The organism is Chryseobacterium sp. 2VB, assembly GCF_005503635.1.
Classification (GTDB): domain Bacteria; phylum Bacteroidota; class Bacteroidia; order Flavobacteriales; family Weeksellaceae; genus Chryseobacterium; species Chryseobacterium cupriresistens.
In genome coordinates, this window is record NZ_SCNC01000006.1 from 115,344 (window position 1) to 173,014 (window position 57,671).

The 57,671-nt window shown below is 37.4% G+C and carries 53 protein-coding genes (2 of these 53 cut by a window edge); 26 read left to right on the forward strand and 27 right to left on the reverse strand.

The annotated features are described in order from the left end of the window. The 9 genes from FFS26_RS08200 to FFS26_RS08240 all read left to right on the forward strand — a co-directional run. Positions 1-1,426: the 3' portion of a heavy metal translocating P-type ATPase gene (locus FFS26_RS08200; protein ID WP_137904786.1), read on the forward strand. 953 nt of this gene lie to the left of the window's left edge; only the last 1,426 of its 2,379 coding nucleotides appear in the window; its start codon lies beyond the left edge, outside the window; the stop codon is at positions 1,424-1,426. 109 nt (positions 1,427-1,535) lie between these two features. Beyond that, a complete protein-coding gene (gene ccoS / locus FFS26_RS08205; protein ID WP_110009904.1) occupies positions 1,536-1,748 on the forward strand; it encodes a cbb3-type cytochrome oxidase assembly protein CcoS in 213 nt (70 codons plus the stop codon). Between the two features lie 21 nt (positions 1,749-1,769). Then, the gene (gene ccoN, locus FFS26_RS08210) at positions 1,770-4,031 is read left to right on the forward strand and encodes a cytochrome-c oxidase, cbb3-type subunit I (protein WP_137904787.1); all 2,262 of its coding nucleotides are present in this window, start codon (positions 1,770-1,772) and stop codon (positions 4,029-4,031) included. Positions 4,032-4,053: 22 nt separating this feature from the next. Beyond that, a complete protein-coding gene (locus tag FFS26_RS08215; protein WP_002983870.1) occupies positions 4,054-4,254 on the forward strand; it encodes a cbb3-type cytochrome oxidase subunit 3 in 201 nt (66 codons plus the stop codon). A 10-nt stretch (positions 4,255-4,264) separates the two neighbouring features. After that, positions 4,265-5,146, forward strand: a complete 882-nt coding sequence (locus FFS26_RS08220; RefSeq protein ID WP_062676011.1) for a cbb3-type cytochrome c oxidase N-terminal domain-containing protein — start codon at positions 4,265-4,267, stop codon at positions 5,144-5,146. Positions 5,147-5,240: 94 nt separating this feature from the next. Further along, positions 5,241-6,695: a cytochrome c oxidase accessory protein CcoG gene (ccoG, locus tag FFS26_RS08225; protein WP_110009907.1), complete on the forward strand. Its 1,455-nt coding sequence runs from the start codon at positions 5,241-5,243 to the stop codon at positions 6,693-6,695. A gap of 10 nt (positions 6,696-6,705) precedes the next feature. Further along, complete coding sequence (locus tag FFS26_RS08230) at positions 6,706-7,158, forward strand: FixH family protein (protein ID WP_110009908.1); 453 nt, start codon at positions 6,706-6,708, stop codon at positions 7,156-7,158. After that, complete coding sequence (locus FFS26_RS08235; protein WP_110009909.1) at positions 7,149-7,874, forward strand: sulfite exporter TauE/SafE family protein; 726 nt, start codon at positions 7,149-7,151, stop codon at positions 7,872-7,874. The genes FFS26_RS08230 and FFS26_RS08235 overlap by 10 nt, the downstream gene beginning before the upstream one ends. Positions 7,875-7,893: 19 nt before the next feature. After that, positions 7,894-8,631: a hypothetical protein gene (locus FFS26_RS08240; protein WP_137904788.1), complete on the forward strand. Its 738-nt coding sequence runs from the start codon at positions 7,894-7,896 to the stop codon at positions 8,629-8,631. A 55-nt stretch (positions 8,632-8,686) separates the two neighbouring features. Here FFS26_RS08240 and serS read toward each other — a convergent pair whose 3' ends face one another. The 11 genes from serS to FFS26_RS08295 form a co-directional block, all read right to left on the reverse strand. Continuing rightward, the gene (gene serS, locus FFS26_RS08245) at positions 8,687-9,955 is read right to left on the reverse strand and encodes a serine--tRNA ligase (protein ID WP_137904789.1); all 1,269 of its coding nucleotides are present in this window, start codon (positions 9,953-9,955) and stop codon (positions 8,687-8,689) included. 65 nt (positions 9,956-10,020) lie between these two features. Continuing rightward, positions 10,021-10,539 carry a hypothetical protein gene (locus tag FFS26_RS08250; protein ID WP_137904790.1) on the reverse strand — a complete coding sequence of 173 codons (519 nt, stop codon included), beginning with the start codon at positions 10,537-10,539 and terminating at the stop codon, positions 10,021-10,023. Between the two features lie 38 nt (positions 10,540-10,577). Beyond that, a complete protein-coding gene (gene asnB, locus FFS26_RS08255) occupies positions 10,578-12,476 on the reverse strand; it encodes an asparagine synthase (glutamine-hydrolyzing) (RefSeq protein WP_137904791.1) in 1,899 nt (632 codons plus the stop codon). 66 nt (positions 12,477-12,542) lie between these two features. Next, positions 12,543-13,796, reverse strand: a complete 1,254-nt coding sequence (locus FFS26_RS08260; protein ID WP_110009914.1) for a polysaccharide biosynthesis C-terminal domain-containing protein — start codon at positions 13,794-13,796, stop codon at positions 12,543-12,545. Between the two features lie 5 nt (positions 13,797-13,801). Then, positions 13,802-14,935 (reverse strand): glycosyltransferase, encoded by a 1,134-nt coding sequence (locus FFS26_RS08265; protein WP_110009915.1) that lies wholly within the window; start codon positions 14,933-14,935, stop codon positions 13,802-13,804. A gap of 98 nt (positions 14,936-15,033) precedes the next feature. Beyond that, positions 15,034-15,522 carry a hypothetical protein gene (locus tag FFS26_RS08270; protein WP_137904792.1) on the reverse strand — a complete coding sequence of 163 codons (489 nt, stop codon included), beginning with the start codon at positions 15,520-15,522 and terminating at the stop codon, positions 15,034-15,036. 86 nt (positions 15,523-15,608) lie between these two features. After that, on the reverse strand, positions 15,609-16,745 hold the full coding sequence (locus FFS26_RS08275; protein WP_110009917.1) for a hypothetical protein: 1,137 nt from the start codon (positions 16,743-16,745) through the stop codon (positions 15,609-15,611). A 20-nt stretch (positions 16,746-16,765) separates the two neighbouring features. Continuing rightward, positions 16,766-17,551 (reverse strand): (Fe-S)-binding protein, encoded by a 786-nt coding sequence (locus FFS26_RS08280; protein ID WP_062676022.1) that lies wholly within the window; start codon positions 17,549-17,551, stop codon positions 16,766-16,768. A gap of 79 nt (positions 17,552-17,630) precedes the next feature. Beyond that, a complete protein-coding gene (locus FFS26_RS08285; protein ID WP_110009918.1) occupies positions 17,631-18,968 on the reverse strand; it encodes a (Fe-S)-binding protein in 1,338 nt (445 codons plus the stop codon). Between the two features lie 8 nt (positions 18,969-18,976). Further along, a complete protein-coding gene (locus tag FFS26_RS08290) occupies positions 18,977-19,927 on the reverse strand; it encodes an MlaD family protein (RefSeq protein ID WP_110009919.1) in 951 nt (316 codons plus the stop codon). Between the two features lie 128 nt (positions 19,928-20,055). Beyond that, a complete protein-coding gene (locus tag FFS26_RS08295; protein ID WP_137904793.1) occupies positions 20,056-22,209 on the reverse strand; it encodes a SurA N-terminal domain-containing protein in 2,154 nt (717 codons plus the stop codon). 260 nt (positions 22,210-22,469) lie between these two features. Between FFS26_RS08295 and lon the strand changes: the two genes are divergently transcribed. Then, positions 22,470-24,875, forward strand: a complete 2,406-nt coding sequence (gene lon, locus FFS26_RS08300) for an endopeptidase La (protein ID WP_110009921.1) — start codon at positions 22,470-22,472, stop codon at positions 24,873-24,875. A gap of 201 nt (positions 24,876-25,076) precedes the next feature. After that, positions 25,077-26,189, forward strand: coding sequence for an AI-2E family transporter (locus tag FFS26_RS08305; protein ID WP_137904794.1), 1,113 nt, complete (start codon positions 25,077-25,079; stop codon positions 26,187-26,189). Positions 26,190-26,279: 90 nt separating this feature from the next. On the opposite strand, the gene FFS26_RS08310 is transcribed toward FFS26_RS08305, so the two are convergent. Then, positions 26,280-26,528, reverse strand: coding sequence for a bacteriocin-like protein (locus tag FFS26_RS08310; RefSeq protein WP_137904795.1), 249 nt, complete (start codon positions 26,526-26,528; stop codon positions 26,280-26,282). A gap of 153 nt (positions 26,529-26,681) precedes the next feature. Here FFS26_RS08310 and FFS26_RS08315 point away from each other — a divergent pair, with 153 nt between their 5' ends. Next, a complete protein-coding gene (locus FFS26_RS08315; protein ID WP_110009924.1) occupies positions 26,682-27,059 on the forward strand; it encodes a DoxX family protein in 378 nt (125 codons plus the stop codon). Positions 27,060-27,170: 111 nt separating this feature from the next. Here the strand turns inward: FFS26_RS08315 and FFS26_RS08320 are convergent, their stop codons facing one another. After that, complete coding sequence (locus FFS26_RS08320) at positions 27,171-28,529, reverse strand: acyl-CoA dehydrogenase family protein (protein WP_137904796.1); 1,359 nt, start codon at positions 28,527-28,529, stop codon at positions 27,171-27,173. Positions 28,530-28,737: 208 nt separating this feature from the next. Between FFS26_RS08320 and FFS26_RS08325 the strand changes: the two genes are divergently transcribed. From FFS26_RS08325 to FFS26_RS08375, 11 genes are all read left to right on the forward strand, one after another. Beyond that, on the forward strand, positions 28,738-29,649 hold the full coding sequence (locus FFS26_RS08325; RefSeq protein WP_137904797.1) for a DUF4349 domain-containing protein: 912 nt from the start codon (positions 28,738-28,740) through the stop codon (positions 29,647-29,649). Positions 29,650-29,811: 162 nt separating this feature from the next. Next, complete coding sequence (locus FFS26_RS08330) at positions 29,812-30,687, forward strand: TraB/GumN family protein (RefSeq protein WP_137904798.1); 876 nt, start codon at positions 29,812-29,814, stop codon at positions 30,685-30,687. A gap of 24 nt (positions 30,688-30,711) precedes the next feature. Next, complete coding sequence (locus FFS26_RS08335; RefSeq protein WP_110009926.1) at positions 30,712-31,221, forward strand: RNA polymerase sigma factor; 510 nt, start codon at positions 30,712-30,714, stop codon at positions 31,219-31,221. Beyond that, a complete protein-coding gene (locus FFS26_RS08340; RefSeq protein WP_062676034.1) occupies positions 31,211-31,816 on the forward strand; it encodes a hypothetical protein in 606 nt (201 codons plus the stop codon). Before FFS26_RS08335 ends, FFS26_RS08340 begins: the two co-directional genes overlap by 11 nt. Before the next feature lie 206 nt (positions 31,817-32,022). Next, positions 32,023-33,663 carry a glucose-6-phosphate isomerase gene (gene pgi / locus FFS26_RS08345; RefSeq protein ID WP_110009927.1) on the forward strand — a complete coding sequence of 547 codons (1,641 nt, stop codon included), beginning with the start codon at positions 32,023-32,025 and terminating at the stop codon, positions 33,661-33,663. A 46-nt stretch (positions 33,664-33,709) separates the two neighbouring features. Continuing rightward, a complete protein-coding gene (locus FFS26_RS08350) occupies positions 33,710-34,594 on the forward strand; it encodes a bifunctional 5,10-methylenetetrahydrofolate dehydrogenase/5,10-methenyltetrahydrofolate cyclohydrolase (RefSeq protein ID WP_034692667.1) in 885 nt (294 codons plus the stop codon). 7 nt (positions 34,595-34,601) lie between these two features. Further along, the gene (locus tag FFS26_RS08355) at positions 34,602-35,231 is read left to right on the forward strand and encodes a 7-carboxy-7-deazaguanine synthase QueE (RefSeq protein WP_110009928.1); all 630 of its coding nucleotides are present in this window, start codon (positions 34,602-34,604) and stop codon (positions 35,229-35,231) included. A 43-nt stretch (positions 35,232-35,274) separates the two neighbouring features. Continuing rightward, positions 35,275-36,645, forward strand: coding sequence for an exopolysaccharide biosynthesis polyprenyl glycosylphosphotransferase (locus FFS26_RS08360; RefSeq protein WP_110009929.1), 1,371 nt, complete (start codon positions 35,275-35,277; stop codon positions 36,643-36,645). A 102-nt stretch (positions 36,646-36,747) separates the two neighbouring features. Further along, the gene (locus FFS26_RS08365) at positions 36,748-37,500 is read left to right on the forward strand and encodes an MlaE family ABC transporter permease (RefSeq protein WP_110009930.1); all 753 of its coding nucleotides are present in this window, start codon (positions 36,748-36,750) and stop codon (positions 37,498-37,500) included. Next, positions 37,500-38,315, forward strand: coding sequence for an ABC transporter ATP-binding protein (locus FFS26_RS08370; protein WP_002983922.1), 816 nt, complete (start codon positions 37,500-37,502; stop codon positions 38,313-38,315). The genes FFS26_RS08365 and FFS26_RS08370 overlap by 1 nt, the downstream gene beginning before the upstream one ends. Further along, on the forward strand, positions 38,299-38,910 hold the full coding sequence (locus FFS26_RS08375) for an outer membrane beta-barrel protein (protein ID WP_137904799.1): 612 nt from the start codon (positions 38,299-38,301) through the stop codon (positions 38,908-38,910). Before FFS26_RS08370 ends, FFS26_RS08375 begins: the two co-directional genes overlap by 17 nt. Before the next feature lie 36 nt (positions 38,911-38,946). Here the strand turns inward: FFS26_RS08375 and FFS26_RS08380 are convergent, their stop codons facing one another. Both FFS26_RS08380 and FFS26_RS08385 read right to left on the reverse strand, forming a co-directional pair. Further along, on the reverse strand, positions 38,947-39,258 hold the full coding sequence (locus FFS26_RS08380; RefSeq protein ID WP_110009932.1) for a hypothetical protein: 312 nt from the start codon (positions 39,256-39,258) through the stop codon (positions 38,947-38,949). Between the two features lie 85 nt (positions 39,259-39,343). Beyond that, positions 39,344-40,150: a M48 family metallopeptidase gene (locus FFS26_RS08385; protein WP_137904800.1), complete on the reverse strand. Its 807-nt coding sequence runs from the start codon at positions 40,148-40,150 to the stop codon at positions 39,344-39,346. 105 nt (positions 40,151-40,255) lie between these two features. On the opposite strand from FFS26_RS08385, the gene FFS26_RS08390 reads away from it, so the two are divergent. After that, the gene (locus FFS26_RS08390) at positions 40,256-40,804 is read left to right on the forward strand and encodes a DUF4251 domain-containing protein (protein WP_110009934.1); all 549 of its coding nucleotides are present in this window, start codon (positions 40,256-40,258) and stop codon (positions 40,802-40,804) included. On the opposite strand, the gene meaB is transcribed toward FFS26_RS08390, so the two are convergent. Next, positions 40,801-41,793 (reverse strand): methylmalonyl Co-A mutase-associated GTPase MeaB, encoded by a 993-nt coding sequence (gene meaB / locus FFS26_RS08395; RefSeq protein ID WP_110009935.1) that lies wholly within the window; start codon positions 41,791-41,793, stop codon positions 40,801-40,803. The two genes, FFS26_RS08390 and meaB, sit on opposite strands and share 4 nt — an antisense overlap. 197 nt (positions 41,794-41,990) lie before the next feature. On the opposite strand from meaB, the gene FFS26_RS08400 reads away from it, so the two are divergent. After that, on the forward strand, positions 41,991-42,284 hold the full coding sequence (locus FFS26_RS08400) for a c-type cytochrome (protein ID WP_137904801.1): 294 nt from the start codon (positions 41,991-41,993) through the stop codon (positions 42,282-42,284). Between the two features lie 20 nt (positions 42,285-42,304). Beyond that, positions 42,305-42,592, forward strand: coding sequence for a c-type cytochrome (locus tag FFS26_RS08405; RefSeq protein ID WP_034692685.1), 288 nt, complete (start codon positions 42,305-42,307; stop codon positions 42,590-42,592). A 179-nt stretch (positions 42,593-42,771) separates the two neighbouring features. On the opposite strand, the gene FFS26_RS08410 is transcribed toward FFS26_RS08405, so the two are convergent. From FFS26_RS08410 to FFS26_RS08460, 11 genes are all read right to left on the reverse strand, one after another. Continuing rightward, positions 42,772-43,278 carry a tetratricopeptide repeat protein gene (locus FFS26_RS08410; RefSeq protein WP_137904802.1) on the reverse strand — a complete coding sequence of 169 codons (507 nt, stop codon included), beginning with the start codon at positions 43,276-43,278 and terminating at the stop codon, positions 42,772-42,774. Further along, on the reverse strand, positions 43,265-43,963 hold the full coding sequence (gene prfH / locus FFS26_RS08415) for a peptide chain release factor H (RefSeq protein WP_137904803.1): 699 nt from the start codon (positions 43,961-43,963) through the stop codon (positions 43,265-43,267). The genes FFS26_RS08410 and prfH overlap by 14 nt, the downstream gene beginning before the upstream one ends. Positions 43,964-44,030: 67 nt before the next feature. Next, positions 44,031-45,422 carry an RtcB family protein gene (locus FFS26_RS08420; protein WP_137904804.1) on the reverse strand — a complete coding sequence of 464 codons (1,392 nt, stop codon included), beginning with the start codon at positions 45,420-45,422 and terminating at the stop codon, positions 44,031-44,033. A 27-nt stretch (positions 45,423-45,449) separates the two neighbouring features. Next, a complete protein-coding gene (locus tag FFS26_RS08425) occupies positions 45,450-46,187 on the reverse strand; it encodes a hypothetical protein (protein ID WP_137904805.1) in 738 nt (245 codons plus the stop codon). A gap of 445 nt (positions 46,188-46,632) precedes the next feature. Continuing rightward, the gene (locus FFS26_RS08430; protein ID WP_137904806.1) at positions 46,633-47,133 is read right to left on the reverse strand and encodes a hypothetical protein; all 501 of its coding nucleotides are present in this window, start codon (positions 47,131-47,133) and stop codon (positions 46,633-46,635) included. Positions 47,134-47,190: 57 nt separating this feature from the next. Then, positions 47,191-49,308: a methylmalonyl-CoA mutase gene (gene scpA, locus FFS26_RS08435; protein ID WP_137904807.1), complete on the reverse strand. Its 2,118-nt coding sequence runs from the start codon at positions 49,306-49,308 to the stop codon at positions 47,191-47,193. 138 nt (positions 49,309-49,446) lie between these two features. Next, positions 49,447-52,482, reverse strand: a complete 3,036-nt coding sequence (locus FFS26_RS08440; RefSeq protein WP_137904808.1) for a reprolysin-like metallopeptidase — start codon at positions 52,480-52,482, stop codon at positions 49,447-49,449. Positions 52,483-52,619: 137 nt separating this feature from the next. After that, positions 52,620-54,722 carry a prolyl oligopeptidase family serine peptidase gene (locus tag FFS26_RS08445; protein WP_137904809.1) on the reverse strand — a complete coding sequence of 701 codons (2,103 nt, stop codon included), beginning with the start codon at positions 54,720-54,722 and terminating at the stop codon, positions 52,620-52,622. An 86-nt stretch (positions 54,723-54,808) separates the two neighbouring features. After that, positions 54,809-55,486 (reverse strand): hypothetical protein, encoded by a 678-nt coding sequence (locus FFS26_RS08450; protein ID WP_110009944.1) that lies wholly within the window; start codon positions 55,484-55,486, stop codon positions 54,809-54,811. 72 nt (positions 55,487-55,558) lie between these two features. Further along, positions 55,559-56,644, reverse strand: a complete 1,086-nt coding sequence (gene prfA / locus FFS26_RS08455; protein ID WP_062676053.1) for a peptide chain release factor 1 — start codon at positions 56,642-56,644, stop codon at positions 55,559-55,561. A 147-nt stretch (positions 56,645-56,791) separates the two neighbouring features. Further along, positions 56,792-57,671: the 3' portion of an APC family permease gene (locus tag FFS26_RS08460; protein WP_110009945.1), read on the reverse strand. Its footprint extends 419 nt past the window's final position; 880 of the gene's 1,299 nt are visible here — the last part of the coding sequence; the start codon falls outside the window, past its right edge; it ends in the stop codon at positions 56,792-56,794.

Genomic DNA, 57,671 nt, shown 5'->3' on the forward strand with positions numbered 1-57,671 from the left:
TTCCGCAGTAAAAGTAGGAGACAGAATTTTAGTTAGAAATCAGGAAATCATTCCGGTAGATGCGATTCTTATTAACGGAGAAGGAAATATCGACAACAGCTTTATTACCGGAGAAAGTGAAAGCATCAGTAAACAGCCGGGCGATAAAATCTTTGCCGGAGGTAAGCAGATCGGGTCATCTCTGGAGCTGGAAGTTATTAAAGATGTAGACCAGAGTTACCTTACTCAGCTTTGGAATAAAGAAGCTTTCAAAAAACATGAAACCGGGCTGGATACATTGACAAACAGCATCAGTAAATATTTCACATTCATCATTTTAGGTATTGCTCTGGCTGCTGGAATCTATTGGGCATTTATTGATTTGGAGAAAATGTTTCAGGTTATTTCTGCCATTCTGATCATTGCATGCCCTTGCGCACTTGCACTGTCTGCGCCGTTCACTTTCGGTCACATTATGAGGATTTTAGGCCGAAATAAGTTTTATGTAAAAGATACTTTAACGATTGAAAAAATCGCGAAACTTGATACGATTGTTTTTGACAAAACAGGAACCATTACACACAGAAAGAAATCAAACATCAAATACGAAGGATCTGAGATCAGCGAATTTGACTCTTTGAATATCAAAACTTTATTAAAAAATTCCAACCACCCGCTTTCAAAATCATTGTACGAATTCATAGAGGTGAACGATGAATATTTCCCTGTAGAGAAGTTTGTTGAAATTTCAGGAAAAGGGTACGAAGCCAGTGTAAGAGGAAATCTTTATAAAATTGGTTCAGCACGTTATAATAACCAGGAACCTAAAAACCTCGAAACAGCCGTTTATATCAGTAAAAATGGTGAATACCTGGGTAAATTCATCTTTAAAAACGAATATCGTCCAAGACTGAAAGAACTTTTCACAAAACTTACCCACTACAAAATATTTATCCTGAGCGGAGACAACTCCTCAGAAGAAAACCAGCTTAAAGAGCTTATTCCGAATTACAAAGGAATGGCCTTTAATCAAAGCCCGGAAGACAAACTGAACTACATCAAAGCCCTTCAGGATCAGCACTTAAAAGTGGCAATGCTTGGAGACGGGCTTAATGATGCAGGAGCCTTAAAACAAAGTAATGTAGGAATCGCCATTGCTGATGATACGAACAGTTTTACCCCATCTTCCGATGTCATTATGAACGGAGATAAAGTAGTTACTCTTGACAATTATCTGAACGTTTGCAAGGGTTCCATCACGATTGTGAAAATGACATTTATAATCAGTTTTTTATACAATATTGTTGGTTTAAGTTACGCTGTTACAGGGCATATGCATCCGCTCTTCGCAGCAATCATTATGCCAATCAGTTCGATTACAGTGGTTACCTTTACTACAGTTTCAACCTGGATTTTAGGTCGTAAATATTTCAAAAAACAGGCGTAAAAGCCCTTATTTAGACTGATTTTAAATTAGCTGAAATCGGCATTTCGTGATGAATGTCATTATTTTTCACTAAATTTGAACCCCGAAAATAGGTTAATTTTGTTGTCCAATGGATATTCTATATTTAATGATCCTCTGCAGTGTTTCTTTGGCTGCGATTTTCTTGGTCGTATTTATAGTGTATGCCCGAAAAGGACAGTTTGAAGATGATGAATCTCCGGCTGTCAGAATCCTTTTTGATGACGAAAAAGTTGAAGAAAAAGATGAAACCGGCAACAAAAATAAAGACGAAAAAGAAATAGGAGAAAATAATAAAAATTGAGAAAAATAGTGAATAGTTGATATGGAAACACAGAAGTTTAGTTATGACAATAGTATTGTCCGTGCGTTCCTTTATGCGACCTTAGTTTTCGGTCTCATCGGATTTACGTTCGGGCTTACGGCGGCATTAATGCTTTTCTACCCTGAATTACCTGAATTCTTTTTCGGGACAGATGACACAACCATTAAAAGTTTGGCATCGGGTAATATTGAAGGGTTAATAAACACTCATGGTGCATTTGGTTTTGGTAGAATCAGAATGCTGCACACCAATACCGTAATCTTTGCATTCGTTTGTAACATCGTTTACACGGGTATTTATTACTCATTGCAAAGATTATTAAAAACAAGAATGTACAGTGACACCTTGTCTTGGCTACATTTCTGGACCTGGCAGTTTATGATCGTTGCTACGTTCATTACCTTCTTTATGGGGATCAATACCTCTAAGGAATATGCTGAACACGAGTGGCCGATCGACATATTGATCGCATTCTCATGGATCATTTTTGGTATCAATATGTTCCTGACTATTTCAAAGAGAAGAGTGAGACACCTTTACGTAGCCATCTGGTTCTACATCGGTACCTGGATTGCAGTAGCAATGCTTCACATCTTCAACAACCTTGAAGTACCTTTATCTTTCACAGGCTGGAAATCTTATTCAGCATATGCAGGGGTAAAAGATGCTATTGTACAGTGGTGGTATGGACACAATGCGGTTGCATTCGTATTGACAACTCCGGTTCTTGGTTTAATGTATTACTTCCTTCCGAAGGCTGCAGACAGACCGGTATTCTCTTATAAACTGTCTATTATTCACTTCTGGTCATTAATTTTCGTATATATCTGGGCTGGTCCTCACCACCTTCAGTATACAGCTCTTCCGGCTTGGGCTCAGGCGGTAGGAACAGGTTTCTCTATCATGCTTATTGCACCATCATGGGGAGGTATGTTAAATGGTCTTCTTACGCTGAGAGGAGCTTGGGATAAAGTAAGAGAAAATCCTATCCTTAAGTTCTTCGTAGTAGCTGTTACCTGTTATGGTATGGCAACGTTTGAAGGACCGCTTTTGGCAACTAAAAACATCAACAAAATTGGTCACTTTACAGACTGGGTTATCGGTCACGTACACTTAGGAGCTCTTGGATGGAATGGTTTCATGGCATTCGGGGTTATCTATTACCTGGTACCAATCATGTGGAGAACAAAACTTTGGTCTGTAAAATTAGCTAACTGGCATTTCTGGTTAGGTACTTTAGGAATCATTTTCTATGCAGTTCCAATGTATATTTCAGGATTTACACAAGGATTAATGTGGAAGCAATTCAACCCGGACGGAACATTATTATGGAAAAACTGGCTGGATACGGTAACTGCAATTATTCCTTACTTCAAAATGAGATTCGTAGGAGGTCTATTCTATATCTCAGGATCTATCCTGATGATTATAAACGTAATCGCTACAGTAAGAAAAGGATCATTCCAGAAAGAAGTTCCTGCTGAAGCTCCTGCGTTGGCAAACATCAGTAAAAACAGAAAAGAAGGAGAAGGTACTCACCTTTGGCTGGAAAGAACTCCATTATTATTAGGTATCTTATCTTTCATCACGATATCTATCGGTAGTTCAATTGAAATTATCCCTACACTATCTCTTAAGAAAAGTGTACCTACGATTTCTGCAGTGAAGCCTTATTCACCGCTGGAACTTGAAGGTAGAGATATTTATATCCGTGAAGGATGTAACGCTTGTCACTCTCAGATGATCAGACCGTTCAGAGATGAGATTACAAGATTCAACGGTAAAAACGGACAATACTCCAAAGCTGGAGAATTCGTATACGACAGACCATTCCTATGGGGTTCCAAGAGAACAGGACCGGATTTGCATAGAGAAGGTGGTAAAAACCCAAGTTCTTGGCACTACAAACACATGTATAACCCAAGATCTACTTCTGCTGGTTCTATCATGCCACGTTACCCTTGGTTAATTGCTACTGACTTAGACAGAACCAAGATGGTGGACAAAATGAAACTGATGAAGAATGTGTTTGATGTACCTTATACTAAGGCTGAAATCGATTCTGCAGACAAATGGGCTAACAACCAATCGGCAAAAATTGTGAAAGATATCTTCTCTGAAGCTAATGACCTTAAGCAGGCTTATGCTAAGAGACCTCAGGGAGAACTAGAGAAAAAAGAAATTGTAGCTCTTATTTCTTATCTTCAGAGATTAGGTACAGATATCAAAACAACTGAAATCAAAACAGCAAGTAATAACTAAAAAACATTAAAAAGTTCATACTATGATTCCTCAGAACTTTAAAGATATATTATCCAATACTGAAAATGCTGGCTTCTACCAGACACTGGCTCTGATTTTCTTTATGCTGTTCTTCATAGCTTTAGTAATCTATGTTTTTAGCAGACCTAAAAAATATTACAAAGAAGAAGAAGAGGCACCTCTTGGGGATGATGAAGATGACGATTTTAATTTAAAAAATTAAACTATTTTTTATGAAACAAAGAACACCTGTTGTTATAAACATCTTAATAATAATCGGACTTTTAATAGTTTTTTATTATTTATTTGTACAGAGCTACGCGTTCCTTTCTTCACCTTACTTCTGGGGAACTGTTGTGATCGCTGGTATCCTGGCTTACATTCATGGAGCTATCGGAGACCTTATCGAAAACAACAAATTCAAGAAATTATCTCCTGAAGAAAAGGCAGCTTATTTAGCTGAAAAGAAAGTTCCTTATTTCAAAAGATTGTACCAAAGTGCATTCAAAAAGCAATCTGCTTCTGAAGAAAAGGATATCCTTATCGACCACGGTTTCGACGGAATCATGGAGCTGGATAACCAATTACCGAAATGGTGGGTAGGTTTATTCTATTTTGGGACCGCTTTTTGTATTGTATATATTGCAGCTTACTCTTTCACAGACTTCGCTCACCCGTTAAGCGAATATGAAAAAGAATATAAAGAGCAGTTGGCAAGTATTGAAGAATATCAGAAATCTCAGCCTCCTGTAACGATTGAAACAGCTAAGTATTCAGCTGATAACATTGCAGAAGGTAAAGAATTATTCAAAACAAACTGTGCATCTTGTCACAAAGAAGACGGTAGTGGAGGTATCGGACCTAACCTTACTGATAACTATTGGATCAACCAGCCTGAGAAAACGTTATTCAAAAACGTGTTCCATATGGACTGGAATGGTTCTCCTACTAACCCTGCCATGAGAGCATTCGGTAAAAACGGAGAAGTTTCAGGTGCAGAGATTGAGAAGATTGCAGCTTATGTATATCACATCAACCAGGAACAACCACCAGTGACTCCGGCTCAGGGAGGAGCAGCTCCTCAAGGAACTGAAGCGCATTGGGAAAAAGAATAATTTAAAAAATTAGAAACATATGAAAAAAACATAATTTGTTATTAGATTAAAATAGTAACGAATTATGTTTTTTCTTTTTTAAAACCTATTATATATGTCAGACATAGAAGATATAGAAGTACGCGGCGGACAGGGACAGGTTCTGGACCCTGAGACTTACAGAGATTCTATAGGGACAATGGAGCAATCCGGAAAAAGAAAATGGGTCTTTCCAAGAAAACCTAAAGGAAAGTACACCAACTATAGAAATATTGTAAGTTATTTACTATTAATTATTTATTTTACATTACCGTTTATCAAAATCAATGGTAACCCATTGCTGATGTTTAATGTAATAGACAGAGAGTTTTTCATTTTTGGACAGCCTTTCTATCCACAGGACTTTTTTATCCTTACTTTAGGTGCTATTGCCTCTTTGATCTTTATTATTGTTTTTACGATTGCGTTCGGAAGAATTTTCTGCGGGTGGATCTGCCCTCAGACAATTTTTATGGAATCGATATTCCGTAAAATCGAATACCTGATTGAAGGAGACCGAAATAAGCAGATGAAGCTGGACAGACAGGAGTGGAACAGTGAGAAGATCTGGAAAAGAAGTTTGAAATGGACTATTTATGTCATCATTTCACTCATTATTACCCACTTTATGTTTATGTATATCGTAGGATATGAAGAAGTATTTAAAATAGTTGGGGAAGGGCCATTTGCACATCCTACCAATTTTATTGTAATGATACTTCTTACCGCAGCATTTTACTTTGTATTTGCGTGGTTCAGAGAGCAGGTTTGTACATTGGTTTGTCCTTACGGAAGACTTCAGGGTGTATTGATCGATAAAGATACCATCAATGTTTTCTATGACTTCAAAAGAGGAGAAAACAGAGCAAAATGGAGAAAGGGCGAAGATCGTAAAGCTGCAGGAAAAGGTGATTGTATCGACTGCCACCAGTGTGTTGTGGTATGTCCTACCGGAATTGACATCAGAGACGGGCAACAGCTGGAATGTATCAACTGTACAGCATGTATTGATGCCTGCGATGAAGTAATGGAAAAAGTTGGCCTTCCGAAAGGACTGATCCGTTATGCTTCTGAAAACGAGATTGAAAAAGAAACTCAATTTAAGTTTACAGGAAGAATGAAAGGGTTCTCTATATTCCTGTTCCTTCTTGTAGGATTCTTAGGATATCTTCTTTACAGCCGTGGTGAGATGGAGGCTAAATTCATTAAACCTGCGGGAAGTACATTCTTTGTGAGAGACGGTAAAATTACCAATACTTATAATTATACCTTCCTTAATAAAACGAACGAGAAAAAAATCGTTACCATCAAAGTGATAGATCCGGCACATGGTGAAATTACATATAGTGCATCAAGTAAGATTCAGGTAGACAGAGATAAAATTTCCAAGGGAACCATCAATATCAGCTTCCCTGAAAATGATATGAAACTCTCTAAACAGAATATAACAATTGGTGTTTACGATATGAAAGGTAAACTGATTGATTCATACCAGACTTATTTTGAAGGACCTTTTAAACTGCAATTTTAATTAGAAAAGAATGAAGAACTTTAGTTGGGGACACGGTGTTGTAATTGCATTATTAGCATTTATAGTTTTTATATTATCCATGATGTTTCTTTTCCCGAACGGACAGAAGAATTCTGAAATGGTAACCGATAATTATTACGAAGAAGAATTGAAGTATCAGGATGTGATTGATGCTAAGAAAAAAGCAGATGACCTGCAGGAAAAACCTGTATACAGCCAGAATACCAAAGGCATTACAATCACTTTTCCAAAAGAATATAATAATTCAAATACTACGGTAAAATTTGTTTTAAACAGAACCGACGACCAGAATTTAGACATTAAAAAATCTGTACAGCTTGATGCCAGCCAGTCTTTCACCATTCCTGCGCAGGTATTGAAAGTAGGAAACTATACGTTAAGATTAAGCTGGACAAAAGATAAAACAGACTACCGAATGGATTATGACGTGATATGGAAATAGGACTTATTGTATCGGCTATTGCTTTAGGATTTGCTTCCGGTTTTCACTGTATCGGAATGTGCGGACCTATTGCTTTATCGATGGGATTAACCAAAAAACAGGCTGCCAATTTCTATCTTCAAAACCTTACCTACCAATTCGGAAGAATTTTCACCTACTCATTATTAGGTGCTCTTCTGGGGATTATCGGGCAGGGATTTGAAATGGCAGGCTTCCAGAAATATCTTACCATTACTGCCGGGGTTCTTCTGATCATTATGGCTGTATTTTCATTTGGTGGAAAAGATTTTGCTTCAAAAATTCCTTTCCTATCCAAGTTTCTGTACAGTGTAAAAATGAATTTAGGAAAATTACTTCAGAAAGCGGATTACCGTTCGAGATTTACAACAGGTCTATTAAATGGCTTTTTACCATGCGGAATGGTGTATATGGCACTTACAGCCAGTCTTGCAGGCGGAGGAATATGGCAGGGAGCTTTATATATGGCTTTATTTGGGCTGGGAACCCTTCCGTTCATGTTCGCTATTGTTCTGGCCGGAAATCTCATGAATCAGGCCTTCAGAGTAAAAGTTTTAAAAGCAGTTCCGGTAATCATGATTATTCTGGGAGGATTATTCATTCTGAGAGGTCTTGAGCTGGGAATTCCATATGTTTCTCCGAAAGCAGAAGCTATGACGATTATGAAAGATCCAAATGGAGCTGTTAACTGTCATTAATCCGTATTTTAAATCAACCATGAAGAAAATTATTGTCTTATTTCTGATAGGCCTTTTCACATTGCAGTCCTGCAGTGTGAATTCTGAAATTGTTTATCACAAAGATGCTGCTTCCACTTCTGTCACCGATATCGATACAAAAGAATTTATGTCGGAAATGATGGCAATGACACCGGATTCCTTAAAGCAGAAAGAATTCGGGGAAATGGATAAGCTTCCGACTGCCTGGACAAGTATGTATGATCTTGCCAAACAGGAAGGAAAATTGAAAACCGAAAATCCGGATTCGATTCGGATTATGAAAAAGGTCTTCATGAAATCAACAAAGGAAGATCAAAAGCTGGCTGGATTTTCTTTCAAAATAGAGCATTTTACTCCGGAAGACTATCAGGCTTTGAAAAACTTCACGAAAACTGAAAAAATTCCTCTGGATCAGAATATTTACAATAATTGGGACGGAAAGACTTTAACAATTAATACAGATAATTTTAATCTTAAAAATATTGAAGAAGCTATCAAAACCAAAAGCTCAAAGGAAGAAGCTGAGAAAGTGGCAGGTATGATGGTAATGTTTTTCAAAAAGATCGGTACTACCTTAAAGTTTGAAAATAAAATACAATCAATTTCAGGTAAACATGACTGGGTAACACAGATTGATGATCATTCCATAAGAATAGAATATGATCTGAAAGCTATTTACGATAATGATACAAAACTCAAAAACGCTGATAAGAAGATTATCATCGTTACTGAATAAAACAAAGACCACCGGATTATGGTGGTCTTTTTATTATTACTAAAAATAGATTAATTTAGTTGATCAAATCAAATCTTGCATATTCCGCAACCTTCTTAGGAAGCTTAATTCCTTCCGGTGTCTGGTTATTCTCCAGCAATGCAGCCATAATTCTAGGTAAAGCCATTGCAGATCCGTTCAGGGTGTGAACCAGCTGAGATTTCCCATCACCTTTATAACGGCATTTCAGTCTGTTAGCCTGGAATGTTTCAAAATTCGAAACAGAGCTTACTTCCAACCACATTTCCTGAGCGGCACTCCAAACTTCAAAGTCATAAGTCATGGCAGATGCAAAACCTGTATCACCACCGCAAAGCCTTAAAACTCTGAACGGAAGTTCAAGATCGGTAAGAATTTCTTTGATATGCTCTACCATTTCTTCCAAAACAGCATAAGAATTTTCAGGTTTTTCAATTCTTACGATTTCTACTTTTTCAAACTGGTGAAGACGGTTCAGACCTCTTACATGAGCTCCGTAGCTTCCCGCTTCCCTTCTGTAACACTGAGAGAATGCCGTATTCTTAATCGGAAGATCTTTCTCATCAAGTAATACATCGCGGTAAAGGTTCGTTACAGGAACTTCTGCCGTAGGGATCAAATATAATTTATCTTCATTGATATAATACATCTGTCCTTCTTTATCCGGAAGCTGTCCGGTTCCAAAACCAGAGGCTTCATTCACAACGTGAGGAGGATTCACTTCTGTGTATCCTTTTTCCACATTTTTATCTAAGAAATACTGAACCAAAGCTCTCTGTAATCTTGCTCCTTTACCTAAATAAACAGGAAAACCGGCTCCGGCAATTTTTACTCCTAACTCAAAGTCGATAAGGTTGTATTTTTTTGCCAGTTCCCAATGAGGAATAGCTCCTTCACCAAGACCCTCTACCGGATGAGACTGAAAAATAATTTCGTTATCATCAGCAGAAGCACCACTCTTTACCAATTCGTTTGGAATATTGGGAAGCTGATACAGAATATTCAGTAAGTCGTTTTCTTTACTTTCTAACTGGGATTTCAATTCTGAGCTCGACTCTTTGTATTGTGCTGTTTTAGACTTTGCAGATTCCGCTTCTTCTTTTTTTCCTTCTTTCATCAAAAGACCGATTTCTTTCGAAATTTTGTTGATTTCGGAAAGCTGGGAATCTAGTTCAAACTGGATTCTTTTTCTTTCGTCATCGGCAGCGATAGCCTCGTCTACCAACTCAAGATTTTTGAATTGTCTTTTCTTAAGACCTTCTAAAACGCGTTCTTTGTTGTCGCGCAAAAAATTGACTTGTAACATTTTATTTAGATGTTAAATATTAGATATTAGCCTATAATCAGCTAACTGTTGTACAAATTTAAAAATTATTTTGTGACCGTGACAGTATTTATCGAAGTTGGTGCATTGGCCTCTTTTGAAAATACCGGAACTCTGTTATACAGAACTTTTGAAACCTGGAATACCGTTGGGGTATTGCGATACTGAATTTCCAAAGTATCAATCACATTATCGCTTGCATTTGTGCTTTTTGTATACGTAATCTTCATTCGGGAATAATAGGAGGTTCCTGTTCCGGGATTATCCGGGCTGATGGAATCCAGTCTCCTTCTTTTGGCTCCTGCCAGATATTCCATATAAAACAATGAATCTGTAGTCATTTTCAATGAAATATTTATCGGAGCAATATCTTTAGTTCCAAAAATATCATTCACAGAATACCCTGTAAAAGATCCTGTTTTCTCACTGTTCAGCAAATCCTGACCAGCACTGTTCCTGATATAGATATTCAATAACTGATCAATCCTCTGCAAAGAATCATCGTCACTTTTACAACTGATCAGTGCAAAAACCGCTACAAGTATACACCAAAAATATTTCATCATAAATACAAAGGTAAAATATTAATCTTTAGGCTCCTTCTTTATTTTTCAAAATATTTCTGATACCACAACTCAAAAGTAACCAGCTGCCAGATTTTTACCCAGTCATACTCATGTTCCTGGTGATTCCACCAATCATCAATCACCGCAGCATTAAAGAAGTTTCTCTTTTTTAAACTTTCAAGATTTTCAGTAATAAATTCTCTTACTCTTTTTTCGTTTTTAATGAAATAATTGACAGGAAATGAAAATCCTTTTTTGGGCATATTCAAAACTCCCTGAGGAAGATAATTCTCTGCTGTTTTACGCAATAGAGGTTTATTCTGAATTCCATTAAATCTGATGTTTCCAGGAAGTGATGCTACATAGTCTATTAAACTGTTGCTTAAATAGGGATAACGAAACTCTACGCTGTATTTCATCGCACTCAGATCATCCCGGAAAACATGGTGGGAGGATAGTGAATATTTCATGTCATATTCAAAATATCCCACATAGTTTTTTGCTTCTGAAAGGTGGTATTTTGAAAGATGTAAATCTATTTTACTATAAATATCCGGGGTTATAAGGCTTTTAATTTCCAGCGGTCTCATACTGATCTGGCTCTGCCTGAAAAAATCAAACATATGATCCTGGGAAAAGTAGTTTTTTACCCGTTGTGAAAATTTATCCTTCGTAAATATTAAAGAGCTTACAAAATTAAAATGCCTCATCAGAAGCCATCTGCTCAGCTTCAGTGTATGAGAATAACCGGCAAAAAGTTCATCAGCGCCATTTCCGCTTAATACGACTTTAAAATTCTGATCATGTGCATATTTTGCAGCATTGATTAAGACTTCAAAACTGCTGTAAGGTTCTTCAAAATGCTGGATATTTTCTTTAAGGTCTTCCAGCGCTTCTTCGTCACTCACTTCTTTCACCGCATGCGAAACACCAAAATGTTTAGCAGCTATAGATGCATTCTTCACCTCTTCTTCAGAAAACGGATAAGATATGGTGTATGTATTAATATTGGTATTAAAAGATTTTGATTTTGAAGCAATTAAAGTAGAATCAATACCTCCGCTCATCATGACTGCGACAGGAACATCTGCATATAACTGTTCAGAAATACTTTCAGAAAGCAGTTCATCTATTGTTCTTACAGCTTCTTCCTCTGAAATATTTTTTTGAGACGTTGAAGGTAGCTTCCAGAATTTTTCTTTAGTGATGTTCTGATTGTTTAAATCAACAGTCATGATGGAAGCTGGTTCAAGGGATAAAATATGCTGAAAACAGGTTTGTGGAGCTAATGTTGTCTGAAAAAGAAAATTGGTATAAACTCCGTCCCAGTTGATTTCAGGCTTTACCAGCTCATTCTTCAGCAATGATTTTATTTCTGATGCCCAAACCAATCCCTGCTCGCTTTGATGGTAAAAAAGAGGCTTCATCCCAACTCTATCTCTTGCTAATATAATTTTCTGACCGGAAAGATCAACAATACAGATGGCAAACATTCCATCTAATTTTGCAAAGGCAGAATTTCCCCACTCCTGATAGGCTTTGAGAATAACTTCAGTATCAGAACTGCTATGGAAAGAATATCCCAAAGACTCAAGTTCTTTTCTTAATTTTTTAAAATTATAAATCTCTCCGTTAAATGTAATAATAATCTGCTCATTCTGTGAAAGCATAGGCTGATGGCCTTTTTCGGACAGATCAATGATGGATAATCTACGGAAACCTAAAGCAATATCATAGTTCCCCTCTTTTAAAACCGGAAACTGCTCTTTGATTTTTTGGGTGGAATCATTCCCTGAAAAAGAAATTCCTTCATTGGCATTATACAGCCAGAATCCTTCATCATCCGGCCCGCGGTGTCTGATCGCCTGATTCATTTCCAGAATATTTGTTGAGGAAATACTTTTATGAAATGAATAATAACCGCTGATTCCGCACATAGTAAAGAGGTAATAGATTTGTAAAAATAGGAAAATGACTTTATTTTATGGGTGTGCCGGAAATAATTATTTCTTCAAAAATTTCTTTTTTAAAAGCTGTATTTCCCGTTTTGAAACCATATAGTCTTTCAAAATAAACGGAGTAGACCTATAAAATTTCCTGAACAACAGGAAGGCCGAAACAAAGTAAGATGATGTAGTTGCTATACAAGCTCCGATAATTCCCCATTTCGGTATTGCAATGAAAGAGAGTACCACTGTAACCACTAGCCCTACAATCGATTTGATATTGAGAATTTTTAAATCTCTCATTCCTGAAAAGTAATGCCCAACCATATCACTTACCGCAATGGCAAAAATTCCCGGTGATAAAAGAAGCATTATTTCTTTGGTATCTCTGAACTCTTTCCCGAAGATCATCTCGTAAACCTGAGAGGGTATGATTATGATTCCCAGCACAAAACCTATCATCAGAAAAAAGGTCAGTTTTAAGGATTCTTTGGTTTTCCCTATAGATTCTTCACTGCTTTTACTATTGACTACATCTGAGTATAAAATCACAGCAATACTGCGGGTAATGGTCCATATCGCTTCTGAGAAAGTAACCCCGATGGAAAATATCCCTACACTCGCTAAACCTTCAAAATGTTCTAAAAAATAAAACGAAAGCCTGTAATTCAAAAACTGCACAAAAGCACTCAGCTGGGTCTTCCAGCCGTATTCAAACATGTTCCTGCCTACCTCTTTACAGAATGATATCTGGGATATATTGCATTTTTTAATGATCTGGAAAAAGCTGGTAAGAAAAAGAAGTGCAAGACATATAATCTGGGCGAGAAAGTATACGGAAACATCTTTCTTTCCGAACAGATAAACCAATATTCCAATAAATACAATATGTACAAGCTGCTGCAAAACAGTATACATATTGAACCTTTTAATATCCTGTGTTCCAATAAACAAGCTGATATTAGTAGATAAAAGTGAAGAAAAAACGGAAATTCCGATAAGGTACAGGAGATATTCACCCTGAATAGAAGCAATACTGAATAAAAAAGGAATTAGAAGACCCGTCAGGAGAGACCACAGATAGGCATACAATAAAACCTTTTCTATTTTAAACCTTGAGGCAAAATACGAAGCACTGCTTCCGGAAAAGATATTGCTGAAAAAACTTACTGCTGCTGCATTGGCCACCACAATAGAAATGGTTCCTTTCCCCTCACTTCCCCACATATTCGTTGAATAGATCACCAGCCCGAAGCTGAGGATCAGAATAAGAAAGCGTGAGACAAAGGTTTTAATGATAGTAAGCTGCATGGTGATTATGGATCAATAGATTTTTTTACAAAATCAACGAAGTTATCTTTTATAAGTTCCCAGTTATATTTTTCTTTAAATTCTTTTCGTGCATTGAGAGTATGGGATCGATAGAGCTCCGGATTCCTGATATAATTGATGATAATATCCGAGATTGCTTCTGCATCATGAGGATCAACAAGACTTCCAAACGAAAGCTCTCCCATATGCTCCCTGATCCCTTTCAAATCTGAATAAATCACAGGTTTTCCTGCTCCCATAAAATAAAACAGTTTTATCGGCAGCGAATGATTGTTTTCAAAATTAATTTCCCGAAGATCAAAACAAAGGTCAGCTTCTGTAAACGCTTCTGTAAAATACTCAAAACCAGTAGGTTTTATAATATCTATATTTTCAAAAGAATAGTCCTTTACTAATGTTCTAAAATACACATCATCACTTTCGTGTATTGCTGCTCCTATGATCAGGATTTTAATATGAAGATCAGGAACTTTTTGACGGAGAAGGTCTACGGCTTTAAAGAAATTTTCAATTCCTTTATCTTTGGAAATCTGACCCGTGTAACATAATGTGATGCTTCCCGGAGTGAGTTCTTTTATACTTTCATTAATATAAACAGAAGCCGGATAATAAGGCAGAATCATTTGTTTTTTAAATCCAAAAAAATAGGCCAAAGGGAATTTCTTGGTGGTTTCACCAAAAATAAAATGTGTACTTAGAAACCCTGCATACAGCTGAATAAGAGTAAATTTCACCGCCTGAAAAATTTTAGCAGGAAAGCGATAATTTTGAAGCATTGACATGGAAGGATACCATTCTGTAACATCATAGATACAGCTTATCCTGTGTTCTTTTACAAACTTCTTTACTGCCACAACAGCCAATGGTTCAGAGCAAATGATACCATCCGGATGAAAAGTATCACAAACTTTACTGAAAGTTTCCATTTTCGTTTTTATACTTTCTTCAAGAACAGCAAAAGATTCTATTTGTATCCCATCAATAAAACCTTTATACTCTGCATATAAACTGCATATTTTTATTTCATACCCATTATCTCTAAGAGCTTTTGCCTGATGATAAAAAATGCGGTCATCATTATAGCTGTGGGAAGTCGTTAAAAAAAGTACTTTAGGCATTAGTCACTGCTCGAATCTATACAAATATACATTAAAACAAAAAAGTGGAAATATATTTTCCACTTTATGATTATTCTTTTGTATCAGCTTAACAGCTATTATTTTATAGAAGCCGCCCAGCTCTTCTCCAAAGGAAGAAGGAAGTGGCTTAAAAAGTCCAGATACGTATTTTTAGAGAAGTCAAAAACCTGAATATCTTCTGCAAGTTCTCCGTTTCTCAGCTTCGTTTTAAAGTCTATTAATTTTAACGTTTTCACTTCACCATTCTCCACAAAACTTGCTTTCATCCTATCGAAAAGGCCTAGCTGATATTCTTCGTCAATTTCTCTCATTACCTTTCCTAATGCATCAATGCTGCATCCTGAAGCCACTTCTTTTTCTTCATCCACACATACGATGATAAACTGATTCTTTTCAATTTTAAAGGAAGAAGAAAGTGGTTTTCCATGAGCAGCCCACGTTGCAAGGAAATCAAATAGTTTTTCAGTAATAGCTTTAGCTTCTCTTGTTTCAAAAGGTCTTGAAGCCGGATATATAATGACTCTGTAGTCGTTGGTTTCTACAATATTAGATTCTTCGATTTTCATAATGTAAATATTTATTTTTCAAGATATTAAACAATCAATCTTTATTTTACTTACCATTGAATGCTCCTATCATTGTAAAGACAAAATTACGTAATTTTCCCGAGTTTAAGATCATTGTATTTTTTACTCAGTACATAGAGCATCATAATGAAAACCGGAAAGATAAAAGGAAAGAAGAACCTTAAAGCTGCCGACTGCGGAAAGAAAAAGAATTTTATATAAACATTCACCAGGAAAAGAACCGAAATTATTCTCACCCATGCATCTTTAGAGCGCCAGAAGATCACTCCGATCATAATAGCCAGTGATAAAGTGACTTTTTTAAAATAAATGATTTTAATATAAATAATACTCAGATAGTCTTTTAAACTGACATCAATAGGATGTGTAGAAATAATAGGTCTTCTGTCAATAAAAGTATCATAAAACAGATCTTTCCATCCGGGATAATGATAAAACTTAATGATGGCGAGATACATGGCAAGAAGTACGATTCCCTGTGCAATAAAAGAAATATCAATTTTCTTTTCCCGGAAATAATGAAAAAAGAAAACAGACATAATATAAGTCAGGGTAAATGTAATATAATCTGGCCGAATAAAAGTAATACCAAATAATAGCGCAAACATTCCCCATTTATTCCATTTTTTGATTAAGCCAATCATAAAGATCAGCATAAACTGGAAAATAAACATATCAGGTGTAGAAACCCTCGACATATAAGTCATTGGTGGTAAAAGCATGGTGGCAATCGTTAATAGTACCGCAAGCCAGTATTTCTTTGGAAACAGGAGTTTCAGAATATAAAATAATAATATTCCTGAAAAAAAGTAAGAAATAAGACTGGTAAATAATACGGCCATTGGCGCTGTAAACCCTAGTTTGTAAAAAAGAGTTATCACAAGAATATACCCTACTTTGATCTGAAAATAGGGTAATTGTTCTATAAAAGATTGTGTATTTTTAACGAAATACTGCCTGGGAATATCCCATTGCTTTATTCCGATGATGTCTGTATAGTGTTCTGCTGGAGCCTCTTTCTTGATTTCCTCATAGGTCAGGATTCGGACTTTATCAGGAGAATTCGGGAACTCGGAAGTATACATACATCCCATATAGCCCGGCATATCCCAGTCATATACTCTGTTCTGATAATTCCAGAATGTAAGAAGAGCAAGTACCGAAATGATAAACAAAAAGGAGAGTCTCCATTCCCGCTTCATAAGCCTGTATAAGATTACAATTATAAGTCTTCTGCTTCAGCAAGAAGTTCTACGATATCTTTTACGGCTACCTCAGTATTTTTATTAAAATGTTTTACTCCATCCGTCATCATGGTGTTACAGAAAGGACATCCCGTTGCAATTACCTTAGGTTCAAAAGATAATGCTTCTTCTGTTCTTTCAATATTGATGTCTTTCTTTCCTTTTTCAGGTTCTTTAAACATCTGCGCACCACCTGCTCCACAGCAAAGTCCGTTGGTCTTGCAGCGTTTCATTTCTACAAGCTCAGCGTCCAGTTTCTCCAGAAGCATTCTTGGCGCTTCATATTCGTCATTGGCACGTCCTAAATAACATGGATCATGGAAGGTAATTTTTTTCCCTCTGAATGCACCTCCTTCAATTTTCAGTCTTCCTTCCTCCATTAAAGTTTTAAGGAACTGAGTATGGTGAACTACTTCAAAGTGCCCTCCCAGGCTGGGATATTCATTCTTCAGGGTATTGAAACAATGCGGACAAGCCGTTACGATTTTCTTTACTTCGTAAGCATTCAATACTTCGATATTGGTAAGCGCCATCATCTGGAAAACGAATTCGTTTCCGGCTCTTTTTGCAGGGTCTCCGGTACAGCTTTCTTCCTGACCCAGAACAGCAAATTCAACGCCTATTTTGTTTAATATCTTACAGAATGCTTTTGTAATTTTTTTGGCACGGTCATCAAAACTTCCCGCACATCCAACCCAAAATAAAACTTCAGGGGCTTTTCCTTCGGCAGCATATTCTGCCATTGTTTTTATAGTGAAATCCATTCTAAATCAAATTTATCAATATACCAATGTAACAGTTTACCAATGATTGTTACATCGTTACATTATTTACATTGTTACATTAATTTTCGTTTGCCCAGTTCAGACGGTCTGCCTGATTGTACTGCCAAGGGGCTGCGTTGTTTTCCACATTGGTCATCATCAGGTTCAGTTCCTGTGGAGCAGCAGACTGTTCCATCACCAGGAATCTTCTCATTTCAAAAATAATGGAAAGCGGGTCAAGCAATACCGGACAGGCTTCTGTACATGCATTACAAGTGGTACAGGCCCAAAGTTCTTCTTTTGTAATATAATCGTTCAACAACTTTTTACCGTCATCTACGAATTTTCCGTTCTTATCGATGTTTCGTCCTACTTCTTCCAATCGGTCTCTGGTCTTCATCAGGATCAATCTCGGAGAAAGTTTTTTACCAGTAATATTAGCCGGGCAAACGGAAGTACAACGTCCACATTCTGTACACGAATAGGCATTCAGCAATTGTACCTGGTTCAGATCAAAAATATCTTCTGCCCCAAATTTGGAAGGAACGTCGGCTTCAGCTCCTTCAGCTGGTGCTGCGTAAGGATCTGCATTAGGATCCATCATTAGTTTGATCTCCTTTGTTACAGATTCAAGATTGTTGAATTTCCCTTTTTTCTCAAGATTGGCATACCATGTACTTGGAAATGCAAGAATAATATGTAAATGCTTTGAATAATAAAGATAATTCATGAAGAAAAGAATCCCTACAAAGTGGAACCACCAGGCTGCTTTCTCTGTGAACATCAAAAATCCGTTATCAAAATTGAAGACTTCCAAAAACGGAACCAATGTCATTTCACTGATCGGGAAACTTCCATGTACTGGTAAAACTCCTCTTGACTGCAAAATAAAATCTGAGGCATTCATTTTAAAGAAAGCCATCATCAGGGCAAATTCGATGATAAGAATCCAGTTGGCATCTTCTTTCGGCCATCCGAAAAGCTCCTTCATTGTTAATCTTTTAACCCCATAAAAGTTTCTTCTGATGAAAAATATAACTACACCTATTACAACCAGAAGTGCAAGCACTTCTAATGTAGCTGTAAAGAAGCTGTAGAATCCGTGTCCCAGAACCGAAGCCAGAAAACGGTGAGTACCAAACAGTCCATCAACAATTATTTCAATGAGTTCAATATTAATGATGATAAAACCAACATAGACAAAAATGTGTAAAATTCCTGCGATAGGACGTTTTACCATCTTACTCTGTCCCATGGCCACATTAGCCATGATACTCCAGCGTTCAGATTTTCTGTCACTTCTATTGATTTCACGACCCAGCCTGATATTTCTGTAGATCTTCTGCAGGCTTTTGGCAAACAGCCCGAACCCGGCTACTAATAAAATCAGGAAAATAATGTTATCGATGTACTGCATAAGGCGTATTAGTCTTTGTTATTTTTACCGAAAACCGAGAAATTGATATATCTCTTCGGATTCGCTTTCATATCTTCGATTAATGTATTCAGATTGGAAGAAGCTGAATTCAGGTTGTTGTACAGTTGATCGTCCTTCATCAGTTTACCTAAACTTCCTTCTCCTTTATCAATACCTCCAATCACCTGATTCAATTTTCCTACTGTAGCATCCAGATTGGCAATCGTTGCATTCAACTGTTTAGTATCGATGCTCTGAGCCAGATTCCCATATTTATCCAGTGTTACTTTTCCGCTTTGCATAGTAAGGCTTGCATCATCCAGCACCTTTTGCAGTTTTGGATCATTGTGTCCTACAAGCGTATTTACACTTCCTGCTGTGGATTGTAATGCTCCTACTGTTTTATTAAGGTTGGCTAGTAAAGCTTTTATTTCAGCTCTGTTCTGAGCATCAAAAACCTGATTGGCATTCGCCATTAAAGAGTCTACTCTATGTAAAACCACCTGTAGCTGATCTTTTACCGGACCTACCTGCGAAGAAAGACTTCCCAGCGTTCCCAGCTTAAAAGCACCTTTTAAAGTGTCACCGTCTTTTGCAGTAGGCCCGCCATACATAAGGTTTACTCTCATTTCTTTACCAGACATTAATCCCGGCTCAAAGATCTCCAATGATGAGTTTTTTGAAAATTCGAATTTATTGTCGACGGTAACTTTTACGACAAAATTAATTTTTCCATCTTTTGAGGTGATAGGAATAATCTTATCTACCTGCCCTACTTTCAGACCATTAATAGAAACTGCCGCAGACTGCGCCAGACCTTCTACATTGTCATATTTTGCGTAAAATATATTGTCGGTAGTAAAAAGGCTTTTCCCTTTCATAAACTGAAACAACACCACAAAGCCTACGATAGCTAGAAGTGCAATCACACCAGCTTTTAATTCTTTACTGAACTTCACTTGCTAATTTTTTTCTAATAAGCAAATATAATACATTTTAAATAAATCTTTTCCTTTATTATTCTGCCATAAATACAAAAAAAGCGACAAAAAATTTTGCCGCTTTTTATATCATTGAAATGAATTTCTTATTGTTGCTGATTCCCCAGCTTGTTCCAGATCTCGATTCTGTAATCTTCGATATCTGCATTGTCCTGAAGGCTCTTCATCCAGGCCTGTCCGAACATTCCTGCATTTCTCTGAGTAAGAGACTCTGTAAACTGCTTAAGATCTCCAGGCTGCTTGTTTACAGTTTCTGATTTTTTGATCAGAACATAAACTCCTGTTCCACCTTCAACCGGGTTAGAAAGTTTACCTTTTGCAACACCGAACGCTGCACCGGCAACTTTAGGTTCCATAGCACCTGCTACTGAAGGATTCAATAGGTTCACCTGAGCTGATTGTTTCGGAGCTGCAAATAATTTAGCAATCTGATCTAAGCTGGAAGCTTTTGCTGCTGCAATTTTATCAGAAATTTGTTTTGCTGCCAATTTATTTTTAACGATAACTTCGATCTGGTCTCTTACAGATTCAGGATCAGCAAGACCTGCCTCCTGTTTTCCGTTCAGATACACTACAATTTTATCACCTGTTCCATCTACTGTAAATAATTCAGTATCTCCTTTTGATCTTTTCTTATCAAAAGCCCAGGTAAGGATATCAGCATCTTTTTCAGTACCTAAGCCCTGAAGCTGACCTTCAAATCTTTTTGCTGCCTTCGGATTAGAGAACTGGTAGTTTCCTTTTTTAGCAATGTTCACAAAATCGTTGAAAGATTTCCCCTGAACCTGCTGAATGAATTTTCTTGAGTTTTTGTCTGTTTCAGCCTCAGTAGCATCTGATGGTTTGATCGCTTTCACAAGGTTAGCAACTTTATACCCCATTGATCCTGATTTTTTATCTTCAATATTGATGATATGGTAACCGAATTGTGTTTCTACTACCCCTGTAGCTCCTTTAGGATTGTTTGCAAGATAAGTAAGGAATTCAGGAACAAAAGGCGTCTCTGGCGTTGTCCATCCAAGGCTACCTCCCTGAGCTGCAGAATTCGGATCACTTGAAAGTTTAAGGAAGTCTGTAAATTTAGCTGGAGTAGCTTTTACAATAGCTCCGATAGAGTCTGCCAATTTCTTAGCCTGCTCTTTGGTTCTTGTTACCCCTTCACCTGCAGGGCTTCCTTTGAATGCAATAAGGATATGTCTTGATAAAGTAGAATCTGAAGGTCTTTTACCTACCAATTTAGATACTACATATACATCTTGTTCTTTATAAGGACCAAAAGTCTGACCTACAGCTGCTGTTGTGATCTGATCTTTGATTGTTGGAGGCAATTGTGCAGGATTCAGATACTGAGGATTGAATGGTGCATCAGAATTTGCTGCTACAAACATAGAATCGTTTTTAGTATTCTGGAAGTTTTCAGTTCCTCCACTAGCATCCGTACCTCCTGAATATAATTTTGTAATTTCTTTCAGAGCTGCTGCATCATCTGCCGCACTAGGTTTAGATGGAAAAAATACAATACCGAGATTTCTGCTTGGCTCAGCTTTGAACATTACAGGGTGCTTCTTGATGTAATCAGCAAGATCCTGTGTGGTAACATTGATCTTTGTTTTTTGAAGATAAGCTGCGTAATCTACTTTTACAAAGTCGATATCTGCAAGCTGATCTCTCTGCTTCATCAATTCTTCAGCTTCTTTCTTACCTGTAGTAATCCCTGCTGAAATATTGGTAAACACCTGTCTCGCCATTAGTCTGTACTCGATTGTCTTTCTTGTTTTCAACCATTGAGTATATCCCTGAGGATTGGTGTTTTGTAATGTTTCAATTTCTTTTTTAAGCTCTTGAGTTTTAAAGTTACCTTTCTCATCAAAGAACTGTTGATTCTGAGCAAACATCTGATCGTACTGGATCTGATTCCAGAAATAATCATCAGTCATTTCAAAGCCCAGTTTCTCAAACTGTTGTTTGATAAGTTTAGATTGTACAAGTAACTGCCAAGCCTGCTCTTCAAGACCGTTTTTCGGACGACCTTGCTGTTCAGCCTGCTGCTGCAGCACGAAAAGCTGATCATTGAACTCTTCGCGGGTGATTTTCTCACCGTTTACTTTTCCTAAAACATCAGGATTCTTACCAAAAACCTTGTCGATACTATCGGGGTTCACCAGGAACGCCAAAAGCGCTAAGGCTATTACTCCCATTAAAAGCCAAGGCTTACTCCTAATCTGTCCTAAAATTGCCATTTTATAAATTATAGTTTTTTATCAGTTTGCGAAAATACACATTTTTAAGAAATTACAGAAACAGAACTGCTTTATTTTGATTTTTAATGCAAAGATTATCTAAAAAAGGAAATTTTGGCCGTATTTTTAAGTAAAAAACAAATGGCATAAGTATTGTGCATTTTTAGAATATTATAATATACCACACGTTTTCAGAGTATATTATAAAAAATTCCTTTAACGATAAAAAACGAAAATGACAATTTGTCATTCGATTGACTATGACAGAATTTGAAGATATTAGTTTAGAAGAAATGATCAGTGACGGATTTGATATCGTAACTGAAGAAATCAATCTTTCCGATTTCGCAGAGACTGATAAAAATTCCGAACAGAAAATATTCCCTATACTTCCCGTAAGAAATATGGTCATGTTCCCTAATGTGGTAATTCCTATTACTGCGGGGAGAAAAACCTCTATACAGCTTCTTGAAGAGGCACAGAAAAACGGGGATTTTATTGGAATTGTAAGCCAGAAAAATTCGGATCTGGAACAACCATCCGAAAAAGATATATATACTACCGGAACACTGGCAAAGATTATTAAGATCATTAAGCTTCCCGAAGGCAATATTACAGCTATTACCAAAGGATTTCACAGATTTAAGATTAAAAAAATCGTTGATAATCAACCATATTTTAAAGCTGAAATATCAAAATTAAAAGATACCCAGCCTAAAGACCGGGAAGAGTATGAAGCATTGCTGGAAAACATCAAGGATCTTGCCTTAAAGATCATTGAACTGGATCCTAATATTCCTAATGCCGCCAACTTTGCGATTAAAAATATTAACAATAATGATGATCTTCTGAATTTCATCTGCACCAATGCTAATTTCTCTTCGATTGCAAAACAAAAACTGCTTGAAGAGAAAAGTCTTATGACAAGAGCCAACCAGTGCTACGAGCTGATGCATGAGGATTTCAGAAAACTGGAACTGAGAAATCAGATTCATCAGAAAACTTCAAAAGATTTAGATAAGCAACAAAGAGAATATTTCCTGAATCAACAGATCAGAACCATCCAGGAGGAACTGGGCGGCGGACCTGAAAGTGATGTTGAAGATCTTATTGCCAAGGCTAAAACAAAAAAATGGAGCCAGGAAGTAGAAGACCACTTCCAAAAGGAAATCAGCAGACTTCAACGTCAGAATCCCAATTCCCCGGACTATAATGTTCAGAGAAACTATCTGGATTTCTTTACAGACCTTCCTTGGGAAACCTATACAAAAGATATTTTTGATATTGCAAAAGCTGAAAAAGTACTTGACAAAGCGCACTTCGGACTTGAAGATATCAAGAAAAGAATCCTGGAGCACATGGCCGTTTTAAAATTAAAAAACAACATGAAATCTCCTATCCTGCTATTGGTAGGGCCTCCGGGTGTGGGTAAAACTTCTTTAGGAAAATCTATTGCAGATGCTTTAGGAAGAAAATATGTAAGATTGTCATTGGGAGGACTTCATGACGAGAGTGAAATCCGTGGACATAGAAAAACGTATATCGGTGCTATGGCGGGAAGAATTTTACAGTCTATCAAAAAATCAGGTACTTCAAATCCTGTAATTGTTCTTGATGAGATTGATAAAATCGGACAAGGTCTACATGGAGACCCAAGCTCTGCACTCCTAGAAGTTCTTGATCCAGAGCAAAATAAATCTTTCTATGACAATTTCCTGGAGATGGGTTATGACCTTTCAAAAGTGATGTTCATTGCAACTGCCAACTCACTTTCAACCATACAGACGCCTCTTTTAGACAGAACGGAGATCATTCAGATTGCCGGCTATACTTTGGAGGAAAAGATTGAGATTGCCAAAAGACATTTGATCAGGAAACAACAGGAGGAAAATGGTCTGGATGCAAAATCATTCAAACTTGGAAATGCAGAACTTAAACACATTATAGAGGCTCACACTTCAGAAAGCGGAGTGAGAACCCTGGAAAAAAGAATTGCAGCCATTGGAAGATGGGTAGCACTACAGACTGCTTTGTTAAAGGAGTATGATCCAAAAATCTCAATAGAAAAAGTAGATGAAATTCTTGGGGTTCCAAGACCGAAAAGTTTATCTGAGATCACCGGAGTTCCTGGTGTTGTAACAGGTCTTGCCTGGACAAGTGTAGGAGGCGACATCCTTTATATTGAAAGCATTCTAAGCAATGGTAAAGGAGCGTTAACGATGACCGGAAACCTGGGAACGGTAATGAAAGAATCGGCTACTATTGCCCTTGAATATATTAAAGCGAAGCATGATGAGCTGGGCATTCCTCAGGAAGATATTGAAAAGAAAAACATTCATGTACACGTTCCTGAAGGTGCAACGCCAAAAGACGGACCATCTGCCGGTATTGCGATGCTGACATCAATGGTTTCTTCGTTTAAAAACAAGAAAGTAAAACCTCACCTTGCCATGACAGGAGAAATTACTTTAAGAGGGAAAGTATTACCTGTAGGAGGAATCAAAGAAAAGCTTCTTGCCGCAACAAGGGCTGGGGTAAAAGATGTTATTCTTTGTGAGGCCAACAGAAAAGATGTGGAGGAAATCAAAAAAGATTATCTGAAAAATCTGAGAGTACACTACGTCAACAGAATGGAAGAAGTCATCGACATCGCCATTGAAGAATAAAACAACTTACAACATATTAACTTCTCAATAAAGAAACACGCTCTGATATCCGGAGCGTGTTTCTTTTTATAAAAAAGCGTACAATTTCATCGGCTGGAATAAAATTTGCAACAACAGAAGAAAATCCCGCAGAATTGAATAAAAATTTTTCAATTCAGATGGGTTTTCTTATTTTTATTCCACACTGCAGATTTTTAGATTATGAATTTTCTTAGACTTCCTTTCCTTGTCAAGCTTACCCTCGTGGTGGTTTCCATCATTGGTCTTGGTTATCTACTGGCATTAGGGCAAAGTATTTTAGCGCCCTTTTTCCTCGCATTCCTTATGGCCATGCTGTTTTTACCGGCAGCCACTTTTATGGAAAAAAAGTTAAGATTTCCGAGATCTGTGTCTACGATGACTTCAGTATTTATTATGCTGATGATTTTAGGCGGAATTATTTACTTCTTTACCAATCAGCTGTCTGATTTCAGTAAGGATCTTCCACACCTCAAGGAACAGTTTACTACTGTTTTTAACAGCCTCCAGCATTGGGTTTCCAAAACATTTAATGTAAAAGTGGATGAACAGGTGGATTATATTAACCAGGGATTAACTAAACTTCTGTCTTCTTCGGGAGTCATTTTAGGATTTACTTTTGGAATATTTTCAACCGGATTCGGATTTATTATATTTTTCACCCTGTTTTTTATCTTTATTTTAAATTACAGAAGACTTTTAAATAATTTTATCGTTACTGTTTTCAACGAAAGACATAAAGCAAGTGTACAGGAAGCTGTGAATGAAATCAGAATCATGACTAAGAAATACATCTTCGGTCTTTTTCTTCAGGTGATTATTGTATCTGTTCTTACTTCAGTCCTTCTTACGATTCTGGGAGTAAAATATGCTATTCTTTTAGGAGTTTTGACCGGGTTATTAAACGTCATTCCCTATCTGGGAATCTTTATTTCTCTGTTAATTTCCTGCTTTATAGCATTCGCCACTTCTACTCCATCAACATGTATTTACGTTGCTTTGGGCTATATTGCCATACACGCTGTAGACGGAAATATTGTTCTTCCGTTTGTAGTAGGCTCTAAAGTAAAGATCAATGCCTTATTTTCTTTTATTGGAATCCTTTTAGGAGAACATCTTTGGGGAATTGCGGGAATGTTCCTGTGTATTCCGGCAATTGCCATTATCAAAATTATTTGCGAAAGAGTGGATGATCTTAAACCCTGGGGAAGGCTGCTCGGAGAAGAGCCTAAGCCCCATAAGAAGAAAAAAAGCTACAAAATTTCCAAGAATATTACTTTGAAGGAAATGGACTAAATATGAGTAATGGGCAATAAGCAATAATTGACATACTCCTAACTTTAAATAAAAAGACTGCCTTTTTCAAGACAGTCTTTTTTATATTATTTATGGAAGAGCACACAAAGGGTTCATTCCATTTGGACACGTTTCCGTACAAAGAATATAAGATTGGCTGTCGGGACAATATCCATAAGAAGGTCCACTAGGATCTCCACCCGGGCCACCTAAACAAGGATCACCTGGTGGAATTTTACACGGACATCCAATTGGTCCTATATCACATTTTCCAACACCTCCGCCTCCATGGATTTCTCTCAAATCCGTACGGTTTAATTTTTTAAGATTTTTCAACATAATAGTATTAGTTTAGTTTGAATATCAAATATAAACAATGAAATTATCCAAAACACAACATTAACCTATCATTAACATTAATTATACAATTTTTATAAAAATACAATCAAAAAATCCTATTTTTATTTTACATTTGGTATAAAATCACCAAACATGAAAACAGTAAAATTCATTTTATGTTTACTTTTCGGGCTTATGTTTATTAATGCCGGATTAAACAAGTTTTTCAATTATATGCCCATGGAGAAACCTACTCCAGAACAAATGAAACTTTTCGCTGCTTTTGGAGAGATCAGCTGGCTGATGCCATTAGTGGGCATTGTAGAAGTTATTGGTGGGTTATTATTTATTTTCCCAAAAACAAGAGCATTAGGTGCCATTGTTATTTTACCTGTCATGGTAGGAATTGTCACGCATGTTTTCACAATGGATAAATCTCCAATGGGAATGAGCATTGCAGGAGTGATGTTTCTGATCAACCTATGGATGATTATTGACAACAAGGAAAAATATAAACATTTAGTTTCATAAGATTGCAGGTAATAGGTTGCAGGTTGTAGGTTGCAGTACCAGTAAACTTCAGATGGAGTCTTGTTGATTTTAGTTCCTGTAACCTATTATCTGCTACCTGCTACCTCTTTCCTATACGAAAGCACTGAAACCCGTAATCGATCGCCCAACAATGAGCGAGTTGATTTCTTTTGTTCCTTCGTAAGAATAGATTGCTTCTGCATCGGCAACAAATCTGGCCACATCATACTCGAGCAGAATTCCGTTCCCTCCCATTACTTCTCTTGCTCTGGAAACAATATCTCTTGTTCTGAGTGTGCAGAAAACTTTGGCTAAAGAAGCATGTTCGTCTTTTAAAATCCCTTCATCCTGCATTTCAGACAGTCTGAAAACCATTGTCTGCATAGCGGTAAGATTGGACAACATTTCCACCAGATGTCCCTGAATCATTTGGAATGAGGCTATAGGTCTTCCAAACTGTTCTCTCTTTCGGGTATAATCCAAAGCACTTTCGTAAGCTCCGCGTGCACAGCCTGTAGCCATCCATGCTACTCCAGCTCTTGTCATTCTCAGTACTTTTCCTGTATCTTTAAAGGAATTGGCATTCTGCAGACGGTTTTCTTCGGTAACGAGACAGTCTTTTAAGGTAATCAATCCGTTCTGAACAATTCTTAACGCCATTTTTCCTTTGATCTTTTCTACGGAATATCCCGGATTATCTTTTTCTACAATAAAACCTTTCACTTCTCCACTATCCAGATCTCTTGCCCAGATGATGATGATATCTGCAAAAGTAGCATTCCCGATCCATTTTTTCTGCCCATTCAGAATCCAGCCTTCCGGTGTTTTTTTACAGGTTACCGTAAGTCCGCCTGCTGCTCCTGACCCAACTTCCGGCTCCGTAAGCCCGAAAGCTCCTATTTTTTCAAATTTCTGCATCTGCGGAAGCCATTTTTGCTTCTGCTCTTCCGATCCGCAGATATAAATAGAGCCCATTGCCAGTCCGGATTGTACTCCGAAAAATGTGGCGATAGAAGCATCCACTCTTGCCATCTCCATGGCAATAACACCTTCCATCAGGAAAGGCATTCCCGGACAGCCATACCCTTCATAAGTAACCCCGCAGATATCCAGTTTCTGGAATTTAGGAATGAGTTCAAAGGGAAATTCATCTCTGAGCCAGTAATGATTGACCAGAGGCTTGACTTCTTTTTCCATGAACGCTCTTACTTTAAGCTGAATTTCACGCTGTTCAGGAGTAAGAGTATGATAGATATCATAAAAGTCTCCATCAATGGCAGGAAGTTCTTTCTTTTTCTTTTCGGGATCGAGCATTTTCATAAGCCCGGAAAGCTGTTTATCATCCAGTTTTGAGAAATTTTGCATCAGTTTTGGCAAGTCCACTTTTTGAGAAATGGCACTCAGCTGATCAAAATCTATAGATGTGAATAACCCTATTGCGTTTCTGATTTTGGAAAAAGTATTTGACATAGTGATAGATTGTAGTTTTGGTTTGTAAAAGATAAGCAAAAACTACTCCGAAAGCAATGGCTGAAGCTCAAGTTTATTTTACAAAATACTATATTTCAACTCATTATAAGTAAAAATTTTATTTACAAGATTTTTACTTTTGATTTTCAAATGTTACAAAAGATCCTGGCTGAACTTTGACTCAAGCAAAACAACAAAAATCAGCGCTATGAAAACCACTTACATTAAATTATCTCTGTCAGCTATACTTTTACTAGGAATTTATTCATGTAAAAAGGGAGAAGTTTCTTCTAAAGATCTTGAAGCGTATGCTACTACCGATTCAGCAGCTGCTGTGGTTTCCGACAGTATTTCATCCATTGCAGAAATGAAAGTAAAAGACAAACAGTTCATCAAAACAGCTGATGTGAACATGGAAGTAAAAGATGTGTATAATGCAACGATTGCTATTGAAAAATCGATTCAGGAGCTTGGAGGATTTGTTACCAATAGTAATCTTCAAAGTAACGTTGTTTCTGAAAACACCTACAACACTTCTGATGAAGAAGCTATGCTGGTTAAGAAATATCAGACAGAAAACAGAATGCAGGTTCGTATTCCTACGGAAAAACTGGGAGAGCTTTTAACAGCAATCAATACCAATAAATTATTTCTTAATTCAAGATCCATCAATGCTGAGGATGTAACAGCCAACATCAAGTATTCTGAACTGGAAGGGAAAAAAAATCAAAAAACTTCAGAAAACATCAGTAAGCTCAAAACCAATAAAGATAAAGTAACGCTGGATGATGAGAATATGTCTGAAGGAAATCTTCAAAAGCTTTCCAGCATGAACATGACGGATGATCTGAAATACAGCACGATTGACATTTATATCAAAGAGCCACAGTTGCGTGTTGCAGAAATTGCTGTTACCAACACCACAAGTATTGATAATAAGTATAAATACAATTTCATCTATGATGCTAAAGATGGCTTTGTATACGGATTCTATCTGATTCAGAGGATTATTGTGGGGCTTATCAATGTATGGTCTCTTGTATTAATTGCTGCTGCAATCCTCTATTTTTTAAGAAAAAGAAAAATTTCAAAACCTGAATATCCAAAAAACCCGGAATAAAAGACCATCCTAACCAATTGGTTATCATCATAATTTTAGATTTTACAGCCTCCTGTTTTCAGGAGGTTTTTATTTTTTTTTGAAAAAAACTGTAACGATTGTAATGCCTGCTTTACCTACTGTTTAAAAGAACAGAGAATCAAAAAAAAAAAAAAATATATTATGAAAAATTTTATCAAACTTGGATTTGCAGCATTATTGTCATTGAATTTCATAACATCCAATGCACAAGGTAAAAGCAACAACAAAGAAAACAGCCTGCTTTGGGAGGTTTCCGGAAACGGTCTTTCTAAGCCTTCTTATATTACCGGGACTTTTCATATCTTATGCAGTAAAGATTTTGAGATCAAACCTAAAGTACTGAAAGCGCTTGAGAAATCTGAAAACCTTGTTATGGAAATCAATTATACAGATCCTGCAGAAATGATGTCATTACAGAAAATGTTTAAAGCAGATAAAAAAATATCTGACCAGCTTTCTTCAGAAGAAGCTAAAGAGCTGAATACGATTCTCGCTAATTATGGAACAGACCTGAAAAGCATTAATTCTTCAAGCCCGCAGGCACTTTATGCATTGCTTTCCACCAAAGCCATTCCATGTCCTCAGACTGAAGTAAAACTTTACGAGATGGAACTTCTTCAGAAAGCGATCAAAGATAAAAAAAGCATCAAAGGACTGGAAAAAGTAGAAGATCAGATGAAATCAATCAATGAGGCTTACGACCTGAAGAACATTATTACTCAACTGAAAATGGACAAGGAATATCAAATATTGTTCAGACAGATGATTGAAGCTTTTAAAAATGAAAATGTACAATCTTTATACAGTCTTTTTAAGGATGAAAGATTCATGAATGCCCAACAGGAAAAGGCCATGCTGACCAACAGAAATCAAAACTGGGTAAAAATAATGCCGGACATGATGAAAAACGAAAGCTCTTTATTTGCTGTCGGTGGATCTCATCTTATGGGTAAAAACGGAATTATCCCTCTTCTTCGGGCCAAAGGCTACACCGTAAGACCTGTGTCAAGCTTATAATTATAACCAAACCATGAAACCATTGTGAGCAGTCCAGCCGAAACCGCTTTTTTAAAGCTTGTCAACCAGCATAAAGGTATCTTATACAAAGCTTCGCGGATCTATGCAGATTCCGTAGAGGACCGGGAAGACCTTCAGCAGGAAATCCTAATCCAGCTTTGGAAGTCCTATCAGAATTTCAAAGGGAACAGTGAATTTTCTACCTGGATGTACCGGGTTGCCATCAATACTGCAATTACCTATTTAAAAAAAGAAAAGCAGAGATCCAATAACCATATGGATGCTCATCATCATTTTGAAGTTCAGCAGGAAGATTATAATCCCACCAAAGACAGACAGCTGGAAGTTTTCTACAGTGCCGTTCAGGAACTGAATCCTCTGGAAAAGGCCGTCATATTTTATTTCATGGAAGGGATGTCACACAAAGAAATCGGAAACAATTTAGGTCTCAGTGAAGGTAATGCCCGCGTAAAACTCAACAGAACAAAAGAAAAAATACAGCAAATCATAAAAAAATCAGGTTATGAATTTTGATCAATTAAAAGAACAGTGGAATAAAGAAGACAGCGATGTCCATATTCCTGATACCATAAAGCAATTAAAGGAAAGCAAACACCCTATAGAAAAAATCCAGAAAAACATGAAGAAAGAATTTCCTATGCAGATTCTGGCCATCATTCTGATCGCTTTTTTCCCTTTACAGTTTAAATTTCCTCATTCACAGTACATTATTTATTATGTATCCTATACGATGATGGTGGTTATCTCTTCATACTATCTGCTAGGATTTTATAAATTCTACAAGCAGACAGAACTTTATACAGGAAACACCAAAAACAGCCTTTGGAAAATATATCATGAACTCCGGCTGAATATGGAACGATATCAGTCTTTCGGATTTTTATTACTTCCACATTTACTTATTACTATTGGACTGGTTATCTACAATACGATGAAAGAGCAGGGAAAGTCTTTACCAGAACTTTCTGCTTCTCATCAACAGGGATTAATCATTGCAGTACTGATCGGAACGTTAGGGTTTATAACCAGCATTGTTCTATGGACAAAATACATCTATGGAGGAAGCGCAAAACAATTGGAAAACATTCTGAACGAAATGGATGAATAGTATTGAAAACTCTTACCACAAAACACATTTTATAAAACCTCAGGTCTGTTCTGAGGTTTTGTTTTTTAAAAAAATGTTATTTATCTTCTTCAAATTTATCTGAGGTTTTATTTTTCCGTAAATTTGCAGATCAGAAATAAATCATTATGGATGATTAGCCATTTTCATTCGATACATGATTTTCTGAATGATAAAAATTCTGTAATATGCTATCAAAAATAAATCCAACACAAACCAACAGCTGGAAAGCACTTGACGAACATTTCGGTGGAAATGACTTTGATCTTAGAACTCTCTTCCAATATAACCCGAACCGTTTTAACGAGTTTTCCCTGCAAAAGGACAACTATCTTTTTGATTATTCTAAAAACCTGATCGATTCCAGAACCAAGGATCTTCTGTTACAATTGGCAGAAGAAAGCCAGTTAAAAGATGCTATTTCCAGAATGTTCTCCGGAGATAAAATCAATGAAACTGAAGGAAGAGCTGTTCTTCACACCGCATTAAGAGATTTTTCAGACCGTGAAATTCTTGTGGATGGAGAAAATATCAAACCACAGATCAAGAGAGTTCTTGAGCATATGAAGTCTTTTTCTGAGAAGATTATTTCAGGAGAACATAAAGGTTATAGTGGAAAAGAGATCACAGATGTAGTCAACATCGGGATTGGAGGATCGGATTTGGGTCCTGTAATGGTTTGTTCAGCTTTAAAGCATTTTAAAACAAGATTAAACGCTCACTTTGTTTCCAACGTGGACGGAAATCATATCGCAGAAGTGGTAAAAGATTTAAATCCTGAAACTACTTTATTCATCATTGCTTCCAAGACATTTACGACTCAGGAAACAATGACGAATGCCAATTCAGCTAAAGACTGGTTCCTGAAAGCAGGAAAACAGGAAGATGTCGCGAAGCATTTTGTGGCTTTATCTACTAATATTGAGGAAGTTAAAAAGTTCGGAATCGCAGAAGAAAATATTTTTGAGTTCTGGGACTGGGTAGGCGGAAGATATTCTCTTTGGAGTGCTATCGGATTAAGTATTGTACTTTCTGTAGGATATGAAAATTTCGAGCAGCTTTTGAAAGGTGCTTTTGATACAGACCAACACTTCCAGACGGCAGAATTCTCTGAAAACATTCCTGTATTAATGGGACTTCTGGGAATCTGGTACCGTAATTTCTATGCAGCAACTACTTATGCCATCCTACCTTATTCTCAATATCTGGACAGATTCGCTGCATATCTTCAGCAGGGAGACATGGAAAGTAACGGAAAATGTGTAGACAGAAACGGTGAATTCGTAGAATATGAAACGGGGCCTATCATTTGGGGAGAACCGGGAACAAACGGCCAGCACGCATTTTATCAATTAATCCACCAGGGAACAGAATTGATTCCGGCAGATTTTATCGCCTATGCAAAAAGCCCGAACCATGTTTCTGATCATCAGGATAAATTATTAGCGAACTTTTTTGCTCAGACTGAGGCACTTGCCTTCGGAAAACTGGAAGAAGAAGTAGAAGAAGAGCTTAGAAATTCCGGAAAATCTGATGAAGAAATAGACAGGCTGATCAATTTCAAGGTCTTCCATGGAAATACACCAACTAACTCTATATTATTCAAAGAATTAACTCCTTTCTCATTAGGTCAACTGATTGCTTTATATGAACACAAAATTTTTGTTCAGGGAGTAATCTGGAATATTTTCAGTTTTGACCAGTTTGGAGTGGAATTAGGAAAAGTATTAGCCAACAAAATCCTTCCTGAGCTTGAAAACAATGAGGCAATAAGCTCTCATGACAGCTCTACCAATGGATTGATCAATTACTATAAAGAAAATAAATAGTAAGCAAAAAGAAAGTAAAGTAAATCTATAAAGTAAAAAAGTAAAAATGGCAGAAATTCTTGACGGACTTAAAGTATCCAAGGAAATTAAAGCGGAGATCAAGGTAGAAGTAGAAAAGATTCTCGCAAGCAAAAGAAGAGCTCCTCATTTGGTAGCTATTCTTGTAGGGAATAACGGAGCTAGCAAGGCCTATGTAAACTCTAAAGTAAAAGACTGTGAAGAAGTAGGATTTCAATCCAGCTTAATCAAATTTCCAAGCACAGTTTCAGAATCTGAACTATTGGAAAAAATTGACGAGCTTAACAAGTCTAAAGCAGTAGACGGATTTATCGTTCAGCTGCCTTTGCCGGATCAGATTGATCAGGAAAAGATCATCAACGCTATCGATCCTAGAAAAGATGTGGATGGTTTCCACCCGGAAAACTTTGGAAAAATGGCTCTTGAAATGGATACTTTCTTGCCGGCAACTCCTTTCGGGATCTTAACTTTATTGGAAAGATATAATATTGAAACGAAAGGAAAAGACTGTGTCATTATCGGAAGAAGTAAAATTGTAGGAAGACCAATGAGTATTTTGATGGGAAGAAAAGATTTCCCTGGAAACTCTACTGTTACCCTTACGCACTCATACACGAAAGACATCGAAGAATATACAAGAAAAGCAGACATCGTCATTACCGCTTTGGGAGATCCACATTTCTTAAAAGGAGATATGATCAAGGAAGGAGCAGTAATTGTTGACGTGGGTATTACAAGAGTAGATAATGACTCTCCAAAAGGATATTATCTTGCAGGTGATGTGGATTTTGACAGCTGTGCTGCCAAAGCAAGCTGGATCACTCCGGTACCTGGAGGAGTAGGCCCAATGACAAGAGCGATGTTGATGAAAAATACTATCATTGCTTACAAAACTTCGGTCTATAACGACTAATTTTAAAATGAATAAAGAAGAAGATATTTTATTAAAAGAAGGTAAAATGCTCCCTGTGATGGAGCATTTTTACACTTTACAGGGAGAAGGAGCACATACCGGAAAAGCCGCCTATTTTATCAGGCTGGGAGGGTGTGATGTTGGATGTCACTGGTGTGATGTAAAAGAAAGCTGGGATCCGGAACTTCATCCCCTGATGAATGCAGAAGAAATTGCAGAAACAGCTGCCAGACACTGTAAAACAATTGTATTGACCGGTGGTGAACCTTTAATGTGGAATTTAGATATACTGACCTCCAAACTGAAAGAATTGGGATGTACAGTGCACATCGAAACGTCAGGAGCGTATCCTATGAGCGGGCAGCTGGATTGGATTACTCTCTCCCCTAAGAAAACAGGACTTCCTAAGGAGGAGATCTATCAAAAGGCCAATGAGCTTAAAGTCATTATTTTCAATCAGCATGATTTTACTTTTGCTCAGGAACAGGCTGCAAAAGTTTCCGAAAACTGTAAGCTTTATCTTCAGAGTGAATGGAGCAAAAGAAACGACATGTATCCCAAGATCACAGATTTCATTCTGGAAAACCCTGAGTGGCAGGCTTCTGTTCAGACTCACAAATATCTGAATATCCCGTAAAAAAGTGTAAATTAGCCGTGCTTATCCGCTATAATACCGATAGATGCAGAGAATTCGATACTCTAGATACCTGAAATCAATCATTATGTTGCTTGACCTCATGGTTACTGCATCTGTCTTCATATTCTTTTTTATAAGCAGAAACGAAAGTTTAAAATACAATAAAGAAACCTGGTACCAGAATAGTTTTTCTCTCATTCTGTTGTTTTTGTTCTGGGTGCTCCTGAGCGGTAGGACAAAAATATACAATATCCCGAGAAACCTCACTTATACCCTGTTTCTTGAACGGCTTTTAATTCATTTCCTGTTTTTTATACTTGGAGTGCTGCTTATAGGAAAGGTAAGTAAGAATGTATTTTTCAATTCGGATATTTACTGGCTTTCCCTTTACCTTTTTATTGCCATCTTTCTTGCAAAATCATTAGTATATTTTGCAATCAAATATTTACGGTCTCTTGGTGCCAATTACAGGAATGTCATGTTTTTAGGAGACAACCATTCCACAGAAATTTTGAAGAATATCTTTACAGACCGAAAAGATTATGGATACAGAATATTTGAATACGAACATACCGCGGTGAAAATCAGTGAACTGGTAGATTTCTGGAAAAAGAACGGAATCCACACCTTATTTTTATCTATGGAAAACTCCTATGACGAAGCAATGGAAAATGAAATTTTCAGACTGGCCGAAGATCATAAGATTCACATTTCACTGATTCCAAGTATCACCCAAAGCGATTTTTTCCTTTATGACCTTGGATACATACAGACCCAGCCGGTACTTAATCAAGCCAGATATCCATTAGATTATTATTCTAATTTCCTGATGAAAAGGACATTTGATATTTTCTTTTCTGTTATTATACTGGTCTTCATCTGCTCATGGGTATTTCCAATCATTGCGATTTTAATCAAAACAACTTCTAAAGGACCTGTTTTTTTCTTTCAGAAAAGATACGGCTTTCATGAAGAGGTTTTCAATTGTATTAAATTCAGAACAATGGTTGTGAATGATGAATCTACCACGAGAACCACCTCAGTAAATGATTCCAGGATTACCAAAATAGGTAAATTTTTAAGAAAAACAAGCCTTGATGAACTTCCTCAATTCATCAATGTGCTGAGAGGAGAAATGTCTGTGGTAGGCCCGCGTCCTCACATGCTGGCTGTCGACAATTATTACAAACCTAAAATCGGCAGATACAGCCTGAGAAGTATGGTAAGTCCTGGTATTACCGGTTTAGCACAGGTGAACGGACTGCGAGGTGACTTCGGAGATGTGGAAGTAGAGATGAAAAAAAGAGTTCTTGCTGATGCATTCTATGTAAGAAACTGGAGCTTTGCCCTGGATCTGGTCGTTATTTTAAAAACCGTTCTATTGGTTATTGGAGGAGATAAAAATGCAAAATAAAGAACAGGATAAGATAATATTGAAATAATTTTAACACAAAACCAAGCTTTGGTCTTATTCTTGACTGTAGCCCAATTAAATAAAAAAGTCTAATTTAGCAGTATGTTAAAAAAGTTTTTCACAGCAATAGGGGAATATATTATCCTCTTGGGAAAATCCCTGCAGAAACCTCAGAAAATGAGGGTTTTCTGGAAGCTGTTCATGAGAGAAATTAATGATTTGGGAGTAAATTCTTTCGGGCTCGTAGTCTTCACTTCTATTTTCGTGGGGGCTGTAGTTGCTATTCAGATGTTCAACAACTTTGATGCTTCTTCTTTTCCTATTCCTACTTCATTTGTAGGATACGCTACAAAGGCTGTATTGGTTCTGGAATTTTCGCCAACCATTATCAGTCTGATTCTTGCGGGTAAAGTAGGGTCTTATATTGCATCCAGTATTGGAACAATGAGGGTTTCCGAACAGATTGATGCATTGGATATCATGGGAGTAAACTCTCCGAATTTTCTGATTTTCCCTAAAATTGTTGCCTGTGTTCTCTTTAACCCTCTTCTTATTGCTATCAGTATAGTATTTGGTATCGGCGGAGGATATATTGCCGGAATTCTGACCGGAAACTGGACCGAGAACGATTATATAGTGGGAATCCAAATGTATATGCCCAATCTGTTTATCTATTATGCATTTATCAAAACAACTGTTTTTGCCTTCATCATTGCCACAGTACCTTCTTATTTCGGATATAATGTGAAAGGAGGATCATTGGAAGTAGGTAGAGCCAGTACGCAGGCGGTAGTATGGACAATGGTATTCATTATCATTTCCGAATTAATTTTAACCCAATTAATATTAAGCTGATGATTGAGGTAAAAGATCTTAAGAAAAGTTTTGGAGATGTTGAAGTATTGAAGGGAATTTCAACTTCATTTGATAAAGGAAAGGTAAACCTGATTATTGGACAGAGTGGTTCAGGAAAAACTGTGTTTTTAAAAAGTTTATTGAATGTGTATATGCCTTCATCAGGAGAAATTCTGTTTGATGGAAAAGATATCAATACGATGACCAGAGATGAAAAACAGCATCTCCGTTCAGAAATCGGGACCGTCTTTCAGGGAAGCGCATTATTTGACTCTTTAACTGTTGAAGAAAACATTATGTTTCCTCTTGACATGTTTACCAATCTTACCTACAGAGAAAAAAAGAAAAGGGTTTTTGAAGTAATAGGAAGAGTACACCTTGATAAAGCTGAAAAGAAATATCCTTCTGAAATTTCAGGAGGAATGCAGAAAAGGGTTGCTATTGCAAGAGCAATTGTAAACAATCCAAAATATCTGTTCTGTGATGAGCCCAATTCCGGACTTGATCCCTATACTTCAAAAGTAATAGATGATCTTCTTTACGAGATCACAAAAGAATACAACACCACAACCATCGTCAATACCCACGATATGAACTCTGTAATGACGATTGGCGAGAAAATTGTATACCTAAGACTTGGAATCAAAGAATGGGAAGGCAACAAAGACATTCTGATTACTGCAGGCAATAAAAATCTGATTGACTTCGTTTATTCTTCAGAACTGTTTAAAGAGCTGAGAGAATATTTACTTGAGAATAATAAAACGATTGAAACGACAAATACAAAAATAGACGATAATGAAAAAGGTACTTAGTATAGCGTTATTAGGGTTTTCAATGTGGGCATCTGCACAGATTTCACTGGCAGGTAAAGCCAACTTAATTTTTCCGACTGGCTCACCTTCATGGTCCAACATTAAAGGAACAGTGAATGATGCAATTGAAGGAACAGGTAAAAATAATGTAGGTTTCAACGTTGGGCTTTCATTAAAAGTAAGTCTTCCTACTTCATTGTTTGTGATGCCTGAAATCTATTACACTCACTTCAAAAATGAGTTTACAACAGAGAACACTACTTTTGATGTAAAAAGCAACCGTATTGATGTTCCGGTTCTTTTAGGATATAACCTTTTAGGGAATATGCTGGGCGTTTTTGTAGGACCTGTAGGAAGTTTTAACTTAAATAAAGACAATACTTACAACGATTTCAAAGAAAATGCTAAAAATGATTTTACTGTAGGATACCAGTTTGGTGCACAGCTTGAAATCAAAAAACTTATTGTAAATGCCAGATATGAAGGTGCTTTCAGTAAAGACGAAAGAAATTTCATCAACAGAGTTTCCGGTACGGAAATCAGATATGATAACAGGCCTAATCTGTTTATGGTAGGTTTAGGATATAAATTCTAATTTAATATCGAAAATAACAACTTTAAACCCTCAAATTTAAATTTGAGGGTTTTTATTTTGTGCTTCAAGTTCAGCCTGGCGTTTTGCAATTTCTGCGGCCTGTTTTTCAAGCTCTTCTTTGTCTTTCTGCAGCTGTTTGAATTCCTTTCTCTTCTGTTCGGCCTTGATAGCACTTCCTTTACTTACATATCCTACCATTCCTCCAATGATAAGTCCTATACCTATTCCTGCCATTATTCCCATAATGTGGGAAATTTTAATTTGTTCTACGGCAAAATCGGTTGTCAGATAGAAAAGTAATGCAGAAACTGCTAAAAGTATAAGTCCGGTAATTGATAAACTCTTCATAATATTGTGTTTAGGTGTTTATAAAAAAAGCCTTACCAAATTTACTGAAAATTTAATAAGGCTTTACTCAAGATTAAAATTCTCATTATAATTTTCCTCCCGCAGCCTTATAATATTCTAAAGCTTTCGGAAGATCTTTATTGATATCTGAAATTCTTGTTTCCGGGCTTGGGTGGGTAGATAAGAATTCAGGCTGTCTTGCTCCCGAAGAAGCTGCTTCCATTCTGTTCCAGAAAGGAATGGCTGCTCTTGGGTCATATCCGGCCATAGACATCAGATATAGTCCCATTTCATCCGCCTCAGATTCCTGCCCTCTTCCGTATTTCAGTAAAGCCACTTGCGACCCGATAGGATATACCTTCTGGAAAACACTGGCCCATTGTGCATTGGAGATGGTTCCTCCCAGGATTGCGCCTCCGTACTGGGCTACCATTGCCTGAGAAATTCTTTCGTTTCCGTGGCCTGCCAGTGCGTGGGATACTTCATGTCCCATTACAACGGCAAGTCCGTTATCGTCTTTTGTTACCGGCAATATTCCGGTATAAACTGCTACTTTACCGCCAGGCATACACCATGCGTTCAGCTCGTTGCTCTGCAATAGATTAAACTCCCAGCTATAGTTGGCAAGATCCGCTGATCTTCCAATACTCTGATAATATCTTTCTGCTGCATTTTTAATTCTGTTTCCTACATTTACCACTCTCTTTGCATCTGCCGTACCGGTAATCACTTTACCTTTAGACAATGTCGTTCTATATTCCTGTGAAGACATTGTTAAAATTTCCGAATTGTTGGCCAGTTGTAAAGAAGATCTTCCTGTAATCGGATTTGTAGTACAGGCAACAGCCGACAGAGCAATAGCTACCATTCCTAATAGATGTGTAACTTTCATAGTTTGAGTGTTAATAATTCAACCTTAACAATTTTTATTCCAAAATATTTCTTAAAGAAAATATTTGCATACATTTTGCTGTTTAAAATTAATAATTATCTCATTATGAAAAAGTATATTTCTTTACTGATGATTTTTGGATTCCTGTTCTTATTTCAGAGCTGTGCTTCACAAGGTTCATTAGATTCGAAAACAGTGGATACTTTAGTAAATTCCCAGGAGTTTACCTTCTATGCACAACGAGCCAATCCTACCAATTATGATGTTATCAATGTCATGAACTCTATGCCCAATGCTACTGCAACGAGAATGCTTAATCTGAATGGAGATTATACCATTGATGTAAGTAAAAATACACTCGATGTGGTACTTCCTTACTTTGGAAGGCTTTTCAATCCAACTTACGGAAGCACAAGTGATAACAGCTACAGATTTACCTCAAAAGATTTTACGGTAACTAAAACTCAGAATAAAAAGGGAACCTGGACTTTAAAATTCAAGCCTAAAGATGCAAGAAATGTAGATGAAGTGAATATAGAAATTTTTAAAAACGGAAAAGCTTTCGTATCGATGAGAAGCAGCGACAGGCAGCCCATTACTTATGACGGATATATTTCAAAAACTGAAGTAAAACAGGAAAAAGAGAAGCTTTAATCCCTTTTTTGATCAGATAAAAATTTTTCAACAAATAATTTTGCTTCAGTACTTGGATTGGAAACCATAGCTGAAGCATTTTTTTTGTGCATATGATAAGCTTCCTCTACCGGATTGCTTTTTTTCATCAGGGATAAAATATATTCCTGGACCCAATATTCGAATCGCTTTTCAGCCTGCTGAACACGGATTTCGTCAAAACGGCCGCTTTTCTTTTTGAGATCAATAAATTCAAATATTTTATCGTAGACATCCTGCAGCCCTTCGTTATGAAGAGCAGAGCCTAATAGCACAGGGATCTTCCAGCCTTTTTCTTTAGGAGGAATAAAGTCCAGAGCTCTTTTCAGTTCAAGCCTTGTATTTTTCGCTTTCTGAAGGTTATCCTGATCCACTTTATTGATAAAAATAACATCCACCATTTCCATGATTCCTCTTTTTATGCCCTGAAGTTCATCTCCGCCTCCAATGATTTTAAGGAATAAGAAAACATCGGTAATATCAGCAACCAGTACTTCTGACTGTCCTACTCCAACGGTTTCTATTAAAATATAATCGTATCCTGCAGCCTCGCAGATCATCATGGTTTCAAAAGTGGTATTGGCTACTCCTCCGAGAAACCCGGAGCTTGGGGAAGGGCGTATAAAGGCATTTTCTTCTTTGGCCAGTTCTTCCATTCTGGTTTTATCTCCCAAAATACTTCCTTTGTTGATTGCCGAACTAGGATCAATAGCGAGAACAGCCACTTTCTTGCCTTGTGCAATTACGAGGCGTCCGAAGTTTTCTATAAAAGTAGATTTGCCGGCTCCGGGAACGCCCGTTACTCCTACTCTCACAGAGTTTCCGGTATGAGGCATAATTTTCTTCAAAAGTTCTTCTGCCTGTACCCTGTGCTCTGCTTTTTTACTTTCAACCAATGTAATAGCTTTTGCAATCAGGCGTTTGTTTCCTGATTGTATTCCCTCTATTAACTCTTCTGTAGAAAATTTCATTGATTCAAAATTAATAATTAAAATGGGAATGGTCAATAGCATCTTCATAATGATGAGTTAAAAGACATCAATTATCTTTATTTGTAATTCCCTATCTCGTATGAATCAATTTTTATTTCTTCTAAATTAAAACTAGAACACCCTGTATCAAAGGCTTAAGGAATTTATTACATTTGTTATATCTCAAAAAAAGAAACATGAAAAAACTCATCGCTGCGGCTTCGTTTACCGGTATTCTACTGGTTTCCTGTACGCCGAAAGCTGCTACCTCTACTGCTGCTGCAGGAACTTCAACGTCTACTGCAGAACAGATTGCCCAAGGGAAAACTATTTTTGAAAATTCCTGTGGAAGATGTCATAAATTGCCGGATCCTGCTTCACATACACCTGTACAATGGGTAGGAATCATGAATTCTATGGCTCCCAAAGCAAAATTAACGGATGAGCAGCACCAATGGGTTTATGATTATATTGTTTCTGTAAAGAAGTAATTCATCAAACAAAAATAGATATGAAAAAATTCATTTTAACAGGTATCGCAGCATCAGCATTTCTGGTATCCTGCGGACCGAAAAGTGTGGCTGTTACCGGGCCAAAGTACACCTCATCTGAGCAGCTGGCGCAAGGAAAAACCATTTTTGAAAATTCCTGTGCAAAATGCCATAAGCTTCCGGAGCCAACCAAGCATGACAACCAGGGATGGATCAATACTTTAAGCAGAATGGCTCCGAAGGCCAAGCTTACTGATGACCAACATCAAATGGTGTATGATTATCTGATCTCCGTGAATAAAAAATAAGACTGCCTCAAAATTGTATTCTGAACACAGACTGAAGGTCTGCGAACGTAGTTCAATAATGGAGTGAAGAATCTCACGCTTATGGTTATCAATGAGATTCTTCCTGCGTCAGAATGACAGAAGTCAAATGATTTGACTTCTGAGCAGTCATACTGCTTTTATTATAAGTCAAAAAAAAATTACTCCGCTTTCTTTATGTCACCTGCTCTGGTTACTTTTCCTTCAATCATTTTTTCTCTGTCTTCAAGTACTTCAAGTGCTGCCCGGCTGTAAGCAAATTTTTTAGCTTCTTTCAGGACACGTAAAGCCTTCTCGTACTCAAAGTTTCTTTCATGAAGAAAAGACTGGCAGTTCAGAATTTCCGATTTGTCAATACCTTTTAATTTCATAGCAAAGTCAATCAGTTTTTCTGCTTCTTGATAATCTTCATTATTCAAAAGACATTCAATATAATATTTGGGAGTATTGATATTCCCGATATTACTTTGCATGGCTTCATTAAAGTACTTCTTTGCTGTTTCATAATCCTTTAATTCTTCAGAATATACTCTTCCCATCAGACAAAGGCTGTCTGCATCTTCAGGTTCATAAGATAACGCGAAGTTCAGTGCATCCATGCATTCAGAAAGATTGAATGGAAAGTAGTCTAACGCTTCAAAATAATATTTGCTTTTAGTTAAGGTCATTGTTGTAGTTTTTAAGTTCATTTTTCAAGGCATTCCTTTGTTTTTTGAATGTCCTGTCTTCATAATTCTTTTTAAAATCTGTTCCTGAAAATGTACGAACCGAATTTCCACGTTCCACCTGTATCTGCATAGACCAGGTTTCTTTCAGCTTTCTTTCCAACTGTTGAATATAAACCGCCATTACCTTTTCTTTTAATCTGATAACCGATAACTTTTTATTTTCAAGTTGTGAGCGGGAATCCTGCACAAAAACAGTTTCTTTAGTGGGAATATGAGTGGCACGCACAGCAGTATTCACTTTATTTACATTTTGCCCTCCGCTTCCCTGACTCCTCGCAGTCTGAAATCTGATATCTTTTTCATTGAAATCAATCATTTTAACATTTTCCAATTCAAAAATCCCGATAAACCAGTTGCTTCTTTTATGCAGTTTCCTGAAGGTACTTTTTCCAATCCAGCAAATGCTTCCCAGCCAGCTTTTCAGAAACAGGTTTACGTCTTTTCCTTTTAAAAGTACAGTCACTGATTTTAAGGTCAGATTTTCATCACCGTTTTCACGATGAATGATTTCGTATTCTATTGTATTGTGTTTTGCCTCTTCAAGAAAGGTCTTCAGAACCTTGGCTACCACCCACTGGCATTCCAAAGGACCTCTTCCTGAAGTGATCTGTATTAATTTTTCCATTTTTTTGTTACATTTTACTAAACCTTACAGGTTTTGAAACCTGTAAGGTTATAAAATATTAGGCTGATTACTTATCCATTCTCACAATTCGTGGCTGGAATGTTCCCAGGATGTCTACCAGATCACTCTGTGAATTCATCACTTCATTGATGTCCTTGTAGGCCATTGGTGCTTCCTCTGCATTTCCGCCCATCAGTGTGATATTTTTCATCTTCAGTTCTTTTTTGATGTCATGCTGGGTGAAAAGGCTTCTGCATTCCCCTCTTGAGTGCGCTCTTCCGGCTCCATGAGATGCAGAGTTCAGGGATTCCGGGTTTCCTTTTCCACGAACGATAAATCCTTTCGCCGTCATGGATCCGGGAATCATTCCCAATTCATTCTCATTGGCAGGAGTGGCTCCTTTCCGGTGAACAATCACTTCTTTTCCGTTATGGATTTCTTTCCACGCGAAGTTGTGATGGTTTTCAATTCTGGCTTTTACTCTTCCACCGACCGCTTTGACCAGCCTTCTGTGAATATCATCGTGGCAGGTTGAAGCATAATCTCCGGCAAGGTTCATTGCCGTCCAGTATTCCAACCCCAGGTGGGTACTGAGGTCCAGCCAGGCGAAGTTTTGAGCTTCTTTTGGTAACGGACACTGTTCTGTTGCCACTCTTGAGTAATACTGGGCTATTTCAGCTCCAAGACCTCTTGACCCGCTGTAAGAAAGTATTCCCAGATATTTTCCTTTAGGCAGGCCAATCTGTTCGTCTTCTTCGGTGATTTCCACTTCCCCGAATTCTACAAAATGATTTCCGCCGCCTGAGGATCCCATCTGTTTGATGGCTTTTCCCTTTAATCTTCTTAAGATCGGGATCATATCGAATGTATCTCTGTCGAAAATCTCGTGATCAATGTGAGATTTATGGGTCTCATACATTCCGAATTTTGTATGTTCAGCAAGCGCTTTTTCATACTTATCTCTCGCTCCTTCAAGATATGAAACGGGCGTATCCAGAATACTGAGGCTCATTCTGCAGCCAATATCCATTCCTACTCCATAGGGAATTACTGCATTTTCCACCGCCAGAACGCCCCCGATTGGCAGTCCGTAACCACTGTGGGCATCAGGCATTAATGCTCCCTGAGTTGAAATTGGCAGCTTCAAGGCAGTGTATAACTGATTTTTTGCCTCCTCTGAAATGTTAGTACCAAAAATCTGAAATGAAGCCCGCTGTGAATTCAGCATCCGCTTTTCAGTTTTTTTGGATGAAAGCAGGGTTTCTGCAATCTGTCCGAAGGTGAGATCTTTTTCAAATTCTTCCGGATTCAGCAGGATTTCCTTTAAAAGAGATTTTACGTGGTGAATATTCTTCGTTGCAAAATTTCTTTTCATGACTTCCAATGCTACGTTTACGCTTTGATTATTTGGATAGCCCAGTTTTAATATATCTTTTCCTTTTAGTTTTAAATTTCCCATTGTTTTTGTTTTAAATAACAGTAGGACTTATAAGTCCTGTAAGCTTTCTGCAATCTCTGTTGCAGACATTGTGCAGGTAGCATATTTCCTGCTTTTAATAAGTGGAATATCTTCTCTTTTGCTTTTCCATGAAGATGACTTACCATACATTGTTTTGTTGATAATTCCTACAATTTTATGCTGCCCTAAATAATCGTCCAGTTCTGCACACTCTTTTTCCAATTCAAAGTTTACAGGTTTATAATGGGTGATCATATTAGGTCTTGTACGCAGTATAAACCTCCATGGTTCAATAAATTCGTAGTAAGGCACATAAGACTTCCGGACCGGGCAGTATTCTTCCTGTTTCAAAAAATACTGTCTTTCTCTTGCTGTAAGTCCCAGCTTCGGGTCATTCCAGGAATATGAAGAAATATGCTGGAGTTTCTGTACTCTCTCTACATATATTCTCCGCCCGAATTTTCTTTTCTTTTTTAAAAACCGGCGGCTTTCCGAATACATGTAGGTATTAATTTTCTTCAGTATTCCTTCAAAGAATTCTCCGTCTTTGGATCTCATGACATCTTCTCTTACCACAAAGAATCTTACAAATCCTCTTTGATAAGGTTTATCCAAAAGAATCCATGGGGTATTTCGTCTGATTTCCCAAAGTTCTTCACTACGTCGATATTTTTTTCTTATCTGCTTTTCTACATCTTTTCTAATTGCTCTTTTTCTGCTTCTCACACTTCTCAGGCGGGAAAGCAAAAGGTTATCATTTTCCATTGTGAACAGAAGCCTTGTGTGAAATCTTAATTTTTATCTCACACAGCTTTTAATCAACTAAAATACTAGTTGAATGGATTAATAATAGACGAAATAGTTCTGAGGAATATTTCTCATCTTATTTTGCCTTTAATGACACTAAAAAAGATTTCGGGGAAACTTGAAGTTTGAAATATTGCGCAATAACAAACCCGAAATCTCTACGACTTCGGGTTTTGATATTTCATTGTACTGTTATTCTAAGAATGTACCAAACCACGAAGCCTTACCACCATAAGTGGCAATCCAACTGTAGAATTCTGTTTAGTTCTGAACATTGCTTCGTCGTTTTTTATTGGTTAAACTTGATTTTCAGGTGCAAATATAGACATTTTTCTGAGAATCAAAATATTTTTTAATAAAAAAGACTGGTTAAAAAATAACCAGTCTTTTATTTATTGTGAAATTAATCTTTTGAACCCAGACTATCCATTTCGTCATCCATTCCTTTCACCTGATTGGAATGATAGACTCTTTCTGATCCGAGAAAGTAAAGATTATGTCTTGCTTTGGCAATGATACCATTATATTCATCCTCGGTCATACCCTCCGGAATGCTGTCTCTTTTTTCTGAAGGCTTTCGGTAGACTTCAAGAGCTCCATATTCATTTAATACTTCTTTGGCAGATTTTGCCTGTTCGAGATTATCGGTATAAACAATAACATTGCTTCTGCCTATGCTGTGTTTGCGATAAGCGTCCAACATTTCTGCATCGTGAGCAAAAACATAGTCGAAAAAATCTTGTGTCCGTTTATCTTCCTGATACTGATCAGCAGACATACCACTTTCTACTCTGGACTTTGAAATAATGATGTTTGCTTCGTCAAAGCCTTTTTCTTTTAATCCTTTTTTAATTTCCTCTGTATCTACAGTCACCGGAAATACTGAAACTACTGTATAAGCCATAATGAAATTTTTTCATTAAACTATACAAAAGCCATGCAAGTTATTCTCTACAAAGAATTAATTTAGAAATTTTTCCAGAATTTCGACGGCACATTTCGGCAGGTTGGTTCCGGGCCCGAAAATAAAATCGGCACCATTAGCATACAGGAATTCATAGTCCTGCTGAGGAATTACTCCTCCTACAACGATAGTGATATCATCTGCTCCCAGCTTGGATAATTCTTCCACCACCTGCGGAACCAGTGTTTTATGTCCTGCTGCCAGTGAAGAAACACCCAAGATGTGAATATCATTTTCTACAGCCTGTTTAGCGACTTCTTCAGGGGTCTGGAATAAGGGAGCCACATCCACATCAAATCCCATATCGGCAAATGCTGTTGCCACTACTTTTGCACCTCTGTCGTGGCCATCCTGTCCCATTTTGGCTACCATTAGCCTTGGGCGTCGTCCTTCTTCTTCTTCAAATTTCTGAGTCAGGGCAAGGGCTTTTTCAAAATATTCATTTTTACCAGCATTCATTGCGTATACACCAGAGATTGTTTTAATATTTGCTTTATATCTTCCAAAAGATTCTTCCATGGCATCACTCATTTCGCCAAGGGTAACTCTTCTTCTTGCGGCTTCAATACATAGTGCTAGAAGGTTTCCTTTTCCTGTTTTTGCGCTTTCACGGATGTCATTAAGGATTTGTTCCACTGCTTCTGTATTTCGTTCTGCTTTGATGGTATTCAGTCTTTCGATCTGCTTTCTGCGAACTTCTGTATTATCAATATCTAAGATTTCTATCTGCTCCTGTTTCAATGAGGATTTGAATGAATTCACTCCGATAATGAATTCTTCTCCGCTATCAATCTTAGCCTGTTTTTTAGCGGCAGCTTCTTCAATTCTCATTTTTGGAATTCCGGCTTCAATAGCTTTGGTCATTCCTCCTTCCTGTTCTACCTCATCAATGTACCTCATCGCTTCTTCAATCATCTGCTGAGTAAGGCTTTCCACCAGGTTACTACCTCCCATCGGATCTACCACATCACATATTCCACTTTCCTGCTGAAGAATGATCTGTGTATTTCTTGCAATTTTTGCTGAATAGTCGGTGGGAAGTGCAATGGCTTCATCCAGTGCATTGGTGTGAAGGGACTGTGTTCCTCCTAAAGCTGAAGACAACGCTTCGATAGCTGTTCTTGTAATATTATTGAAGGGTTCCTGCTCTGTCAGAGACCAGCCGGAAGTCTGAGAGTGGGTTCTTAATGCCAGAGATTTCGGGTTCTGAGGATTAAACTGTTTTAAAAGGGTTGCCCAGATATATCTTGCAGCACGCATTTTAGCAATTTCCATGAAATGATTCATTCCGATTGCCCAGAAGAAAGATAGTCTCGGGGCAAAATCGTCTACATTCATTCCTGCTTTGATACCTGTTCTTACGTATTCAAGACCGTCTGCCAATGTGTACGCCATTTCAAGTACGGGTGTAGCACCAGCTTCCTGCATATGGTATCCGGAGATGGAGATGGAGTTGAATTTCGGAATGTTTTGCGAGGTATATTCAAAAATATCTGCGATGATCTTCATGGAAGGTGCCGGCGGATAGATATAGGTATTTCTCACCATGAATTCTTTCAAAATATCATTCTGAATGGTTCCTGAAAGCAGCTCCTGTTTTACGCCCTGCTCTTCTGCCGCTACGATGTAGAAAGACAAAATTGGAAGTACCGCTCCGTTCATGGTCATGGATACTGAAATCTGATCCAGTGGAATCTCATTGAAAAGAATCTTCATATCTTCCACAGAGTCGATGGCAACACCTGCTTTTCCTACGTCTCCCACCACCCTTGAATGGTCAGAATCATATCCTCTGTGCGTGGCCAGGTCAAATGCTACGGAAAGCCCTTTCTGACCGGCTGCAAGGTTTCTTCTGTAAAAAGCATTGGATTCTTCGGCTGTGGAAAATCCGGCATACTGACGGATCGTCCATGGCTTTTGAACGTACATTGTGGAATACGGCCCTCTCAGATAGGGAGCAATTCCTGGAGAAGTCTGCGTTAATGATTCATCTTTTACATCTTTTTTTTCATAGGATGATTTGAGTTCAAGGCCGTCTTTTTCAAAATTGTAAATCTCTCTTTCCTGAGGTAATACACTAAAATCCGGGTTTTTCACAGAAATTGTCTTTCGCATTCCAATTATTTTTGTCCCCGTAAAGTTAATTTTTTTGAACGAAACATGAAACTTCTGTTAACATTCTGTTTTTCTTGATTTTAATAAAAGAAAATGGCCGGACAAATGCCCGGCCATTCTTAGTAATATATGCTCTGCTTATTTTTTAATAAGCTTCGTATTGTAAGTATTTTTGTCATCTTTTATCGTGATCACATACATCCCTTTGATTAATGAAGCAACATTAATTCTTTGTCCGTCAATCTGACCTTCCTGAGCTAATCTTCCGTCAGCAGTATAGATTTTATAATCTGCTTTTCCTTTCAGATTTTTCACTTCTACAAAAGTATCTGCAGGGTTCGGATAGATTGAAATCTCAGTTGATTTTACATCTTTTGTTTCATTTACAGCAAGGGTTTCTGCAATTTTTACAGTAAAGTCTCTGAAGCCTCCAGTAGAAATAACTCCTCCTCCCTGTACCGGAACTGATGAAACACCACATGGTCCTGTGGCTGCATTAAAGAATGTACTTGCAACTCTCATTCTCAATGTTTTATCGCCTGCATATGCAGTTGCGGGTACAGTAAATGTAATTGTTCCATCATGGAAGCTAAGCTGGTTTGCTGCATTGTATACAGGGACAGCTGAATGAGATCCTACTTTTTCAGTAGATTCAAAAATTCCATTTCTATTATAATCGATCCAGATTTCAAGGAAGTCACTGTATGTACCCAAATCATGCCCTAAATTTCTAAATGAAGCTGTATACTGGGTTCCTTTTGTTAAATTAATTATTTTCGTTGGATCATCACTGAAATCAAGATAAGTTTTTGCTGCAGTGGCTAAATTACCGGAGAAATAAGCAAGATTAGATAAGTTAAGCTGAATAAGACCGCTGTAATATGGTGCATTCAGGTTATTTCCCCCTGTACTCATCAGACAATAATCTGCTCCTGTAGTTAAACCTTTTGTTTTAAATGCATAGTTTGCTGAGAATGTTCCCGGAACACTATTCACAACAGCTGCAACCTGAGCTTCATAATTAGTTTCATCTTCTAAACTACTTAATAAAACAGAGTTTACAGAGCTTGTTGTATTCTGCCAGTTTGTTTCTCCTACTTTTCTATAGTTAATAGAATAAGTAGCTCCCGGCACGTTATTCCAAGATAATCTTGCTGTAGTTTTTAAGATTTCAGATGCTAAAGCAGACACTCCTGTAGGAGCTACTGTAGTAGATGTAGGGGCTGTACCTACAGTTACCTGTGGAGATACTGCGTAGAATACGTTTCCTATAGCTGAAATTTTTAATTTGATTGCTCCTGTAAGATTTGCAGGCATCTGTACTGTATAGGATCCTGTATTTGGAGTGGAGGCCACTAATTCTGTCCATGCAGATCCATTAACAAGGTCTGTAGTATACTCAATCTTTACATTACTTGCGTTATATGGTGCGGCATTGGTATTGGCAACATCCCAGGTAATTGTATTTGATGCATTATTGTATAGGGTTGTCGAAGAAGTAATTCCATTAAATTTAAATGGTCCGTCATTTCCTACAGTAAGGGTTGTTTCTGAAGATACAAGCATTGGTCTCAAAGCATTTTCATCCCTAGCAGTTACCGCATAGTGAAGTATTCTAGGTATGTAAGAAACGGTTTCCCAGGTTGCTTTATTAGTAAGTTTTCCAGCCATTACAAGTGGTAAACTCGGGAAATATCTTCTTCCGCTTGCTGTTCCGAAGAAAGATCTTGCAATAGAGCCTTGTGCATTGTATCCCCAACCACTGTCTCCGGAAATAGAAGCAAGATTATTGACACTGTCATATTGCTCCCAGGTATATTTTATTGCATCACCTTCAGCATCGGTAGCAGATGCATCCAGGTAATAAGGAGTGCCCTTTGGAATAGTGTATGCTGTAAGGGCTGCAATAGTAGGTGCAGTATTATTTGTAATATTTTCAGATGTCCCACAAGTGGTCTTGGCGTCTAAGCTATTAAGAATCTGATTAATTGAAGAATAATGGAAATAAGCATCCGAATTAGCCTGTACATTGTCCTGAGTAATTCCGGCATATCCCATAATTGTTGTTCCTCCACCCGGCTCAACATTTACACCAGAGCCTTCCGTAGCATGTGAAAAGGTATGGTTTCCTCCAAGCTGGTGTCCCATTTCATGCGCAACATAATCAATATCAAAAAGATCTCCTGTTGGATTGGTATTCTGTGTAAACGCAGATCCTTTTGCTAATGAAGTAGCTGTAGCAGGATCAACACATGTAGATCCGATAGATCCGGCATTTCCGTTACCACCGGCAGCATTGAATACATGCCCCATATCATAATTCGCATTCCCTACTTGAGCTGTTAAGGTTTGCTGAAGCTGTAAGTTTAAGTTTCCAGTATAAGGGTCTGTTGCAGGGTCTGTATATATAATGTTGGGAAGATCCTGAATAATCAGTTTAATTGCAAAATCTTTTTGAAAAACGCCATTTACACGGGTTATAGTAGCATTCATCTGAGTAACGGTATTGGTTACTCCTCCAGTCGGATCAAATTTCTTTGTATATTCTCCCGTAGTAGAGAGAGCCAATCTGTAAGTTCTGAATTTCGTACTTGCCGGTCTGTTTGTAATTCCTACATTAGAAAGGTTTTTTTTTCCGAAGGCTTCTAATGATTTAATATCTTTGAAATTTTTCTCTTCGGTAGTACATTCAAAACCATGATCTGCCTCTGTTCTTTTTGTTTTATAGAAAACACCATACACCTGCTTATCAGCAGTAATAGGCTCTATAAACTGAAATTTCCCGTCTTTGATAATCATCGACTGCATTTCGGTAGGTGCAGTACTGAATCTTACATATTTGCCAGGATCATCAACCCCTACTCCTACATAAGATCCCAGCTGATATCTGTCTGCCATGGATTTTTCCATCACAGGATCACTATAAACAGCAAATTTTTCAATTTTTCCTTCTGCTGTAGGCAGAGATACGATTACAGCCTGAGCTCCTTTACCTGTTTCTACAGCATCTTTTAAAATATTTCTAAGAGACTGTAAATCAAATCTGTAAGCATACTGAACTTCTACTTCTTTTCTGATCTCTGATGTTCTTTGTGAGGCAGGTTCCCACCTCTGCGCATTAAGGCTGGATAGCCCAGCAGCCAATGCACAAACCAGTAAAATTCTTTTTTTCATAATTACCTAATTAGTTTAGAATTAATAAACTTTAAATATCCGCCCTAAAAATAAGAATTATAAACATAACAGCATAAAAAAAACAGCCAATTTTAAATAAAATTGACTGTTTTTTTAAATATTTTACTTTTTTAGAGTTATTTCTTTATTCCCATCTCAAACAATGCAAATGATATAAGATCTGCATTTTCACTGATCACCTGATCTGTAGATCTTCCGGCGCCGTGTCCTGCATTCTTTTCAATTCTTAAGAGAATAGGGTTTTTACATGCCTGTTTTTCCTGAAGCTCTGCACCAAATTTGAAAGAGTGTGCCGGAACAACCCTGTCATCGTGATCACTGGTGATAATCATTGTGGAAGGATAACAAGTTCCTGCTTTTACATTGTGTACAGGTGAGTAAGATTTAAGGTATTCAAACATTTCTTTGCTGTCTTCTGCAGTACCGTAATCATAAGACCATCCTGCTCCGGCTGTAAATTTATTATACCTCAGCATATCCAGAACTCCAACTCCAGGGAAGGCTACTCTGGCTAGATCAGGCTTCATTGTCATTGTCGCTCCTACCAGTAATCCTCCGTTTGACCTTCCTGACAGCGCCATGTATTCTTTTGAAGTATACCCTTTACTTTGAAGATATTCTCCGGCAGCGATAAAGTCTTCAAAAACATTTTTCTTCTGCTGCTTAGTCCCGGCATCGTGCCACTTTTTACCATACTCACCTCCTCCACGGATATTTGGAACAGCGTAAATACCGCCATTTTCCATCCAGATGGCATTGACTACAGAGAATGATGGCTGCAGGCTGATGTTGAAACCTCCGTAAGAATACAGAATAGTAGGGTTTTTACCGTTAAGTTTAGTTCCTTTCTTGTAATTGATCATCATAGGAACTTTTGTACCGTCTTTTGAAGTATAGAATACCTGTTCCGAAACATAGTCATCCGGATTAAACTTCACTTTAGGTTTTTGATAGATTTCAGATTTGCCTGAGTCTACATTGAATTTATAAGTAGTTCCCGGTGTAATATAATTGCTGAAAGAGAAGTAAACATCTTTCTCTTTTTCTTTTCCTCCGAACCCTGAGATATTTCCTTTACCCGGAAGAGTAATTTCTCTCACCAATTTTCCGGTTTTATCAAACTGTTTTACCTGGTCTATCGCATCAATCATGTAGGTTGCAAAGAAATATCCTCCCCCTGAAGAAATTCCCAAAACATTTTCTGTTTGTGGAATGACATCTTTCCATGTTGCCGGAGCCGGGTTACTGATGGTTGTTTTTACAAGACGCATATTCGGTGCATCTTTATCTGTAAAAATGAAAAGATCATCACCCTGTGTGTCGACAATGCTGGCATTGATATCAAATCCGTTCATAATCTGCACAAAATCTCCGCCTTTTTGAAGGTCTTTTATGTACAGTTCATTACCATTGGTAGCATTCGCTGCAGAAATGATAAGGTATCTCTGGTCTTCAGAAACTCCTGCACTTAAATATCTTCTTGGCGTTTTCTCTCCTCCGAAAATCAGTTTATCTTCAGACTGCTTTGTTCCCAGCTTGTGAAAGTATACTTTATGTTTATCCGTCATCCCTGAAAGAACAGTTCCTTCTTTCGGTTTGTCGTAGCTTGAATAATAGAAGCCTTCGTCTCCCTGCCATGAAATTCCACTGAATTTCACATCCAGTAAAGTTTCATCAATTTGTTTTTTGGTTACTGCATCAATGATGATGATCTTGTTCCAATCGCTTCCTCCTTCAGAAATAGAGTAGGCAGCAAGGTTTCCTTTTTTATTGAACGACAGGTTGGAAAGAGAAGTTGTTCCCTTTTCTGAAAATTTATTAGGATCTAAAAAGACTTCTGTAGCATTAGTCTTGTTGTTTGTTCTATACAAAACAGACTGAGCCTGCAGACCGTCATTTTTATAATAATAGGTATAATCTCCTTCTTTGAAAGGTGCAGAAATTTTTTCATAGTTCCAGATTTCCTTCAACTGATTTTTAATTTTATCCCTGAACGGAATTTTAGAAAGGTAATTCTGGCTGTAAGCAACTTCTTCATCCACCCATTTTTTTGTAGGTTCAGAATCATTTTCCAGATCTCTGAAGGGATCAGAAACGGCAGTTCCAAAATAGGTATCTGTCTGGTTTCCTTTTAACGCTTTAGGGTAATTCATTTTCTGAGAATAAAAAGATGCTGAAAACAAAACTCCAGCTGTTAACAATATAGGCTTAAAATTCATACTGATCGGTTTGTCTCAAAAATACGTAAAGTATGTGAAATAAAAAAAGCCCCGTTGTATTGGGACTTTCTATATTTTATAATCGGTTATTCATTGGCTCCGAAGCTTTCAAAATAAAAATCGGTAAGGTTGGAAACAATCTCATCCGGGCTTCCGTTCCAGTAATATATTTTGTCTCCTACTTTCATTTCGTAAAGATTAAAACTTTGATCAGCTGTTACCGTTTTATCAGCATTTTTGAAATCCTGAGCTGCCTGAACCAGATATTTTTTCAGTTCTTCTGCTTTTATTTTACTCAGATCGCCTTTTGGTCCGGAAGTTAATTTCGAGGGAACCAGAAAGCTTACGGAATAACTTATTTCTGCAATTTTTTCGTCTTTAACATATTCATTCGGGACCACTTTTACATTTTTAACAGTCAGTTTTCCTTTTTTAAAATTCCCAAACATTGCGATAAAATACTCTTCCGCCTCTTTTTTGCATGCTGAAGCCGTGGCTTTAGGGAAAGCAGCCAGAAAGCTCTCTACGCTGCCATTTATCATTTCTTTTGAAGTTTCCTTAAAATCAACCTGATACGCATTCTGACCTTCTACAGTAGGTCTTAGATAATCGTTAAGTTTGTTCAAAGCTGTTTCATCATTATTCACAAAAGTTCCGAAAAAGAGTTCAAAGGCTTCTTTGGGTTTCTTCACTTCTGTCTGAGCCATCAGCTGCTGTCCCATCACGGAAAGCAACAGCAGGAAAATAATTTTGTAGTTTTTCATAGTTTAAATTGTATTTAGTATGTAAAAAAGCCTCTGAAAAATCAGAGGCTGTATTTTAATTATTTCGATTTTTTAGTAATTTTCTTCTTCCCCTTTCATCTTTTCTGCATTTTCTGCCATGATTACGGCATCAATCATTTCAGAAATATCGCCATTCATGTAAGCATCAAGGTTGTACATAGACTTGTTGATTCTATGGTCTGTAACTCTACCTTGCGGATAATTGTACGTTTTAATTTTTGCAGAACGGTCACCGGTAGAAACCATGGATTTACGCTGTGCTGCGATATCTCCCTGTACTTTCTGTAATTCGATATCGTATAATTTTGTTCTCAGCATTTCCATCGCCAGCTCACGGTTAGCCAGCTGAGAACGAGCCTGCTGACATACGACAACAAGTCCTGAAGGCTTGTGGGTAAGCTGAACTTTCGTTTCAACCTTGTTTACATTCTGACCTCCGGCACCTCCTGAACGGGAAGTCTGCATTTCAATATCTGCAGGATTCAGTTCAAAATCTACTTCTTCAGCTTCCGGAAGAACTGCCACTGTAATGGCAGAAGTGTGTACTCTTCCCTGAGATTCTGTCTCAGGTACACGCTGTACACGGTGAACTCCGGATTCAAACTTCATGATTCCGTAAACACCTTCTCCTTCCACTTTCATGATCAATTCCTTGTATCCTTTCGCTGCTTCGTTAGAATCTGTCACTTCATGTCTCCATCCTTTTGTTTTGAAATACATGGTATACATTCTGTAGATATCTTCCACGAAAATAGCGGCTTCATCACCTCCGGTTCCGGCACGTAGTTCCACGATAACGTTTTTGTCATCTGCAGGATCTTTAGGAATCAGCAATACTTTCAGCTCTTCTTCCAATCCGGGAAGTTTAGCCTGAGCTTCCAGTTTTTCTTCTTTAGCCAGATCTACCAGATCTCTGTCTGAACCATCTGCAATGATTTCTTCAGATTCTGCGATACTGTCCAAAGCGCCTTTGTACTGATCATAAACTCTTACAATTTTTCCCAAATCACTATATTCTTTGTTCAAAGAAGAATATCTTTTTTGGTCTGAAATGACATCAGGCTGTATAATAAGGTCTGCAACCTCATTATATCTTTGTTTTATAGCTTCTAATTTTGGAATTAATGATTTAGACATTGTAGAAATTTTGTGGGTGCAAAGATAAGGATTATTAATTCAAAATTAAAATTCCTCATCATCATAAATTTTTGAGCATTAGGGATAAAGAGTCAAAAAGGTAAAAAAGCTGAATTGTAAAAATGTTTATGATATTGAAATCAGGCTCTAAGATCTTTTAGAAAGTCTTCTGTCTATTATATATAAAACAATTCCTACTGCAATAATTCCTAATCCTATGAGGCTTTCTTTAGGGTTATGAATGAATGTAAAATAGAGAATATAGATACTGAACAGCAGAAAAACAGCCGGAAAAATATGGAAAGCATTCGACTTAAAGATCTTCCTGTCTTTTTTCTTCAGGAAGAAAACCGTCGAGATTGCAAGACTTGCAAAAAGCTGCAGTATAAAAGCTGTATAGACAAAAATTTCTTTAAAGCTACCCGTTAAAATAATAATAGCAGCAATCACAGCATGGGCAAAAATAGCTCTTACCGGAATTCCTTTTGCATTTCCAGCTGATAATGGTTTCCAGATGTGGGTATGTTTTGCAAAAGCCTGTGTCAGTCTTGAGCCAACCCACAAGTATCCGCTTATGGTTGCAATCAGCTGCAGAGCTATAAAAATATTAACAATTTTTCCAAAAGCCGGACCCAACATATTGACTGCTGCTTCGCCCATCACATCTTCTTTTCCTGCCAGCTGATTTGCAGGAGCATGTTTCAGCATAATATAATTCACCAGAATATAACTTACCGTCACAAAAACAGTTCCTATAATCAATGATTTCGGAAGGTTTTTCTGCACATCCTTTATTTCTCCGGCAATATAGGAAGCTGAATTCCAGCCTGTGTAGGAATAGGTAACAAATACCAGAGAGGTAGCAAAGGCAGGAAGCATGATCTCATTCTGCCAGCTGTCACTGAAATTAAGGCTGTTGCCGATCTGGGGTGAATTTGAAATTCCTACTCCAAGAATAACCAGTACAATAATAAAAGCGATCTTAATGAATGTAAAAAAATTGTGAAACCTGCTGGATGTTTTCAGG

Coding starts and splice junctions, on each gene's coding strand:
- FFS26_RS08325 (WP_137904797.1), top strand. CDS start 28,738: ATGAAAACCACTTACATTAAATTATCTCTGTCAGCTATACTTTTACTA.
- FFS26_RS08355 (WP_110009928.1), top strand. CDS start 34,602: ATGAATAAAGAAGAAGATATTTTATTAAAAGAAGGTAAAATGCTCCCT.
- FFS26_RS08420 (WP_137904804.1), bottom strand. CDS start 45,422: ATGGGAAATTTAAAACTAAAAGGAAAAGATATATTAAAACTGGGCTAT.
- FFS26_RS08330 (WP_137904798.1), top strand. CDS start 29,812: ATGAAAAATTTTATCAAACTTGGATTTGCAGCATTATTGTCATTGAAT.
- FFS26_RS08375 (WP_137904799.1), top strand. CDS start 38,299: ATGAAAAAGGTACTTAGTATAGCGTTATTAGGGTTTTCAATGTGGGCA.
- FFS26_RS08285 (WP_110009918.1), bottom strand. CDS start 18,968: ATGCAGTACATCGATAACATTATTTTCCTGATTTTATTAGTAGCCGGG.
- FFS26_RS08320 (WP_137904796.1), bottom strand. CDS start 28,529: ATGTCAAATACTTTTTCCAAAATCAGAAACGCAATAGGGTTATTCACA.
- FFS26_RS08425 (WP_137904805.1), bottom strand. CDS start 46,187: ATGGAAAATGATAACCTTTTGCTTTCCCGCCTGAGAAGTGTGAGAAGC.
- FFS26_RS08315 (WP_110009924.1), top strand. CDS start 26,682: ATGAAAACAGTAAAATTCATTTTATGTTTACTTTTCGGGCTTATGTTT.
- FFS26_RS08370 (WP_002983922.1), top strand. CDS start 37,500: ATGATTGAGGTAAAAGATCTTAAGAAAAGTTTTGGAGATGTTGAAGTA.
- FFS26_RS08275 (WP_110009917.1), bottom strand. CDS start 16,745: ATGAAGCGGGAATGGAGACTCTCCTTTTTGTTTATCATTTCGGTACTT.
- FFS26_RS08450 (WP_110009944.1), bottom strand. CDS start 55,486: ATGAAAAACTACAAAATTATTTTCCTGCTGTTGCTTTCCGTGATGGGA.
- FFS26_RS08410 (WP_137904802.1), bottom strand. CDS start 43,278: ATGACCTTAACTAAAAGCAAATATTATTTTGAAGCGTTAGACTACTTT.
- serS (WP_137904789.1), bottom strand. CDS start 9,955: ATGTTACAAGTCAATTTTTTGCGCGACAACAAAGAACGCGTTTTAGAA.
- FFS26_RS08220 (WP_062676011.1), top strand. CDS start 4,265: ATGAAACAAAGAACACCTGTTGTTATAAACATCTTAATAATAATCGGA.
- FFS26_RS08400 (WP_137904801.1), top strand. CDS start 41,991: ATGAAAAAACTCATCGCTGCGGCTTCGTTTACCGGTATTCTACTGGTT.
- FFS26_RS08350 (WP_034692667.1), top strand. CDS start 33,710: ATGGCAGAAATTCTTGACGGACTTAAAGTATCCAAGGAAATTAAAGCG.
- FFS26_RS08235 (WP_110009909.1), top strand. CDS start 7,149: ATGGAAATAGGACTTATTGTATCGGCTATTGCTTTAGGATTTGCTTCC.
- prfA (WP_062676053.1), bottom strand. CDS start 56,644: ATGTCTAAATCATTAATTCCAAAATTAGAAGCTATAAAACAAAGATAT.
- FFS26_RS08215 (WP_002983870.1), top strand. CDS start 4,054: ATGATTCCTCAGAACTTTAAAGATATATTATCCAATACTGAAAATGCT.
- FFS26_RS08430 (WP_137904806.1), bottom strand. CDS start 47,133: ATGGCTTATACAGTAGTTTCAGTATTTCCGGTGACTGTAGATACAGAG.
- meaB (WP_110009935.1), bottom strand. CDS start 41,793: ATGAAATTTTCTACAGAAGAGTTAATAGAGGGAATACAATCAGGAAAC.
- ccoS (WP_110009904.1), top strand. CDS start 1,536: ATGGATATTCTATATTTAATGATCCTCTGCAGTGTTTCTTTGGCTGCG.
- asnB (WP_137904791.1), bottom strand. CDS start 12,476: ATGTGCGGAATCAGCGGTTATTATTCATTTCATAAAAGTATTTCCTCA.
- FFS26_RS08445 (WP_137904809.1), bottom strand. CDS start 54,722: ATGAATTTTAAGCCTATATTGTTAACAGCTGGAGTTTTGTTTTCAGCA.
- FFS26_RS08305 (WP_137904794.1), top strand. CDS start 25,077: ATGAATTTTCTTAGACTTCCTTTCCTTGTCAAGCTTACCCTCGTGGTG.
- ccoN (WP_137904787.1), top strand. CDS start 1,770: ATGGAAACACAGAAGTTTAGTTATGACAATAGTATTGTCCGTGCGTTC.
- FFS26_RS08260 (WP_110009914.1), bottom strand. CDS start 13,796: ATGCAGCTTACTATCATTAAAACCTTTGTCTCACGCTTTCTTATTCTG.
- FFS26_RS08365 (WP_110009930.1), top strand. CDS start 36,748: ATGTTAAAAAAGTTTTTCACAGCAATAGGGGAATATATTATCCTCTTG.
- FFS26_RS08250 (WP_137904790.1), bottom strand. CDS start 10,539: ATGATGAAATATTTTTGGTGTATACTTGTAGCGGTTTTTGCACTGATC.
- FFS26_RS08360 (WP_110009929.1), top strand. CDS start 35,275: ATGCAGAGAATTCGATACTCTAGATACCTGAAATCAATCATTATGTTG.
- scpA (WP_137904807.1), bottom strand. CDS start 49,308: ATGCGAAAGACAATTTCTGTGAAAAACCCGGATTTTAGTGTATTACCT.
- FFS26_RS08380 (WP_110009932.1), bottom strand. CDS start 39,258: ATGAAGAGTTTATCAATTACCGGACTTATACTTTTAGCAGTTTCTGCA.
- FFS26_RS08405 (WP_034692685.1), top strand. CDS start 42,305: ATGAAAAAATTCATTTTAACAGGTATCGCAGCATCAGCATTTCTGGTA.
- ccoG (WP_110009907.1), top strand. CDS start 5,241: ATGTCAGACATAGAAGATATAGAAGTACGCGGCGGACAGGGACAGGTT.
- FFS26_RS08270 (WP_137904792.1), bottom strand. CDS start 15,522: ATGAAAATCGAAGAATCTAATATTGTAGAAACCAACGACTACAGAGTC.
- FFS26_RS08240 (WP_137904788.1), top strand. CDS start 7,894: ATGAAGAAAATTATTGTCTTATTTCTGATAGGCCTTTTCACATTGCAG.
- FFS26_RS08280 (WP_062676022.1), bottom strand. CDS start 17,551: ATGGATTTCACTATAAAAACAATGGCAGAATATGCTGCCGAAGGAAAA.
- FFS26_RS08390 (WP_110009934.1), top strand. CDS start 40,256: ATGAAAAAGTATATTTCTTTACTGATGATTTTTGGATTCCTGTTCTTA.
- prfH (WP_137904803.1), bottom strand. CDS start 43,963: ATGGAAAAATTAATACAGATCACTTCAGGAAGAGGTCCTTTGGAATGC.
- FFS26_RS08440 (WP_137904808.1), bottom strand. CDS start 52,482: ATGAAAAAAAGAATTTTACTGGTTTGTGCATTGGCTGCTGGGCTATCC.
- lon (WP_110009921.1), top strand. CDS start 22,470: ATGACAGAATTTGAAGATATTAGTTTAGAAGAAATGATCAGTGACGGA.
- pgi (WP_110009927.1), top strand. CDS start 32,023: ATGCTATCAAAAATAAATCCAACACAAACCAACAGCTGGAAAGCACTT.
- FFS26_RS08340 (WP_062676034.1), top strand. CDS start 31,211: ATGAATTTTGATCAATTAAAAGAACAGTGGAATAAAGAAGACAGCGAT.
- FFS26_RS08230 (WP_110009908.1), top strand. CDS start 6,706: ATGAAGAACTTTAGTTGGGGACACGGTGTTGTAATTGCATTATTAGCA.
- FFS26_RS08265 (WP_110009915.1), bottom strand. CDS start 14,935: ATGCCTAAAGTACTTTTTTTAACGACTTCCCACAGCTATAATGATGAC.
- FFS26_RS08295 (WP_137904793.1), bottom strand. CDS start 22,209: ATGGCAATTTTAGGACAGATTAGGAGTAAGCCTTGGCTTTTAATGGGA.
- FFS26_RS08385 (WP_137904800.1), bottom strand. CDS start 40,150: ATGAAAGTTACACATCTATTAGGAATGGTAGCTATTGCTCTGTCGGCT.
- FFS26_RS08310 (WP_137904795.1), bottom strand. CDS start 26,528: ATGTTGAAAAATCTTAAAAAATTAAACCGTACGGATTTGAGAGAAATC.